Source organism: Exiguobacterium sp. OS-77 (assembly GCF_000414195.2).
Classification (GTDB): Bacteria; Bacillota; Bacilli; order Exiguobacteriales; family Exiguobacteriaceae; genus Exiguobacterium_A; species Exiguobacterium_A indicum.
On the sequence record NZ_DF239008.1, the window covers coordinates 398466 to 456136 of the forward strand.

General features: G+C 45.8%; 37 protein-coding genes and 1 riboswitch. Of the genes, 25 read left to right on the forward strand and 12 right to left on the reverse strand.

Features of this window, described 5'->3' with window-relative positions; translation table 11 throughout:
* Positions 1 to 127: 127 nt before the first annotated feature.
* The 3 genes from murA (at position 128) to EXG77_RS02065 (ending at position 4020) form a co-directional block, all read left to right on the forward strand.
* The gene (gene murA / locus EXG77_RS02055; RefSeq protein ID WP_023469491.1) at positions 128 to 1432 is read left to right on the forward strand and encodes a UDP-N-acetylglucosamine 1-carboxyvinyltransferase; all 1305 of its coding nucleotides are present in this window, start codon (positions 128 to 130) and stop codon (positions 1430 to 1432) included.
* A 217-nt stretch (positions 1433 to 1649) separates the two neighbouring features.
* Entirely contained in the window at positions 1650 to 2630 is a 981-nt protein-coding gene (gene mreB, locus EXG77_RS02060) for a rod shape-determining protein MreB (protein WP_023469490.1), read from the forward strand.
* Positions 2631 to 2823: 193 nt separating this feature from the next.
* Positions 2824 to 4020 carry a multidrug efflux MFS transporter gene (locus tag EXG77_RS02065; RefSeq protein WP_035395868.1) on the forward strand — a complete coding sequence of 399 codons (1197 nt, stop codon included), beginning with the start codon at positions 2824 to 2826 and terminating at the stop codon, positions 4018 to 4020.
* 46 nt (positions 4021 to 4066) lie between these two features.
* Here EXG77_RS02065 and EXG77_RS02070 read toward each other — a convergent pair whose 3' ends face one another.
* Positions 4067 to 6850, reverse strand: a complete 2784-nt coding sequence (locus EXG77_RS02070; protein WP_255415725.1) for a GGDEF domain-containing phosphodiesterase — start codon at positions 6848 to 6850, stop codon at positions 4067 to 4069.
* A gap of 311 nt (positions 6851 to 7161) precedes the next feature.
* On the opposite strand from EXG77_RS02070, the gene EXG77_RS02075 reads away from it, so the two are divergent.
* Positions 7162 to 7956 carry a flagellar hook-basal body protein gene (locus tag EXG77_RS02075; protein WP_035395871.1) on the forward strand — a complete coding sequence of 265 codons (795 nt, stop codon included), beginning with the start codon at positions 7162 to 7164 and terminating at the stop codon, positions 7954 to 7956.
* Between the two features lie 15 nt (positions 7957 to 7971).
* The gene (locus EXG77_RS02080; RefSeq protein WP_035395874.1) at positions 7972 to 8754 is read left to right on the forward strand and encodes a flagellar hook-basal body protein; all 783 of its coding nucleotides are present in this window, start codon (positions 7972 to 7974) and stop codon (positions 8752 to 8754) included.
* 50 nt (positions 8755 to 8804) lie between these two features.
* Here the strand turns inward: EXG77_RS02080 and EXG77_RS02085 are convergent, their stop codons facing one another.
* Entirely contained in the window at positions 8805 to 9650 is an 846-nt protein-coding gene (locus tag EXG77_RS02085; protein WP_035395878.1) for an NAD(P)-dependent oxidoreductase, read from the reverse strand.
* Positions 9651 to 9750: 100 nt separating this feature from the next.
* A complete protein-coding gene (locus EXG77_RS02090; protein WP_035395881.1) occupies positions 9751 to 12291 on the reverse strand; it encodes an ATP-binding protein in 2541 nt (846 codons plus the stop codon).
* A gap of 248 nt (positions 12292 to 12539) precedes the next feature.
* Here EXG77_RS02090 and EXG77_RS02095 point away from each other — a divergent pair, with 248 nt between their 5' ends.
* Both EXG77_RS02095 and EXG77_RS02100 read left to right on the forward strand, forming a co-directional pair.
* Positions 12540 to 13697, forward strand: a complete 1158-nt coding sequence (locus tag EXG77_RS02095) for an AI-2E family transporter (RefSeq protein ID WP_035395884.1) — start codon at positions 12540 to 12542, stop codon at positions 13695 to 13697.
* A gap of 67 nt (positions 13698 to 13764) precedes the next feature.
* Positions 13765 to 14088: a helix-turn-helix domain-containing protein gene (locus tag EXG77_RS02100; RefSeq protein WP_023469481.1), complete on the forward strand. Its 324-nt coding sequence runs from the start codon at positions 13765 to 13767 to the stop codon at positions 14086 to 14088.
* Positions 14089 to 14135: 47 nt separating this feature from the next.
* Here the strand turns inward: EXG77_RS02100 and EXG77_RS02105 are convergent, their stop codons facing one another.
* On the reverse strand, positions 14136 to 15083 hold the full coding sequence (locus tag EXG77_RS02105) for a class F sortase (protein ID WP_035395887.1): 948 nt from the start codon (positions 15081 to 15083) through the stop codon (positions 14136 to 14138).
* Positions 15084 to 15171: 88 nt separating this feature from the next.
* Complete coding sequence (locus EXG77_RS02110) at positions 15172 to 16539, reverse strand: hypothetical protein (protein ID WP_023469479.1); 1368 nt, start codon at positions 16537 to 16539, stop codon at positions 15172 to 15174.
* Between the two features lie 386 nt (positions 16540 to 16925).
* On the opposite strand from EXG77_RS02110, the gene EXG77_RS02115 reads away from it, so the two are divergent.
* Genes EXG77_RS02115 through EXG77_RS02125 form a run of 3 tightly spaced genes read left to right on the forward strand, consistent with a single transcriptional unit; the run spans position 16926 to position 18093 of the window.
* Positions 16926 to 17213: a DNA-directed RNA polymerase subunit beta gene (locus EXG77_RS02115; protein WP_023469478.1), complete on the forward strand. Its 288-nt coding sequence runs from the start codon at positions 16926 to 16928 to the stop codon at positions 17211 to 17213.
* 27 nt (positions 17214 to 17240) lie between these two features.
* Positions 17241 to 17663: a 3-hydroxyacyl-ACP dehydratase FabZ gene (gene fabZ / locus EXG77_RS02120; RefSeq protein WP_023469477.1), complete on the forward strand. Its 423-nt coding sequence runs from the start codon at positions 17241 to 17243 to the stop codon at positions 17661 to 17663.
* Between the two features lie 7 nt (positions 17664 to 17670).
* A complete protein-coding gene (locus tag EXG77_RS02125; RefSeq protein WP_023469476.1) occupies positions 17671 to 18093 on the forward strand; it encodes a hypothetical protein in 423 nt (140 codons plus the stop codon).
* Between the two features lie 45 nt (positions 18094 to 18138).
* On the opposite strand, the gene EXG77_RS02130 is transcribed toward EXG77_RS02125, so the two are convergent.
* On the reverse strand, positions 18139 to 19656 hold the full coding sequence (locus tag EXG77_RS02130) for a S8 family peptidase (protein ID WP_238987907.1): 1518 nt from the start codon (positions 19654 to 19656) through the stop codon (positions 18139 to 18141).
* Between the two features lie 139 nt (positions 19657 to 19795).
* Here EXG77_RS02130 and EXG77_RS02135 point away from each other — a divergent pair, with 139 nt between their 5' ends.
* Both EXG77_RS02135 and EXG77_RS02140 read left to right on the forward strand, forming a co-directional pair.
* Complete coding sequence (locus EXG77_RS02135; RefSeq protein ID WP_035395889.1) at positions 19796 to 21232, forward strand: SdrD B-like domain-containing protein; 1437 nt, start codon at positions 19796 to 19798, stop codon at positions 21230 to 21232.
* A gap of 121 nt (positions 21233 to 21353) precedes the next feature.
* Entirely contained in the window at positions 21354 to 21785 is a 432-nt protein-coding gene (locus EXG77_RS02140; protein WP_023469473.1) for a helix-turn-helix domain-containing protein, read from the forward strand.
* A gap of 63 nt (positions 21786 to 21848) precedes the next feature.
* On the opposite strand, the gene EXG77_RS02145 is transcribed toward EXG77_RS02140, so the two are convergent.
* Positions 21849 to 22097, reverse strand: a complete 249-nt coding sequence (locus EXG77_RS02145) for a hypothetical protein (RefSeq protein WP_035395891.1) — start codon at positions 22095 to 22097, stop codon at positions 21849 to 21851.
* 110 nt (positions 22098 to 22207) lie between these two features.
* On the opposite strand from EXG77_RS02145, the gene EXG77_RS02150 reads away from it, so the two are divergent.
* From EXG77_RS02150 to EXG77_RS02185, 8 genes are all read left to right on the forward strand, one after another.
* On the forward strand, positions 22208 to 23443 hold the full coding sequence (locus EXG77_RS02150) for a UDP-glucose/GDP-mannose dehydrogenase family protein (RefSeq protein ID WP_035395894.1): 1236 nt from the start codon (positions 22208 to 22210) through the stop codon (positions 23441 to 23443).
* 73 nt (positions 23444 to 23516) lie between these two features.
* Entirely contained in the window at positions 23517 to 23924 is a 408-nt protein-coding gene (locus tag EXG77_RS02155) for a hypothetical protein (RefSeq protein ID WP_035395896.1), read from the forward strand.
* Between the two features lie 228 nt (positions 23925 to 24152).
* Positions 24153 to 25496 (forward strand): hypothetical protein, encoded by a 1344-nt coding sequence (locus EXG77_RS02160; protein WP_145981721.1) that lies wholly within the window; start codon positions 24153 to 24155, stop codon positions 25494 to 25496.
* Between the two features lie 819 nt (positions 25497 to 26315).
* Entirely contained in the window at positions 26316 to 29039 is a 2724-nt protein-coding gene (locus EXG77_RS02165) for an Ig-like domain-containing protein (protein ID WP_052017080.1), read from the forward strand.
* 183 nt (positions 29040 to 29222) lie between these two features.
* Positions 29223 to 29534: a hypothetical protein gene (locus tag EXG77_RS02170; protein WP_035395900.1), complete on the forward strand. Its 312-nt coding sequence runs from the start codon at positions 29223 to 29225 to the stop codon at positions 29532 to 29534.
* Positions 29535 to 29614: 80 nt separating this feature from the next.
* Complete coding sequence (locus EXG77_RS02175; RefSeq protein WP_035395902.1) at positions 29615 to 29875, forward strand: hypothetical protein; 261 nt, start codon at positions 29615 to 29617, stop codon at positions 29873 to 29875.
* 347 nt (positions 29876 to 30222) lie between these two features.
* On the forward strand, positions 30223 to 31197 hold the full coding sequence (locus EXG77_RS02180) for a tyrosine-type recombinase/integrase (protein ID WP_052017081.1): 975 nt from the start codon (positions 30223 to 30225) through the stop codon (positions 31195 to 31197).
* A 52-nt stretch (positions 31198 to 31249) separates the two neighbouring features.
* On the forward strand, positions 31250 to 31726 hold the full coding sequence (locus EXG77_RS02185; protein ID WP_035395905.1) for a hypothetical protein: 477 nt from the start codon (positions 31250 to 31252) through the stop codon (positions 31724 to 31726).
* Positions 31727 to 32232: 506 nt separating this feature from the next.
* Here the strand turns inward: EXG77_RS02185 and EXG77_RS02190 are convergent.
* On the reverse strand, positions 32233 to 33309 hold the full coding sequence (locus EXG77_RS02190) for a YheC/YheD family protein (protein ID WP_035395908.1): 1077 nt from the start codon (positions 33307 to 33309) through the stop codon (positions 32233 to 32235).
* 285 nt (positions 33310 to 33594) lie between these two features.
* On the opposite strand from EXG77_RS02190, the gene EXG77_RS02195 reads away from it, so the two are divergent.
* The 3 genes from EXG77_RS02195 to EXG77_RS02205 all read left to right on the forward strand — a co-directional run bounded on the left by EXG77_RS02195 (position 33595) and on the right by EXG77_RS02205 (position 42280).
* Positions 33595 to 35355 carry a hypothetical protein gene (locus EXG77_RS02195; protein WP_145981722.1) on the forward strand — a complete coding sequence of 587 codons (1761 nt, stop codon included), beginning with the start codon at positions 33595 to 33597 and terminating at the stop codon, positions 35353 to 35355.
* A 299-nt stretch (positions 35356 to 35654) separates the two neighbouring features.
* Entirely contained in the window at positions 35655 to 40700 is a 5046-nt protein-coding gene (locus EXG77_RS02200) for a hypothetical protein (RefSeq protein WP_035395914.1), read from the forward strand.
* Positions 40701 to 40885: 185 nt separating this feature from the next.
* Positions 40886 to 42280, forward strand: a complete 1395-nt coding sequence (locus EXG77_RS02205) for a trypsin-like peptidase domain-containing protein (protein WP_035395916.1) — start codon at positions 40886 to 40888, stop codon at positions 42278 to 42280.
* 147 nt (positions 42281 to 42427) lie between these two features.
* On the opposite strand, the gene EXG77_RS16280 is transcribed toward EXG77_RS02205, so the two are convergent.
* Positions 42428 to 42601, reverse strand: a complete 174-nt coding sequence (locus EXG77_RS16280) for a hypothetical protein (protein WP_158581847.1) — start codon at positions 42599 to 42601, stop codon at positions 42428 to 42430.
* 204 nt (positions 42602 to 42805) lie between these two features.
* Positions 42806 to 42882: riboswitch (cyclic di-GMP riboswitch) on the forward strand.
* Between the two features lie 12 nt (positions 42883 to 42894).
* Here EXG77_RS16280 and EXG77_RS02210 point away from each other — a divergent pair.
* On the forward strand, positions 42895 to 43665 hold the full coding sequence (locus tag EXG77_RS02210; protein WP_035395919.1) for a transglutaminase family protein: 771 nt from the start codon (positions 42895 to 42897) through the stop codon (positions 43663 to 43665).
* Between the two features lie 105 nt (positions 43666 to 43770).
* Positions 43771 to 49401 carry a SpaA isopeptide-forming pilin-related protein gene (locus tag EXG77_RS02215; RefSeq protein WP_035395922.1) on the forward strand — a complete coding sequence of 1877 codons (5631 nt, stop codon included), beginning with the start codon at positions 43771 to 43773 and terminating at the stop codon, positions 49399 to 49401.
* A gap of 399 nt (positions 49402 to 49800) precedes the next feature.
* On the opposite strand, the gene EXG77_RS02220 is transcribed toward EXG77_RS02215, so the two are convergent.
* The 3 genes from EXG77_RS02220 to EXG77_RS02230 form a co-directional block, all read right to left on the reverse strand.
* Complete coding sequence (locus EXG77_RS02220; protein ID WP_035395924.1) at positions 49801 to 50709, reverse strand: hypothetical protein; 909 nt, start codon at positions 50707 to 50709, stop codon at positions 49801 to 49803.
* Positions 50710 to 50863: 154 nt separating this feature from the next.
* Positions 50864 to 54790 (reverse strand): immunoglobulin-like domain-containing protein, encoded by a 3927-nt coding sequence (locus tag EXG77_RS02225; protein WP_035395926.1) that lies wholly within the window; start codon positions 54788 to 54790, stop codon positions 50864 to 50866.
* A gap of 161 nt (positions 54791 to 54951) precedes the next feature.
* On the reverse strand, positions 54952 to 57606 hold the full coding sequence (locus EXG77_RS02230) for an immunoglobulin-like domain-containing protein (RefSeq protein WP_035395928.1): 2655 nt from the start codon (positions 57604 to 57606) through the stop codon (positions 54952 to 54954).
* Between the last annotated feature and the right edge of the window lie 65 nt (positions 57607 to 57671).

Here is a 57671-nt window from a genome sequence, read left to right on the forward strand (position 1 = left end):
TCATCGAAACAGTCGCGTAGTAGTTTTAACTATTGGGAGTTTCTCTTCTATCGGTTCATCTCGAACCGCATACGCACTTATCACGCCATCATAAATAGAACAGAAACGAAGCAGAGGAGTATGGGGAATGGAAAAAATCGTTGTCCGAGGCGGACGTAAATTAGCTGGCACAGTCAAAGTAGAAGGTGCAAAAAATGCCGTATTAAAAACACTCGTTGCAACATTGCTTGCATCAGAAGGGAAATCCGTCCTTCAAAACGTACCACGTTTAGCAGACGTCTATACGATCAATAACGTGTTGCGCAACTTGAACGCGGAAGTCGAATTCGATGCGGAAGCCAACACGGTGACGGTCAATGCAGAGCCGAATCTTAAAGACGAGGCACCACTCGAGTACGTGCGTAAGATGCGAGCTTCGATTCTCGTCATGGGTCCATTACTTGCACGCCTCGGGCGCGCACGCGTTGCAATGCCAGGTGGCTGTGCAATCGGATCACGTCCGATCGATCTTCACTTGAAAGGCTTCGAAGCGATGGGCGCGAAGACGATCATCGGAAACGGATTTGTTGAAGCGCATGTCGACGGTCGTCTCCAAGGTGCAAAAATCTACCTCGACTTCCCATCAGTCGGTGCGACAGAGAATATCATGATGGCTGCGACACTCGCAGAAGGAACGACAGTCATCGAGAACGTCGCAAAAGAACCAGAAATCGTTGACCTTGCGAACTTCTTGAACGCAATGGGCGCAAAAGTCCGCGGTGCAGGTACAGAAACGATCCGCATCGAAGGCGTCGAGAAATTACACGGTGCAACACACTATGTCATTCCTGACCGGATTGAAGCAGGTACGTTCATGATCGCAGCAGCGATCACAGAAGGTGACGTCGAAGTCATCGGTGCTGAGCGCGAACACCTTCGTCCACTCATCTCGAAGATGGAAGAGATGGGCGTTAAGATCACGGATACAGAAGAAGGACTCCGTGTCGTTGGTCCAGCAAAACTTGAAGCAGTTGATGTCAAGACGATGCCACACCCTGGTTTCCCGACAGACGTTCAAGCACAGATGATGGCCCTCGTTCTCAAAGCAGGCGGCACATCGGTCATCACGGAAACAGTTTTTGAGAACCGTTTCATGCACGTTGAAGAATTCCGTCGCATGAACGCGGACATCAAGATTGAAGGTCGCTCGTCGATCATCAATGGTGGTGTACAGTTACAAGGTGCGGAAGTTCTTTCAACGGATCTTCGCTCAGGTGCTGCACTCGTCACAGCAGGATTGATCGCTGAAGGCGAAACGCGTGTCGGTGCGCTTCACCACATCGATCGTGGATACGTCGACTTCCACCTCAAACTTCAAGCACTCGGTGCAGACGTCGAACGTGTGACAGAAGAAGCGGCAATCGTCGAAGAAACGGCAGCAACAAAGCTTTAATTCCAATTATCCAAGCATCATCTCATGTTTTTGAGATGATGCTTTTTTGCTGTATTTTCAAAAAGATGACAATGAAATGTGAAAAGCGAAAAAGAAAGTCGTTTCGTTATGAGGCGTATGCTAGAATTGAAAAGTATGTATACATAAATGGGTTAGACGTCCAAACGACGTTCTATATTTTGGAAGAATAGCCATCGGGTAAAGGAGAGCACACGAGATGTTTTCAAAAGATATCGGAATCGACTTAGGGACGGCGAACGTCGTCATTCATGTCAAAGGGAGAGGCATCGTCCTCGATGAGCCATCGGTCGTCGCGATCGATAAGGCAACAGGTAAGATTCATGCAGTAGGAACGGAAGCACACTTGATGGTAGGGCGGACACCGGGGAACATCGTCGCGATTCGTCCTTTACAAGACGGAGTCATCGCGGACTTCGAGATGACGGAAGCAATGCTTCGCCATTTCATCGATAAGATTGAAGTCCGTAAGATGTTCGGTGGCGTCCGGATGTTGATCTGTACACCAGCAAGCATCACGACGGTTGAAGCGAAGGCGATTCGTCAAGCCGGTGAAAAATCAGGCGCAAAGACGGTCTTCCTCGAAGTCGAGCCGAAGGTCGCAGCAGTCGGTGCTGGTATGGACATTTGGATGCCAGCAGGGCACATGGTCATTGATATCGGTGGGGGAACGACGGACGTCGCTGTACTATCGATGGGTGATATCGTATGCGGGGAGACGATCAAAGTCGCAGGAGATCGCTTCGACCACGACATCATCCGTTCAATCAAGGATACACATAAGCTCATCATCGGGGAACGGACGGCACAAGCGGTCAAGACGACAGTTGCTACTGTTTCAGAAGACGGACGGAGCGAACAGATGGATATTCGGGGACGCAATCTCGTGACAGGCTTACCGCACAACATCACGGTGACATCTGAAGAGATGCACGAAGCGCTCGCGGAAGCAGCGATGGAAATCGTCGAAGCAACGAAGCGTGTGCTCGAGAAGACGCCACCAGAGCTTGCAGCGGATATCATCGATCGCGGTATCATCCTGACGGGTGGGGGCGCACTCCTTGACGGCATCGATCAACTGCTTGCAAAAGAACTCGGACTACCGGTTCTGATCGCAGAAGATCCAATGCTATGTGTCGCACGCGGTACAGGCATCATGCTCGATAATCTAGGCAAGTGATGAAAAGATGGAAGTGTTCTCAACGGAGAATGCTTCTTTTTTTGTAGCATTCATTTTGCGAATTAATGAAGAGTAGAGGACAACTGGAAGAAATACTTGAACGATTCAAACGCTAGACATTTCACATTGTGAAGTGTATATTAGAAGTTGTTGTATTGAAACGAATTGTAAAATAAAAGGAAGTGATGCCACAATGCCATTGTGGAAAAGAAATTTAGTCGTCGTTTGGTTCGGTAGTTTTTTGACCGCTGCAGCCCTCAGTCTCGTTTTACCGTTTTTGCCCTTATTCATTGAAGAACTCGGTGTCGACAGCCGACAAGATATTACGACCTGGTCCGGCATCGCTTTTGGTGCAACGTTCCTCGTCGCTGCGATCGTCTCACCAATCTGGGGACGTCTCGCCGATCGAAAAGGTCGGAAGCTGATGTTGCTTCGTGCAAGTCTTGGTATGTCGATCGTCATGTTCTTGATTAGTTTCGTTCAAGACGTCTATCAACTCGTATTCTTACGTCTTGTCATGGGAGCCGTATCCGGATTCATTTCAGCCGGTATTACACTCGTTGCTTCCCAAACCCCAAAAGAGAAAAGTGGCTGGGCGCTCGGCACCCTGTCGACCGGTGGGATTGCCGGTGGATTGCTAGGACCTCTCATTGGAGGATTCCTCGCCGACGTTGTTGGGCTTCGACCCGTTTTTCTCTTTACGAGCGTACCGCTCTTCATTACCTTCCTCGTGACCTACTTCTTAGTCAAAGAAGAATTCGTCCCAATGGAAGTCAAAAAGATGGCGTCCGCGAAGGAAATCATCCAGTCGCTGCGTCATCCGGAACTGATTTTAAGTCTCTTTTTGACGACGTTCCTGATTCAGTTCGCGGCACAATCAATCAGTCCGATCCTGTCGCTCTATGTCCGGGAACTCAGTCCGGGTACAGAACGTCTCGCGTTACTATCCGGGATCGTCGCTTCGGCACCTGGGATCGCAGCATTGATTGCAGCGCAACGACTCGGTCGTCTATCGGATAAAATCGGAGCAGAGCGTGTCTTGTTTTTTGCGCTACTTATTTTTGCGGCGTTCTTGATTCCGCAAGCATTCGTCACGGATACGAGCCAATTGATCGTCTTACGGATGGGAATTGGTTTTGCGACAGCAGCACTAATGCCGTCCGTCCAAACGTTGCTTCGGAAGAATACGCCAGCCAATGCGTCAGGCCGGATCTTTGGATATAACCAGTCCGCGCAGTTCATGGGGAACTTCCTCGGACCACTCGCGGGTGGACAGATTGCCGGGCACTTCGGCTTTGAAGCGTTATTCCTCTTCACTGGACTGATCGTCATCACGAATGCCGTGTTAGAGCGGACACAAACAGCAATGCTCAGTAAAAATAACGGATAAGGTAAAACACGTCGACTCTAACGAAGGAGTCGACGTGTTTTTTGTCTTAAGAAGGCGGTTCGAGAACGTCTTCCAAAAAGGAAGGTTGAGAATGTTTCAGTTGCTCCTGGACGAGAGAAGAGAGCGCACGCACCTTGAAATCCGCTGCATAATGGAACAGGCCGTTATCGAGTTCCGTGATGGATACAGGAACGAGAAAAATCTCGGGATGAATCAATGAGGCAAGTGTCACGTTTAGTTCGATGTTTTGATGAATCGGCAGACGAATCGAAGAGTAGAAGAACAGCGTCTTATTCGTACATCGGTTGATCAGGATATCAGAGGATCCGACTTGGATGGCTCGACCGTTTAGCCGGGTAATCGTGATTTGAGCGAATAACGATAAGATCGCTTCGACTGGAGCGGCTGTACCGGTGTGTTGAGGATATAACATCCCTTTCGTCAGTAATTTTTCAAAAGTGCTCTCTGACACAGGTTTGCTAAACAAATAACCTTGAATCAGGTCGCACTGTAACTCGCGATAAAAGTCGAGCTGCGGAATCGTTTCGATGCCTTCTGCGACGACTGTCAATTGAAACTCCTTTGCCATGAAGAGAATACTTTTGACGACAGAACGACTTTTCGAGTCATGCTCGATCAGTTGTGCAAGAGAACGATCAATCTTCAGACAATTGATCGGATAGCGCTGGACGTGAGAAATCGAAGAATAGGCGGTACCGAAGTCATCTAACGAAATATGGACCCCTAGTGCAGAAATACGCGCTAGAATCTCATGTATTTTATCGCTTTCGAGAAGAATGTCGGACTCAAGTAATTCAATCTCGAGGAGGTGCCCTGGTATCCGGTACTTCTGAAGGTACTCTTCGATGACTTGTGCGAAATCGCCATAAAAGAGGCGTTTTGGAGAGACATTGATGGAAATCGGAACGATGTTCGGATGGCGTCGCTCACGAAGCGCATGGAGAAAACGACATGTCTGATCGAGCACCCAGTCGCCAATATGAAGATACATCTCACTTTCTTCCGACAAGGACAGGAAGTCCTTTGGTGTCAAGCGTCCCCATTCAGGGTGATTCCAGCGGATCAAGGCTTCGGCTCCTTGAATATTTCCGTTCCAGCCGTCGACTTTCGGCTGGTATTCGAGGACGAGCTGCTCGTTTTGAATGGCGTACCGTAAATCCCGTTCGAGTTCATAACGGCGATACATATCGATGTCGAGCGTCGACGAGTAAAACTGATAATTGCTCTTCGTTCGTGATTTTGCACGTCGAAGTGCTGTATACGTTTGTTTCAATAATTCATCGGCTGATTGTTTATCGTTGACGACGTACGTGATACCGATGTAGACGTTCGTGAACAACTCATAGGATAAGACATCAAAACGTTTTTCAGACAGCTTTAGTAGCTGATGGCTCAATTTCACGATGGCGGTCTCATCGATGGGTTTTTTGATGATGAATAGATACTTATCACCAAACAGATGACCGACGAAGTGATCTTGATCTGCAAAACGACGAACTGCAGCACTTGTCTGGCGAATCCATTCATCTCCGACATCGTGTCCGAAACGTTCATGAATGACATTGTATTGCTTAAACGTGACGGCAAGCAATGTAAACGATGTTCGTGTTTTCAATAAATTCGTGATTTCCTCGAGTAAAAAGGCGCGATTCGGTAACTGTGTCAAGGAATCATGCATGGAGAGATGCCAAATCGTATGTTGTTGCTCTTTTAAGATCGTAATATCAGACGAGACCCCGTAATGACCCGTGACCTCTCCATTGCGATCACGAATCGGAATACAGATTTCCTCGATCCAAAAGACATTGTCGAGGAGTTGGAGACGATAGACGTGTCGGACGACCTTACCGTTACGAATCTCAGGATAGGAGAGTTCTAAATGTGGTAAATCCTCTGGATGAATCAGTGTTCGCCATAACTGAGGTTCCTTTTCGATGCGATTCAGAATGTGCTGATAGGGAGCTAAAAAACCGGTTGATTGAAATATGACGGTTTGTGGATGATAGATATGTTCGTAAATGGACGTATCGAGTGAGCCGAAGACATCCTTTAAGGACTGAATGGCATGATCCCGTTCGCGTTCAAGACTCGTCAGCTCCGTTGCATCATGCAAAATAAAGTTAACGCAACGAGGAGAAGAATCTTGTTGAAGCAAAGCATCACAACGAACGACTTTCGTATAGTGGCGTCGTTTGCTCATCCGGAGTGACATCGAGAATTCGGTAATGTGCTCGTCACACAAGGCAGTACTCTGTTGTAAAAATAGATCACGGTCTTCCGGATGAATCTCATCGAGCAATTCATACGCATCCATTTGTGCGACATGGCGCTGTGACCATTCGAGTAATTGGCTGAGTGCGGCATCTGCGGTCAATTGTTTTGTCGAAGGAATGTATTCAAGGAATGTGACACCTTCAAGCGTCGTCGTCAACTGTTCCTTTGCAAGTAGACGATTATAAGCAGTACGTAATTCTTTTTGTTGGGAGACATCACGCGCAATCCCGTAAAGTCCGATGATGACGTGTTGATTATAGAGGGGGATGTTCGTAACATTAACGGTCAGGATTTGACCGTCTTTTCGTTGAATATCCGTTGTGAAATGAATCGTTTCGCCTTCGTGAACACGATGCTTCAATGGTGCGATGCGTTCAGCTTCTGATCCTATAAGCAACTCGCTGAAATGCATACCACGGATCGCGTCGGTAGGATAACCGAGTAAAAGAGGTAGCTTATTATTAAATGCGATGAAATTTCCTTTCAAATCCATCGTATAAACTGCATCCGGGTGATTTTCAAGGAAGTGGGTCATGTCTGTCAACAGTGTGAAATCTAAAGAAGGAGTGGTCGATTGGTTCGTACGTCTTTTAAAGAAAGACACCGTCATCACCTCGTTTCAACTGGTCGATATGAACTACTTCTAATTATACCCAATTGGAATAATTATGAATATGAAACGAATTCAAAAGAAGGAGAATGATTTTTTGATAGGAATAGTAGTACTTTAGATGCAACTCAGAATTTTATTCCCTTTTTTTGAAAAAAACTCATAATCTGAAGCAAACGGACCGATATACTAAAAGATAGAATTGAACATGAAGTCAATGAGGAGATGAAATATAGATGTTACGCGGAATGTATACGGCATCCGGTGCGATGCAGGCATTGCAACGCCAACAAGAGATGTTGAGTAATAACTTAGCGAATGCACGGACGCCCGGCTTCCGTGCCGATCAAGCATCCCTGCGCACGTTTCCAGAGATGATGATCCATCAAGCGGCGACGAATGAACGGACGGGAATTCGACCTGCTGGAAACGTCGGTACACTCGCGACAGGTGTGTTCATGCAGGCAGCGACACCGAACTTCGCACCCGGATCCATCACGGAGACAGGAAATGCGACGGATTTACAGATCAGTTCGGCGGAAGGCGTACCGATGTTTACGATCCTACATGGTAATGGAGGCGGAACAGCACCTGAAGGAGAAGTGTTGTATACAACGAACGGACAGTTTGCGGTCGATGGAGACGGTATCTTGCGGACGACGGACGGCGATCAGGTACTCGATGAGAACGGAAATATCATGAACGTCGGCAATGACGATTTCAAAGTCTCACCTGAAGGTATCGTGACGCGTGGGAACGGAGAACAAGTCGGACGACTTGGACTCGTGACGACGAATAATACGGAACAACTTGAACGAGTCGAAAACGGACTCTACCGGGCACCTGAAGCGCTGGCGCAAGGCAACGTCAAGGTCGATCAAGGGGTACTTGAACTAGGGAACGTCGCAATCGAACAAACGATGGCAGAGATGAACGCTGGTCTGCGTCAGTTTGAAGCGAATCAAAAAGTCATTCAAGCGTATGATCGGACAGCGGAAAAGGCAGTTTCTGAAATCGGTCGCGTCCGATAATGAAAGGGGAACACCATGCAATCACTCTATACGTCAGCTAGTACAATGGCGCAATTACAAAAACAACTCGATACGACCGGGCATAACTTAGCGAATGTCGATACGAACGGATATAAACGTCGTGACGCCCAGTTTAAAGAGCTGTTGACGCGTAACATCCAGAATCAACCGGCTACGTTGCAAACGGGACCTTTATCGACACCGGCCGGCTTACGAATCGGTGTCGGCGGTTATGTCGCCAATGAAGCGACGCGCTTTTCGATGGGAACGTTCAAACGGACGGACCGGGCACTCGATGCCGCCTTATCGGATCCGCATCATTTCTTTGCGGTCATCGATCGGGATGGGATGACGAAGTTCACGCGAGACGGAAACTTCCAACTATCTCCGCAAGCCGATGGGCGTATTCAATTGACGGATGACGCGGGACGGTCTGTCGTCAACGGTCAAAATGAACCAATTCTCTTACCTGCGGATGCGACGGGTGTCGAATTGAACAAGGACGGCAACGTCACGGGAATCGTCAATGGAGAGCGCCGTGTCCTCGCACGGATTGGTGTCGGGTATATCGACAATCCGAACCAGTTGACGGAAGACGGTTCTGGTTTATTCACGACACCGGAACAATATCAGGCGGTCGGTGGCAACCCATTGACGGTCGGCACACTCGAGTCGTCGAACGTCGATATGGCAACCGAGATGACGAATTTGACACAGATTCAACGGGCGTATCAATTCAATTCAAAAGCACTGATGACGACCGATCAGATGATGGGAATCGTCACGTCACTGAAATAACATGAAAAAGCAGATCGCCTCAGATTTGAGTGCGGATCTGCTTTTTATATTCAGTCTTGTAGCGCTTGATAAATAGCGGCCATATCGGCATTCCCATGGTCAAGCTTTGCCTTCGCATAACTACGATCCGCTGCTTGAGCGAGCGGCAACTCGAGCTGCTGACGTTTTGCTTCAGTTATGATCAGCCCGAGATCCTTCGCCATCAAGCGAAGCGGGAAGGCAGACGGGAAATCGTTGTTCCGGTACATGTCCCGTTTACCGGTGAAGAGCGGCGTGTTCATGCCCGATGCACTGATCATCTGGATCAGCTTCTCTTTCTCAAGACCCGCACCTTCTCCGAGCAACAACGTCTCCGCGACTCCTTGTCCGACGACGGCGAGTAAGAGATTGATGGCAAGTTTTGCCGCACTTCCTGAGCCATGTGGACCGAAATGGATCGTTTCCTTTCCGAGTAGATCAAGATACGGCTGACAAGCCGTGACGACGTCTGCGTCACCGCCAGCAAGCAAGACGAGCTGCCCGTTTTCTGCGACGGGGACGGACCCCGAAACAGGAACTTCAAGATACGTCCCACCATTCTCTTCGACAAGCCGAGCCATCTTCCTTGTCTCTTCCGGTGAGATTGTACTCAAGTTGACGATCGTCTTACCTGTGAGGTCGTCTGTTACACTCTCGAGAACGGACGCGACAGCTGGTCCGTCCGCGAGCATGACGAAGATGATGTCGCTTTGACGTACTGCTTCCTGTGCTTCTTTGACAGCTTTTGCTCCTCGAGCAGTCAACGGCGCTGTTTTTTCAAACGTCCGGTTGTAGACAATCACGTCATGCCCACCGTCAAGCAGACGTTTTGCCATCGGTATACCCATATGTCCTAAACCAATCCATCCCAGTTGCATGTTGATTCCTCCTTATCCTAATGCGCTTTTGACTATACCCCGCACGTCGTCGAATCTAACGACAAAAAAGACCGTCCACATGATGTGAACGGTCAGGTGATTAATCTTCATACGTGAGGATGGTCGAGATGACAGCAATCGGGAAACGGATCGTAAAGGTTGATCCAACACCGACGACGGATTCGACATCAATCGTTCCGCTGTGGTGTTTAACGATTTCCTTACAGATCGATAGACCAAGACCGGTTCCACCGATTTTCCGTGTCTCGGAGTTATCGACACGGTAGAACTTATCGAACAACTTCGGAAGCGCGTCTTGTGGAATCCCGATGCCTTCATCCTGGATGCGGATTTGGGCGAAACCAAGTTCATTTGTAATCCGTATCAAGACCGTCCCACCGCTCGGTGAGTACTTGACGGCATTGCTGAGCAGGTTGTTGAGCAACTGCTTCATCTTTTCTGCGTCGCCGTCGATCATGATCGGTCCACGTGCCTCGAAATCAATCGTGTGTGTCTCATGCGAGACATCATAGAACTCGATTAAATCCTGGGCGAGTTCGACGACATCAAACGTCGTCATCTCGTAACGGTGTTCGCTCGATTCCATCCGTTGAACATCGAGGAAGTCATTGACGAGCGTCGTCAGGCGACCCGTCTCGGAGTGGATCGTCTGGAGATATTTCCGTTGCCGTTCTTCCTCGAACCGTTTGTTGAGCATCAGCTCGGTGAAGCCATAGATCGAAGAGAGTGGGGTCCGTAATTCATGCGAGACGGTCGAGACGAATTCTTCCTTCATCCGCTCGGCTTCCGTTTCCTTTGTGACGTCACGGAGAACAAGCATCGTACCGACCCACATGCCGTCGACTTCAATCTTCTCGGCATAAATCTGGATGTACGTACTCTGTTTTCGAATCGAGACGATCAAGCTATCTTTTGGTAAATTCAGCTCAACGATCTGTTCGATGTAACGCTCAAATGGTGCTGGTTCATCGATGATGTCAGCGAGTGCCTGCATCGCTTGCTGGAAGGCAGAGCGCTCTTCGTCTTTGAACTCTGTTGGTACTTCCGGGAACAACGTCATCAGCGGTTCGTTGACGAGCAATTCGTCCGTCTCATGTTCGATGTAGACGACGGCTTCACGAATCGAGTTTAATAGTTGGGTCGTCTTATTCTTCTCACGAATCATTTCTTCATAAATGCCCATCCGGAGAAGGGAAAGCGATAATTGGTGCGAGAACGACAAGATGTCATCCATCTGTTCCGCTGTGAAGGCATCGCGATAGCGCACGAGATAGATACAGGCGATCATGTGCTCTTTCGTCGGATCAAGAACTGGGACTGCGACCTCATACATATAGTATGGGTATGGAAGCGGACTTTCGTGCGCGACCTGTTTCGATGAATGAACTGGACGCTTTAGGAGGCGTGCGCGGTGCAAGAGTGATTGATCATCGGAGACAAGACGACCGACCATCTCTTCCGTCATCCCATAATCGATCGTTGAACGGACTTCCTGTTGATTAAGGAACAACAATGCACCAATCTCAGAATGTGTGATCGAGACGAGCTTCTCGATGATTTCCGGATACGCCGTCAGTGTCTCACGGGACGCAAGCGTCTCGGTCAATTCATTGCGATACTTGAGATGTTGTTCGCTCCGAAGCGTGATATCGAGTGCTTCCTCAAGCTCTTCCTGTTGCGCTTGCAGTTCTTCTTGCTGGGCGACGAGTTCTTCCTGTTGTGCCTGGAGTTCTTCGTTCTTCGCCAGCATATGGACCTTGTTGTCGGCAATCGATGCCGCCATTTGATTGAATGATGCCGTCAGCGTATGCAGCTCGTCCTTCCGTTTCGGTAATGGAATCGCTTGGATGTCTTCACCTGTTGCAAGCAAAGCGCTATCGCGAGACAGTGCGTTGACCTGCTTCGTAATGCGGCTGATGAATGGACGAACGAGAGAGAAGAGGACGAGAATCAAGACGACGAGGTTCGACAGCCAGATGAACTGGGCGACACGCATTTCGCCAAGAAGATCGTTCTTTGCCTCGACTTCCTTCCCTTGAATCAACGTCAGATAATCAGCAAGTAACGTATCAATCCGTGTCATGTCGACATCAGCGTCTGATAAACTAACCGATCCGCGTATTGTTCCGTTTGCATTAAACAGATCCTTCCCATTCGAAAGCGCAGCAAGGGTATCAGGGTCGACAAAAGCTTCATCGATTTTCCCGTCTTTCTTCCCGTCGACGTATTCAGTAAGAAGCGGCAGTGCTGTTCCGAAATAATCGTCATACATTTGACGTGTCGCGGTAGCGTACTCTTTCCCTTGCTCGTACACGGCGTACTTCTCGAACCATGTCGTTAAACGATTGATTTCCTGTTGATTCGTCTTGACGGTATCCAGTGTTTCCTGTGAGCCGGTCAACAAATAGGATTTGACGTTACTTTGCGCGACGGTCCACTCGCTTGCGAGTGCGTTGGCATTCGTTCGTCGTTCACGTAAGTCATCGAATGTCGCATTCGCCTGATCGATTTTTTGTTCCGTGTAGAAATAAACGATCGCAGACGTGATGCTGAGGGCGACGAACACCATATAGAAGGCGAACATCAATTGGCGACCGATGGTATGGTTGATCCATTTCACTGGGGTATCCTCCGTATTCTATTTTACATGTATGAAAAAGATTGCTTAAGTTCGAATATATTCATCTTACGCACATTCAACTTGTACGGCAAATTTGAATCTGCAAATCTTATTAAAACAAATATATCATATATTGGTTAAAATGGAGGAACCGATATATTTTCTGAGAATAAGGATTAAGAAGCGTTGTTTTAAGGAAAACAATAGAGGATATGGAACTTCATACTTTAAATTAGGGAAGTGGTTAGATGCAAAAAATGTTCGAAAACAAATGGTACCGATTCGCCTGGTGGATCATGACGTTACTCATCATCGTCTGGATTGGCGATCATGTCACGTTCCTATTCCGACCGGTCGCGATTTTGCTACAGATGGTCGTACCACCGCTTGCGATCGCCGGGATTCTCTATTATGTCCTGCTACCGATCGTCGAGTTGCTCGAGAAAAAGATGAAGCGACGACCTGCTGTCTTGATCGTCCTCGTTGGTCTGATCGGAATCTTGACGACGCTCGGCTTCATCTTCGGTCCGATGCTATCAGAACAGATTACACAGTTCGTCAACTCGATTCCGACACTTGCGACGCAGTTTCAGCGTCAATTGATCGATGTCCGAGAGCAACTTGAAAACAGTTCGGTGTTCTCACGCTTCCTCTCAGGACCAGATAACTTGTTCAATAAGTTTTCTAGCAATATCTCGGAGTACGCTTCGACGTTCCTCAAGAACATCGGTACGGGCGTTGGTGGATTCGTCAGTGTCGTGACGACGACGGTCGTAACGATCGTCATCATCCCGATCATGTTGATCTATATGTTGCTTGATGGCGATAAGCTGAAAGGCAATCTCGTCAAGCTGATGCCGTACGAGTACCATAAGGAAACGAAAAAAATTCTCGGGGACGTCCACTTGACGATCATGAGCTATATCCGAGGACAAGTCATCGTCAGCATTGGTGTCGGAATCATCGCCTACATCGGATACTTAATCATCGGGATTGATTATGCGTTGTTGCTTGCGTTGTTCGCGACACTGACGAATATCATTCCGTTTCTCGGTCCAGTCCTTGGTGTCATTCCGGCATTGATCGTCGGGTTCATCCAGGATCCGATTCTTGCGATTTATGCAATCATCGTCATGACGGTCGCGCAACAGATCGATTCGCACATCATGTCACCGCTCGTCCAAGGGAAAACGCTCGATGTCCATCCATTGACGATCATCATCGTCCTGCTGGTTGCGGGGAACATCGCTGGTTTCTTCGGGGTCTTACTCGGTGTCCCGTTCTACGCCGTCATGAAGGTCGTCATCCTGAACATCCGTCGTCTCTATCATCTTCGGTCGCAAAAGAAGATGGTCATTACGGAAGAAGAGAAGACGTTCGATACGATTGTCACGGAGCGCGATTGAGTTTTGAAATTCACGTAAAAGTGCGTCATACTGAAGACGTAGTTAAGAAAAAGGGGGCAGGGATCAGATGGATTCACGTCATACCGAAGAACAAGCCGATTTACTGGCATTGCAGAAGTTTCAACACAACTTTGAGAACAGCCTCAAGTCGAGTATCATTTATCTTTTGCGTGATGGGGCGTTGACGATCGGGGAACTCGAGCAACGGATCGATCAGTCACACGGTCAAATCCTCGAACAGCTGCAGGAGCTGATCGAAGATGGTCTCGTCGTCCAGCAGATGTCAGAAAAAGTGCACGGGCTGGCCTATTATTTAACGGCACCGGCAGAAGATCTCGTCCGTCAGTTCAAGGAATCGATTCGCTGGAGCAAACAGCATATTCGTTATTGATGGACGTCAAAAGCCAGAGTCGCTAGACTCTGGCTTTTTTGTGGATCTTAACGACGTACGGCACTGAAAGCTTCTTCCGATTCAATGCCTGCTTTGTTGACGGCTGTAATGATGAAACGACCCGTCGCATCTTCTGGAAGTGGGAAGGCTTTCCGTTCGATGACATCTGTTGTACCGAGTTTTTTGCGTTTACCGTCTTTTTCTTGATAGATGTTGTATTTGACGACATCTTTATCCGTAGAAGCATACCAGTTCACGAATCCACCACTGACGCGGACGTTCGTGGCTGGTTTCGGTGGTGTTTTGACGGGATCAGATGCTTTCTCATCGAGTTCTGTGAAAACGACGAGTCGATCATCATACGTTCCGGCATTTTGGTCAAACGTTCCGATACACGTAATCAAGTTAAGATTCCGTTTCTCAGAAGCACCAAAGATTTTTTGAAGCGGGGCATCCAAGTGATCGTATTGAACGAGCTTCTTGACGCGGAAGACGAGCGTCCGTCCCGAAGCATCCTTAATCTTGATTTGATCATTCTTCTTTAAGTCTCGTAGTTGATAGAAGACGGCAGGACCTGTTTTCGTATCGGTGTGTCCATCGATGACAGCATTCCCGACATCGCCTGGACGTGGACCAAACTTATACCAGCCGACTTGTTGTTCATTCTTTGGTGTCGCCATGGCGCCATTCTTATCAAGACCGACTTGCTCGACCTTTGTTTTGACGTCAAGCGTTGGAATCGAGAGAGTCTTTGGTAATTCGACTTCATTCGTCGAAAGATCCTTGAACTCTTTTTTGAAGATGTCCGATGGTTTTAACGGATCTTCTGCTGGCGCCTCCTTCTTATTCTCGGAAGAAGTCACCGTCTTGGGTGACGCCGTTCCTTGGGTGATGTTAGTTGCTGCTTGTTCCGGTGTGCTAAAGAGCAGGAACAAGAGCGTTCCGACGGAAGCAACCATCAAAACGATGCTTGTCGGCAGTAACCATTTTCGCATGACGTGTAACTCCTTTCCGAGAGAAGGGTCTCTCTATGTAAAAACAGGATAGCAGATTGCTATCCTGTTTTTGATTATACCCAATTTCTTAGGCGTTTTGACGTTTGCGTGCGAGGACAAGACCAACTGCTCCGAGTGCAAGACCGAATACTGCGATTGCACCTGTTGTTGCAGCTGTGTTGTTGTCGCTCATACCACCGTTACCAGTGTTCGGCATTGAGCCTGGTGTACCATCCATGAATTTCTCTGGCGATTGTTTGACGATCGCTTCACCGAGGTTTTCACCTACGCCGTACATGTAAGCGTAAGACTCACGGAATGTGTCGACAGAACCTTTGTAGTCGCCTTCAACATACTGCATGAACGTATCTTGGACGTAAGTCTCGTGACCTGATACGGCTTCTTGTGCTGCTTTTGTTGGAAGGTTTTCTTCTGTTGCCGCACCGAGGAATGCACCGAAATCGTTCGAGAACATTTTGAGCATGTCTTGTGCGTCACCCATTAATTTTTTATCGTCATTGATTGCTGCTGTGACAAGGTTTGCTTGTGCTTCGATGTGGTTTTTCGTCCAAACTTGTTCGAACTGATCCGCACCGGCTTGACCGTAGATTGATTTGATCGCTGCTTTGAAGTCTGCAGTGTGCATATCTTCAGCCCAGTTTGCTGCATCGTAATCCTTCGCTTTATCAACACCAGCTGTCATGCTGAGGTTTGCAAGTGCAACGTGTTCAGCTGCAAGGCTGTTAAGTGTTGAACGAAGATCTGCTGCTTTTGAGTCAGCTTTCGTGTTATCGAATTTCTCAGGCATCTGTGTTGTGATGGCAACAGAGAGTGCTTTAGAGATATCGTACATGCGGCTGTATCCTTCACGGAACGTGTTGTACGATCCTTCGTAGTCACCAGCTGCATATTGTTGGAATGTCTTGTAGACATCTGCTTCGTGCGCACGGAGGACTTCTTCAGCTGCTGCTTTCGGGAGTTTACCTTCCGTTGCTGTATCGAGGAAGCTTGAGAGATCTTGTACGAACTCTTCTGTTTCTTTCTTCGAAGCGTTGATGCCGTCTTGGTCATCTGCTTTTACAGCTTTGACGAGGTCTGTTGTGTATTTATTGTGATCAACGAAGATTTTCTCGAATTGTTTTGCGCCTTCATCGCCGTAAACTGAAGCGATGGCTGGTGTCATATCGAGTGCATTTTGTTTAAGTGCTGCTTCGTAATATTCTGCGTCTTTTGAACCGTCATATTGTTTTTTCATGTCCATGACAGCGAGGACGAAGTGCTCTGAAAGTAACTGATCGAGTGTTGCACGAAGGTCAGCAGCTTTTGTTTTGACCGTGACGTTCTTTGGTGCCTCTTGTTTCATGTCATCTGCGCCACCAGAAGCGAATGCTGCTGTTCCTGGAAGTACGAGTGCTGCTGCCATTGCTGATGCTGCGAATTTTTTAGTGTGTTTCATGTTGAATCCATCCTCTCGATTTTAAGGTAGTGGAGCGCTTGCTTTGGTTTTTAATATGAAAAACGTTTGGAAGCGTTGATCTAAACTTGAATAGAGGGATGAAACCGGGCCCGTGTCATCCTGTGCTTGTAAGTGTTGCTTGTGAATCTGTAAGGCTTACGCGGATGGATGGCATTTGGATTTAAAAAAATGTGAGATTTACGGAAATAATGTGTTGCGAATTTTTTACTTCCTTATATAACAAAAGAAAACTTTTTTTAAATGTTTACCGATCGCTCGTGTTACACTAGCTAGGAACCAGGAGAAAACAAAGTCATTCCTGATATTGTTACCTGGTACTAATGTGCTATACTACGCTTAGACTGAATCAATGAAAGGTGATCAAAATGGTACAAGACCAAGCAGGTACGGAACAGCCAACGCGTGAACGTTCAAAGCGACATCAACAAGGCAAGGACGCCGGAACATCTGAAAAGAAAACACCACGTCTTCGGAAATACACGACGCGACGTGTCCCAATTCTCGTCCGGTTGTTGATCGTTCTCGTTCTCGTCATCGTCGCACTGGTCGTCGGTGCAATGGTAGGGTATGCAACGTTTGGTGGTGGCGAGGCAATGGATGTGTTAAAGCTCGACACATGGACCCGCATCACCGATTTTTGGATGAAATCTTAATTTGTCAGTGATGGGAGCTGTTTAATAATGTATACAATCGAACAAATCAAGGAAGTCATTCCGCATCGCTATCCCTTTTTGCTCGTCGATCGGATTTTAGAGGTCGAAGAAGGCAAACGCGCGGTCGGAGTAAAAAACGTGTCTGCGAACGAAGAATTCTTCAACGGACACTTTCCTGACTATAATGTTATGCCCGGCGTTCTCATCGTCGAGGCACTCGCACAAGTCGGTGCTTTTGCTGTCCTCAAGATGGAAGCGAATCAAGGAAAGCTTGCTTTCTTTGCCGGCATCGAGAACTGCCGCTTCAAACGTCAAGTCGTGCCAGGCGATCAATTGCGCCTCGAAGTTGAATTGACGAAGTTACGTGGACCTATCGGAAAAGGTCGTGCCACAGCGACGGTAGACGGGGAAGTCGCCTGCACTGCCGAATTGACATTCGCAATTAAGTGACGACCAGATGAAACGCTGGTTGCTTCCTCTCGCGATTTCCTTATTGATCATCCCTGGCTGTCAGCGTGCTGAAAAGGTCGAGACCGCTTCCCCATCGGTCATCGTCGACCCGATCAAACGGGCTGGTCAGACAGAGAACATCTCCGCCCAGATTTCCTTAACGAGTAAGGACCGGATGCGTTTGACGATCAAGACGACGAATGACATTCGTCTTGACGACCAACAAGTCGACATTCGGTTAGAGGTCTCAAATCAATCGATTCCGTTCCCATTCGTGTCGTTTTCCGCTAAAAAAATGGGTGAGATTCGCACGTACACTTCAGATACAACCATTGAAGATGAAGTTTTCAACGAAAATCGCCTGCCTGTCCTGGTCATTGACGCCGGTGCAGGACGCGGGATTGAGATTCCGCTCGAAATCATCCGATGAACGATAAAGCGCCGACTCCTGTCACAGGAATCGGCGCTTTGTCGTTTATTTGACGAGCGAGACGGCACGGTTCGCGTCGAGGCGACCGTAGCCGTATGAGGTGTCGTAGCCTTTTGTTCCAAGATCACGAGCGGACGACTTTAAGAGTTTCTCTGTCGCGCTCGGTGACAAGCTCGGTTTTAAGCTCATTAGGAGACTTGCGACTGCTGCGACGTGAGGGGCTGCCATCGAGGTCCCACTCGAATAGGCGAGTTCACCGTCACCGATATAACTCGGGATCTCAACGCCCGGTGCGACGAGATCGAGTCCTTTTCCGCGGTTCGAGAACGAGGCGCGGATATCTTTTCGGTCCGTTGCGCCAACAGAGAGGACATGGGCATAGCGCGCAGGATAGCTGATCGTCTTCGCGCCGTCATTACCGGAAGCAGCGACGACGAGCACCTTCTTCTGATCGGCGTATGCGATCGCATCCTCGATAGCACGCGATTTTTCATCCATTTCCAGACTAAGGTTAATGACGCGGGCGCCTTTTTTGACGGCATGGAGAATACCACGTGCGACGTCCGACGTGTACCCTTGCCCGTGTGCATCAAGGACACGAATCGGAATCAAGGAAGCCGCTGGATTAATCCCTTGAATGCCATACAGATTATCGGCATTCGCAGCGATGATCCCGGCGACATGGGAACCGTGACCGTCTGGATCCGTGACCGACGTCTTCCCGCGAATGAAGTCGTACCCGAGATCGGTCCGGACACGTCCTGCGAAGTCAGCATAGGTCGAGTTAATCCCGGTATCAACGACGGCGACGAGTGTCGGCTGTAACGTTTTTCCGGCAAGGCGTTTTAAGGCAGCGGCATACTGGATGTCAGCTCCGACTTTTCCTTTTCGTTGTCCTGTGTTCTGGAGCGACCATTGGTACGGGCGATACATATCCTTTGCCGTCCGGACGGTCTGTGTATGTTCGACGTAGTCAACAGCAGCTGATCGTTCCAAGTAACGTTTTGCCTGCGTCGCGGCGGCCTTCGTCTTGAACGTCCATTCTTCGAGGGACAGGCCCGGAAGCGACGATCGTGTCGCCTGGAGCGACGTCGAGACGGATTGTTTCAGACTGCCGTGCTTCATCTTGACGAGGAGACTCGCGGTCTTTGACGTCGTCGCACTTGGTTTCATCGGCAAGAGCGGCTGGAGTTTACGAAGATTGAAAGGAATCTGGTAGCGGGTACCGGGTTTTCCTTCAAAAACGACATACTGTGTACCGGACCAGCTGAGCGGGAAGATCAACGCTTCGTCTTGCAGTTGGCGATACCGTTTGTAGGTCGTCCCTTTGCTGTAATTCGTCTTTGAGGTATAGACGGAACCTTTCGAGCGATCGAGATCGAATTCGAGATGCGTCGCCCGTTCGATATAGAGGGCTGACGGTAGTGTGAAGACGACACGTCCGGACGCATCATATGTACCGCGTAACGTCTGACTCGTCACCGGAAGTGGTGTCGTAGCAGCCGAGACGGCGGACGGGGTCAGGAGGCTGACACCGAGTAGGAGTGGAAGGATACGTTTCATGAAAAATCACGACCTTTACGGAAAATGGTGGAAAGTTGAAAAAAAGGACAGTTCAAACAAAATTATCTGGTTTAATTTTACGTTGTTGTTTAAAATTTAGATATGTTTTTCTTATAGAAACGGAGCTGAATGAGACACCATGAAAAAAATCATCATCTTTTTGTTACTCCTGATGTGGAGTGGGACGGGCATCGCTCCGGTCCAAGCCGAATCGAAATGGGACGTGACAGCAAGCGGGACAGGACCGTATACGTTGACCTTCACAGGAGAAGGCATCGTCGATGTGACGAGTGAGACGACGCTTGCGTTCTCAGACGGTTTGACGGGAAACGGCATTGATATCACTGCACATCCGACGGTGACGTTCACAGCAGAGACGGCACCACGGATCGTCGTCACGGAACCGACGACACAGCAATCGATCATCCTTGAGTTTCCGAAAGTCGACGCGGAGGAGCCGGTAACGGATGATCCTGTGACACCGGAAGAGCCGGTCACAGAACCGGAAGTTAAACCAGACGTCAAACCGGATACACAACCGGTCACACCGAATCAATCAAAACCGACGACGCCAACAAAGGAAAAGCCGGTCACAGAAACAAAACCAGCTCCGGCGACGAACGTCAAAGCGACGAAGGGGCAAATCTCGGGAACAGTCTGGTATGACGCGAACGAAGACGGGATTCGCCAAGAGACGGAAGCACTTCTTGATGACGTTAGTGTCTTCTTGATCACACCACGTGGCGACGTCACGGACATGGCGATCACGGAACAAGGGAACTACATATTTGAACAGGTGACGCCAGGGACGTATCAAGTCAAGGTCGATGGCTATGACATCGGCTTGTATACGTTCACGAAGCCGCATCAGGATTCAGATGTCAACACGTTCGGAACAACGAACGTAACGATCCAAGCAGGGGACGTCCGAATCATTGATGCCGGTATGACAGAAGGGGACGAGATGATGGAACCGTCGCACTTCCTGACACTGACGAACTTCGTCGATGCGAATGGGGACCAACAGCCGCAGGAAAAAGAAGAGACCGTCCCGATGACGTACACGTTACTGGATACGGTCACGGGTGAAACGGCATGGACGATTGAAGACGAAGGAGATGATCACGCTTTTGCGGGTGGAGACAGCTTCCCGGTCGGCACGTACATCTTAAAAGTCAAAGCGCCTGCCGGTTATACAGTCAAGGCGATGCATCACCTCGATTACATTGCGTTTGAAGAGGACATGAGTGAGGCGAAGGATGCTCAGGCGCATCTCTTAAAACACTTGAAGCGTCAATCGGTCGACGCCGTCCTTGATCTAACACGCGATGGTGGCGGAACGATGGTTGCCGTCGAACTCGCTCCACCGGCGAAACCGGTCAAGGAAACGCCGACGAAAGTCGTCAGTCCGGTAAAATCGACAGCACCGGTCGCAGCAAAAGCGGATACGACGTCGACTCCAACCGTTACAGCGGAACGTCTACCGCAAGCAGGGGAAGACAAGCCGTTTCCGTTCGCGGTCGTCGGTGGCATGAGTGCCGTTGTCGGAGTATGGTTGCTCGTTCGAAAACGATAAGGCTTAAACGGAACGTCTCCTACGCGGAGGCGTTTTTTTTATGGATTGGTGTGTGTTGATTGACACACACGCACACATATGCGCATAATAGTAGTACCAAATCACAGGAAAGAGGGATTCGATGTTGACGACAAAACAGATCAGTGAATTGTTACGGGTATCGGAAGAGACGGTTCGGCGCTGGATTCGGACAGGGGAATTGCACGCGGAGCAGGACGGCAAAGGCTATCGTGTCGATGAATTGGCGTTGAAACGGTTAGTCGATGAGAAATCACAGATTCCGGGAACGGCATTGAACAAGATTCTCCCAATCATCCAAGATATGTTCGGACCGGAAGCAGCCCAGTTCGCGAAGTCAAACGTCTTTGATCCGCTCCAAGCGACGATGCAATCAAGTGAGACGACGGCAACACCGGAAGCCTCGAAAGCTTCGATGGAAGCAGAACTCGCGCGCTTAAAACGGAAGAAACGTCGCCTTGAGCTCGAACACGAATTGAAGTTACTTGATATCGAGGAACAGATCGCGTCGATGGAACGTAAGCAACAATCCTAAAAGCAAAGCGCACGTAGGGACGACTCCCTCGTGCGCTTTCATATGTAAGAGGAAAAGACGCCTTCACTGATCCGAAGGCGTCTTTTTGACGGAACATTGTTTACGTTTCCAGTACCAATAGCCGAGCCCGAGTGCGATCGGGATGGCCGCCAAGTACGGATTGGCTTCGATATATCCAATGATCTCAAATAACGCGAACCATCCACTGATTAAACCAAGGACGAGTAAAATCGACCGCAGGACTTCGGGAAGCTTACGGATCCGATACGCGAAGAGACAAATGAGGCTAAAAATGATGATCGCCACATGCATTCCTCCATTCCGTACTCAGTATAGCGTATTCGGAAAGCTTTTTCGATGCACAAATCGGCTTTCCTCCCGTATAGTGAAGACAGAGAAAAATGGACAAGGACGTGATGGAGATGCAAGCAACAGTGATTGGGACAGGATATGTCGGACTCGTCACTGCGATCGGACTCGCAGAAAACGGACATGAGGTGACGTGTGTCGACTTGAATGCAGAACGGATGGAACGGTTAGCGCAAGGGATCGCACCGATCACCGAAGAAGGAATCGAAGACGCACTTCGTCTCAATCGCGAACGTTTGAAGTTCACGACGGACTATCCGGCGTCCGACTTGTACTTGATCGCCGTCGGGACTCCGGAACGGGCAGACGGCAGCTGTGATTTATCGGCTGTTGAAGCCGTCGCACGTTTGATTGAAGAAACACGCCCCGGTGCCAGTGTCATCGTCAAGTCGACGGTGCCACCGGGAACAACGGCCCGCCTGCAAGACGAGCACCCGACGTTACGCTTCGCGATGGTGCCGGAGTTTTTACGTGAAGGAACGGCCCTCGCGGACAACCGTCAGCCGAGCCGTCTGATCATCGGGACGACGGATGTCGCCTTTGCGAAAACGGTCGAGCAGTTATTTCAAACGACAGCTCCGGTCGTTGTCGTTGATCCGACGACAGCGGAGTTGACGAAATATGCGGCGAACAGTTTCCTCGCCGTCAAAATCAGTTTCATTAATGAGATCGCTCGCCTCGCGGACGCAGTCGGTGCCGACGTGACGGAAGTCGCTCACGGGATTGGACTTGATCCTCGGATCGGTTCTGCCTTCTTACGGGCGGGTGCCGGCTACGGCGGATCTTGTTTCCCGAAAGACATCGCAGCATTGACGACGCTTGCGCGAACGCACGAGACGACGCTGCACGTCATCGAAGCAGCTGACCGGACGAACGAAGCCCAGCTCGATTACGTCCTCGCGAAGATCCGACCGGAGCGGGGGATGCGTGTCGCGCTACTCGGTCTTGCCTTTAAGCCGGGCACGGACGATTTACGGGATGCGCCAGCCTTACGCCTCGCGGAACGGCTCGAGCAACTCGGTGTCGTCGTCGTTGGCTATGATCCGGCGGCGCGGACATTGCTTGACCAGAAACCGACGCTTGAAGAAGCGTTACGCGGAGCGGACGTCGCTGTCATCATGACGGAGTGGCCGGAGATGAAGACGATGGCGCCGGAACTGTTGACGCGCGTCATGCAGACGCCACGCTTGATCGACGGACGGAACTGTTGGCAGTACGTTGATGCCCCGGCAGGCGTCGCTTATGAAGCGATCGGACGTCCGGGAAAAGAATTTTCGAACAAACGCTAAGTGCGACCTGTCATTAGGGATGAGACCAGTCATGGTGTCATCCCTATTTTACTAGACGAAAGGACGAGGCGACATGCAGATCGATTATTTCGCGGTTCAACCGAGTGGTCCCAAAGGAGCGCTCGAGGCACACGTGTTATATCCCGGATGGAATCAACGACAGAACGAAGAGTGGGAACGTGCTGTCCATTACGGGGCGGGACTAATCCGGATCCGTCAACGAGGGACGGAACTCCGAATTCCGATCGAGTTCGGATTCGGCTATGTCTTGCAGTACATACGTCAGTTCATGGAAGCCGAACGCAAGGGCGGCAGCATCCGCCAAAAGATGCAAGCCCAGCTCGACTGGATCGCGGAAGGACTACCGGTTCGTTTTAAGCGCGAGAAGGAGACGATCGTCGTCACGGCAGAACGGAGCCATGCCTTTGCCGAGCGTCCGTTTCTCGAAGCACTGGAAAAGTCGATGTACGCCTTACCGTGAGATTCGTAAGAAAGCATCTATTGAAAAAACGAACTCGTCGGAGAAGAACGCTGTACTCGGTCGAACACTAGTAAGTCGACTTTAAAAAGAAAGCCTGCGTGGCTTTCTTTTTTTGTTATCGCTGATTTTTAAGAACCGGTTCCCATCCTCCTGAAAAGAACAAGCTTCCTCCAGCAAGTGGTTTCGTATACTGAGGAAGGCATGACCTAAAAACAAGGAGTGAAAGCGATGAATAGAATACGTATGATTGGGCGAGCGAGTGTGCTGAGCTTACTATTGATCATCTGGTCAGGTGGTGCGGTCGAAGCGGACGGTCCACTCGTATGGGATCAACCGGTATCCGGTGTCCTAAAAGCCAACGAGTCAGCGAAGTATGATCTCACCGTGACGCGTCCGAGTAAGCTGACTGTCGACGTCAGTGGATTCGGTGAAAATACACGCGTGACCTTACAGGATGAGCGTGGTAAACAAGTTCTCTATCAGAGTTTAACGAGTGACGGCGTCAGACCGGCACAAGCTGTCCTGTCTGAATACGTGGAGCCGGGCAACTACCGTCTCGTCGTAGCGGAATACATCTTAAGTAAGCGACCGGCAGCCTACACGCTTCGTGCGACAGCAGAAACCGTCACGACGGATGATCAGGAACCGAACAACGGTACGCTAGAAGCGCAAGTCTTACCGTTTCAGCAAGCGATCCGTGGAATGCTGTCTGCGCAAGATGAAAAAGACATCTATCAAGTGAACGTTCCAAAAAACGGCAAGCTATCACTAGCCATCGATACATACCTGCGCGGCAATGCAACGATCAGTCTGACGGACAGTTTAAACGAGAACGTCTTCTCGAGCTATCTTGTCAGTGAAGAGAAGTCGCCGGGAAAATTCCGTCGAGCGGTTTATGTAGAAGCGGGGACTTACTTTCTGACCTTGTCACGGACGAGTACACAAACCGGTCGTTATCAGGTCAAGGCAGCGATGCAACCGGTAACGACGAATGAACAGGAACCGAATGACGGAGTGCTCGAGGCAACACGTCTATTGTTTGCACAAAGTTATAGTGGTCTGCTGACCTGGCAGGATCATAACGATTACTACCGTGTGACGCTGCCGAAAAAGAGTCAGGTGACGTTCGATGTCACGACGATGATTGATCCATCCATGACGATTGAATGGACGGACCCGATGAACAAGTCGCTCTATTACCGGAGTCTGAGCGGAAATGAGAAGACACCAGGGAGATGGAAGGACAGTCTCGAACTTCCGAAAGGCACCTACTACTTCCGGATTGGGAGTACGTACTACAGCGGATACTATCATTTCCGGATGACAGCGAGTCACCTGTTCCCAGTCTTACAAATCACTCCGGTTAAAGCCGGAGCGCGACAGGTCAGCGGGACGACGGAGAAGAATGCTACAGTGCGAGGAACGATCAACCAGCGGACGTATACTCAAATAGCGAATCAAACGGGTCGCTATACATTTTCAATCCCTAAAGCAAAGCGTGGCACAAAGATCACTATCTCTTCTGAGAACAGGTACGGGAAAACAACGAAGCAGATATACGTGACGCGCTAATCATCTATAGAAAGAACGCATTCCTAACAGACGAGGAATGCGTTTTCACGATTTCGACACAATTTGTGAGTAGGGACAATTAGGGGAAAAGCAATGAAAGGATCAAAAAACATCTAAAAATTTTTTTTTTGATCTCTTTCGACTTGAAAATCAGAGCGTGACTTTCGAATCATTTCCGCGTTTTTTAAAATCGGACTAAAAGCAGAGAAGTTAGTCTAGCTTTTTTGATAAAAAAATCATTCGACACCCAGTCGTGAAAACGTGTCACTTTTTGTCGAAAAAAAGGTGTTTTTTAACAGTAGGGTAATCGGAAAATCATTTTCCATAAGACACCATGTAAAAAATTTTTAATAAGACCATTAGATTGCATTTTAGTTACAAATTTAGGGTTGTTGAAATGAAACACTTTCGGTATATTTATTCTTGTAGGTCGAGACAACTGGTAAACAGTGGGATTAACCTGCAAATTCATGAAAAACGATTTTTCTTCGAGAAATCGTTAAACATTGGAGTATCAGGTGTCGATAAGAATTATGGAATGACGATTACATACTGATTCGATAGAAAAGGGAAAATTAGGTTTCTAATATTACCTATTTTATCTAATTATCAATTTTCGTCAGGACGTAAGACTTCTTCCTTTATCTGACTTGGATTTGAAATACAATTGAAATTTAGTTGGTAGAAATAGCAACTTCATTACCATTGTATGGACGAGAAAAGGCTGGGTGGAGGAGATCCTGAAGTTTGTCTTTTGTCTTTTATTGGAGGCAAGTCGTCAAGTCAACTAGTAGTTTAATTAAGGGAGGATTTTTACACATGGGCACGAAGAAATCGAACAAATTATACGCTGCAGCAGCTGCTCTTGCAGTGACAGCTTCAGCAGTAGCACCAGGCCTTACGGCGGATGCTGCATCGAAAGTCACAGTTAAATCTGTTACAAACCCAGCTTCAATCTCACACTACGGTGGTTACACATTCGCAGTGAAAAAATTGTCACTTCCAAAAACGGTTAAAGTATTGCTTTCAAACAAGAAATACGAAAACCGTTCAGTCAAATGGGGCAAAGTCTCTTACGACAAAAAATACATCGGTAAATACCAAACAATCTCTGGTACTGTTTCAGGTACTACGAAAAAAGCTTCGATCAAAGTGAAGTTGAACAACTACCCAGTTGACGTTGTTGAGCCAAAGCTCGCTCCTGTCGCAGTTGGTGAGAAACTCAACCTTCCTTCAACAATCGACGTGAAATACAAAGACGGTAAAGTCATCGCTCGTTCTGCTAAATCTTTCAACCTCACGGCTGAAAAAACAGACAAAGCTGGCATGATGAAATTGTCTTACAACTACATGGGCAAAAACTCTTCAATCAAGGGTTCAATCGCTTATGAAGTCAAAGCTGCTGAAATCACAAACGTGATGAACGAAATCAAAGACGATATGCTTTCAGTTTCTGCTGACGTTAAATACCCAGCAAAAGATGCTAAAGCAGAGGTTCTTGTCTATGCATTCAAAGACATGACTAAAGAGCCAATTAAAGTTGCTGCTGAACTCAAAGACGGCAAATTGACTGCTAAATCAGCTGTACTTCCAGCTGGAACTCACGCATTCGCAGTTAAAGTCGGTGAAGTTGTTTCACCTGCTAAAGACTTCGTAATCGAAGCTCCAATGGTTAAAGAAGTTAAGGCGATTAACGCTAAAGAAGTTACTGTAACTTTCAACAAAGCTGTTGATGCTACTACAGTACTTAATGGTTCTAACGAAGTACAACACATTTCGTTTACTGGTGTAGGAACTGCATCAAATCCTGGTACAGTCACTGGTAAATTATCTACTGATGGAAAAACTTTAACAATTTCTACGCCAAATACATTCAATGGTAGCTATGCAGTAGCAACTACTGAAGATATCAAAACTGTCTCAGGTGCAAAAGTTGATAAGTTTGAGAAAGTAGTTTCTCTTGTTGACGAAGTACGCCCAACAGTTTCTTCGCCAGAATACCTTGCGAATGGTAAAGCTACATTCACGTTCTCTGAGCCAATCAACGTAGCAGATTCTGCTGCTCTTGCAAACACAATTAAGCTTACAGATGCTTCTGGTGCATCATTCACACCAGTTGTTACTCTCGCAGCTGATAAAAAATCATTCGTTCTAGATCTTACTAGCAATACATTCACACTTGGAAAATCTTACTCAGTTGCAATCAGCAGCCTTGTTGATTACGCTGGTAACTTGATGACTCCTAACCCAGCAATGTTCACTGTTGTTAAAAAATCAGTAGACGAAGTAGCTCCAACTGTTGAGTCGATTTCTTCTAAACAAGCTGGATATGTAGTTGTTAACTTCTCTGAAAAAGTAGCTGTTGGCGCTGGAAACGTAGTTGCAACAGTTGGTGGAGTAACTGCTGATCTTGACACTAATGCTAGCCTTGATGAGTCTGGTCGCGTCCTTACAGTTCGTGATTCTTCATTCAACGGAATCAAAGATATCGCTGTTTCAGCATTCTATGATGTTGCTGGTAACTTAGGCACTGCTAAAACTTCACTTGTTAACTTCCCTGTAGATACTGTAAAACCAACAGTAGCGTCTAAAGAAGTTAAAATCATTGATAACCAGCTTTACCTTGTAGTTACGTTCTCTGAAGATGTAACTGTTCAAAACGCTACTCCAACAATCACTGGTTCATACATCACTGATTCTGGCGTAGAAAAGACAGTTAACTTATCTACAACAGCATCTGCTGTAACTGGATCTAAAAACCAAGTTAAGATTCTTATTAATACACAAGAAAAAGGAAAGTACAATGTCAGTCTTCCAGCTGATTTAGTCCGTGACGTTGTAGCTAATCCGAATGAAGTTGCTGCTGTTAACTACACAGTTGGTACTTCGGCAAGTGAAACTGTAAAACCTACAGTAATCTCTGGTACACAATCTTCTAATAACAACGAAATTACAGTTGTATTCAGTGAAGAAGTAGGAGCTTCAGCGTTAGACGTTAACAACTACTTGATCGAAGGATCAGTTGTAGCTGAAAAAGCTGTCTTCACATCGGACGCTAAAACAGCTGTTAAGTTGACTCTTAAAGAGGGTGCAATCAAGAAGTCTGGAACTTACAACTTCACAGTCAAGAATGTTGCTGACTTAGCTGGAAATGTCTTAGAGACAGTTACTTCACAAAAAGCATTCGTAGAAAATGATAAACCAGCATTGACTTCGGCAGTATTGACATCTAATAGCGTAGGAATTCCAGGTTCTGCCACTATTACTTTAACGTTCGACGAAGCAATCAATGCTTTATCTGTTGATGAAGCAGTAGATGTTGCTGACTTCGGAATCTTCTTCGATGATGCTTCAATTGCTGGCTTAAACGTTACTGAAACTATGGGTTCTTCTACTAACCAAGTTGTTTTAACATTAGATCGTTCATTGACTGCTGTAGAAGCGGCTAAAACGATTACGTTGAAACCAACTGCAGCTTTCGATGTTGCTGATTTAGCTGGTAACTTACACCCAACATTTACTTCTGTTACTGTTACTAAGTAATCGGAAATAGTAAGTAAATAAAGGAGCCTCCGGATTATTTTCTGGGGGCTCTTTTACTGATGAATTAGCATCTAGTAAAAAATCAAATATATATTATTATCTTGTATGAATTTACAAAGAGCATTCATTCCAATCCGGGAGTGAATGCTCTTTTTTATTTATTTGGAGAAAGGAGAGGTTACTTTGGATAAAAGAATCGGATTCGTCGTTCGTATCAAGCAGCTGTTTGGTAAGAGTATGGCTGTTGATGAAGTAGGAATGGAATCCTATTTGCTCGAGCATTCAGAAATTGATCCGTCTATAGTTCCGTCGGAACATCTTTCGTCACTTCCTGATCCTATACAGTTTGATACATTCGTGTATGTCGAGGAAGGCGGAAAGGAATGGATAGCTGGAATGGGCTATGATCCGATCACGTATCGGTTGGTCTATGAGGTATGGCTATGTGACGGAAGAACGATTGCTTACGAACTATATGACCAAACGAAGTCATGATAAGGATTGACTAGGAAGGACGACACCAAGTGTATGTAACAGATGCGATGCCGTGGAGAATACCAAAGGAGGAGATTAGAATGCGGAAATATCATCGGGTAGTGCTTGGAGGAAAGGATTATTATCGTCAATATGATGAGACGCTGGACTGTTACGAAGGAGAATTATTGATAGAAGAGTATGTCATCGAGCAAGTCTTAGAGGATGTCGTACAAGACGTCATTCATGTCGATCGATCGCGCGTCCAACGAAGTATCAAGAACATCATGGACGAAGATGACCGGCTGGTCATCCAGTCTTACGTAGAATATCTAGAACGAGTCGTAGAGCTTTTCGAGTGAGAAGGTCTTTTTTATTTGTCCTGTTTTGGGACTAGACGTAGCAGATTGTAGAAGTATTCTTGTCTGTGACTCCTGACTGTTCATTAAGACTGCTGGGAGTGTGGAAAGGAAAGAAAGTGTTGTATACCAATGGTTTCGATAGCTATTCAGCAAAAGAGCAGAAGACAAAAGTAGAACTGCTGGGAGTTTCGAGGAGACGTCCAGTAGAACGGTGGGGAGATGTCCCGTTCCCCGATTCTGTTTTCACCAGATATGGAGATGTATCTCCGCGTAAAAAAACGGGGTTTCGGGGATTTTTGTATTCTCATCCCCCGAAACCCCAAAAATAATCGAGAGGGGATGGACCCATGATAGCGGGAATGGTAAACGGGGAACGCGAATCCTTCCGACGATTCCTCTATGAACAAGGACGCCAACCGAGTACGATTGCTAGCTATGTCGCAGAAGTCGAGAAGTTCAGTGGACGAGGAACGTTTTCTTCACGAGAGGATATCCTGTCGCACAAACAATGGCTTCTCGATCAAGGTAGGAAGGCAGCGACGATCAATAAGTTCCTCAATGCGATGACTGCCTACAATGACTTTCTGATAGCACAAGGCAAGCTAGATCGACGATGGATTTACTGGAGTGACCGGATCAAGGTGGCACAGGGAAGTCATCAGGTCGATGTATTGACGGAGGAAAAATTTCGTCGGGTCCAACAAGTCCTACCGTCCCTGTCTTATCGGAACCAGTCACTGATTCATCTCTTATTGTATGCAGGACTTCGAGCAAGTGAGCTAGTCGAGCTACGCTTGTGGCAGATTGACTGGATAGGACGAAGTATCGAAGTCCATGGGAAGGGAGATAAGGTCCGTGAAGTCCCATTACGCGAAGATACGCTACGTTGTATACGTCAGTATGTGGAGGAAGAGAGAACGAAACATCGTCAGGCGGTAGAGAGTCCGTATCTCTTCTTGAGTCAACGAGGGGAGCGATTGACGCGAGGTGGTCTATCGGATGTTCTGAGAGCACTCGATACCAATGTTGGTCGTCATCTCTATCCACACCTCTTTCGTCATACGTTCGCGACACGATTGACACAGAAGCATGTTGATATTACCTTCATTTATCTCGAGAAAAAAGACAAAGTGACTTATCGTAGATTAGAGCACGAGATAGAAAAATTGTTTCTGGTGATTTGGTTCAATAGTACTCAGTGTGCAGTACACAAGTCTATCGCTTCTAAACAAAAGGGAAATTGGATTGTGATAAAACAATTTGCTATATTAATAAAATTATTGAAGAAAGAAAAAAATGGAAATGGTATTCTGATTATATGAAATCATTGTTTTTTCAAATAAAAGTTCAATAAAGAAATGGAGTAAGAAAATCATGAACAAAGTTGTATTTTCCATCAGTCTCATCTTCTTTTGGTTGAAAGGTGAGATTGAAGTCGATTCTCGTTTCGTCAAGACGAACTTGACGAACACAATCCTCGGAATTATTCCTGCTGGTCGCGATCAGCAAAGCATTCCATTAAAAAACATTTCGGGTTCGATGTTATCGACTAAGTATCGTTTTAAACCGATGATTGTTGGATTGTTTGTGGCGTTTTTTGGATTTTCAGCGATTGCTAGTTCGTTTTTGACTGGTTTAATTGTGTTCGCTTTTGGTGTTTGCATCGTATTGAGTAGCGTTCAAACGACGTTACGAATCGAAAAGTCAGGTACGCCTTACGAAATCCAAGTACCGTTCTTCGAAAAATCAAAAATGCAGGTCTTAAACGGACTTATTCAGAATGCCTTGGCTGCTGATACGGACAAGACAGATTTGAATTTGTTCTTCGATCAGAAAAAACGTCCGATATAAAAGACTGTAAAACGAAGTGAAAACAAAGTATTTGATTTGAACTTGATCTAAAAACTGCCCTATAAAAGTTGGATTTCCATCTCCAACTTTTATAGGGCAGTTCAAATTTGTACTTTTTATAGATAGTTTATACAACCTTTCGATATCTACTATAAATTGTAGTGAAGTGTTGTATGTAAAAGATAGGTTGAGCACCTGTAACTTTTTACAATGAGATTTCAGAGTATTCGATGTTCTAGCTGGAGAAATAGGTCATCGGATATTGTTAAACTCTGAATTGAATCAAGGTATCAAAGAAATGAATGAAGGTATCAAACTGTGTAAAGTTAGTTATTATCTCGGTTTTGTATAGAAATCTTTTTAGGTTGTGTAGCTATGATTTAAAGATTCTCTGAGATGAGTCCCTCACCAAATGAAACTAAAGTAATGACTTATGTAAAAAAAGAAGTGGCTTAAGACCTGAATCTAATTTAGAGGATTCAGGTCCATTAATTTTAATTGAAAGTTCATTGTCCAACTTTAAAATAGCGACCAAATCGTTGCTCGATAGGAACGCCTGCAATCGCTTGCGATACAGCATCAGCAAAAGGAATCAAGGCTTCTGCCCGACGTTGTTCGCGTTCTTCCTTATATGCAATGATTTCAGGTCCTGTGTTGGCTTCAAAAAATCGAAGGGCACATGTTTCGTCTAATGCAAAATCAAGAGCGAGCTCGGGTAAGGTGAAGGGATATAAAGCGTCGATGGCCTTCGCTAGTAAAAGACTTTGTTCAACGAGTGCGCGATGCATGAAGGCACCTTCATGATGTGACGATTGAAGAAACGCATCAGCTCGTTCTGTCTTATAGCCACTTAAGTTCGTGATGAACCGTCCTTTTTTTGCAACGTCCGCAATGGAAGCGAGCATCGTCCATTGACCAGAGGAGTCTCGAACTAAGTGCGTGCGTAGATGGAAAGTTTCGCCGCTTGCCGTGCGTGATATTACGAATGGCTGCAGGATGTAGTTGCCTTGTTCGACTAACGAGAGGATCCACGTTTGCAGTTGTTGATATGTATATACATGACGCTGATCTTGAATGGTTACAGAATAGCCGACACCTGCCGCTTTGGTAATTTTATATATTCCTGTTCCTTTAGAAGCATTAGTTGGTTTTAAGACGATGACATTGTGTTTCTTTAGCTGTGTTAGAAATCGATCGAATCCTGTTAATCGTTCGGTTGGAATGAATAACGTTCCCCACGATCCCGCGTCTTCTAGTTTTTGTTGAAGCACATACTTATCATCAATTAGGTGAAAGAAATGAGGAATGACTTGCTGAAGACGTAGATCTTCTTCGGGATGCGCTGATTGTGAAGGAACAACACAGTTCTCATTTAAGAGTAAAGACGGAAACGGAATCGATTGGCGATGCCACTCCCCATCATATACTTCTGCTTGAATGACTTGAGTATCAAAATCAATATCTTCGATCGTGCAACTGGCCACCTGTTGTCCTAAATGCTTAGCATATTCGATGTAATGATGTAATCGTTCTTTTGGTAGAATCATGCGAGGTGATTTTACATTGTTGAATAAAACAATCATGCGATTCAACTCCCTTAAAATATTTCATGTTATTACCATTATTGTATGTCATGTCAAAGTAGAATGGTTAGAAAAAATGAGTCGAAAATGATTACGTACTTGTCTCCACTCTCTTAATATATACATTTTTAATGCATTCCAATTAACAAATAAAAGGAAAGCGCTTTATCGACAAAATCATTTTAAGTGATTGTAAATATTTTCTTTTGTTTTAAAAAATGGAATTTTATTATCCTTGAATACGTTAAACTATGAATGAAAGTTAGACGAAAAAGGATGATAGGCATGAGAAAAATAATGATGGCTTTACTTGGGGGAATCATATCTTTTGGAGGGGTATTACCTGTCGCAGCAGAAGTCACTCTACCGTTAACCGGATCATTCGGGTTATCGGGACAGTTTCAAATCGTCAAAGGACAAGAACGCGTTTGGGAGTGGTCTTCCTATCAACAACTTAGTCTGATTGACCTTCAAAGTGGAGAACGCATTCAGTCGCTCGCTGGTAGAGAATCATCAATTGAAGGGTTCGATGTCTCGGACGATCAAACACGACGTGTCGTAATAAAACAGGGAGTGCTTCATGTCTACAATGCTTTTGGAACAAAGGTTCAAGAAGTGTCAGAGATTGTCGACAAGGAAGACAAGATTACCAAGTTCGTTGACGTCCAGTTCATTCCGAATACGCATACGGTCGTATTACTAACGAAGAATAGTGGGCACTGTCAACTTCTTTCGTATGATTTAGATACGGAGCAACTCATTAGTAGTCGTGGAACTAGTCCATACGGTCAATTGTTAACCGCACGCGATCATGTTGCTGTCGTCTATTCGTCTGCTGTATATCTCTACACTGCTGACTTGACGTATACAGGCGTCATCCATGCGAGAGAAGAAGATGGGATCGAGGCATTTGACATGAATGACGAGGGACTTCTCGTCATCGGAGAACAGGGAGTACCACAGCCTGACGTCTATGATTTGAATCACGGTCTCGAAAAGACACAGACGAATGAGCAGTTTGTGATGGGAAGTGACGTTTCCTACAGTGACATTGCGATTGATGAATCAGGAACTTTCATTGCGGTCACCTCGTCCGGAAGTGATCGTCCCTTCTCGTTATTTGAACGAGAGACGGGACGGCGTATTCATACCTCGCTCGACCACAATCAAGATTATTCCTATCAATCAGGTGTTGAACTCAGTAACAAAGCACGTTCCATCATCGTCGAAGGATCTAACCAGACGAACATCTACAGTGGAAAAGCATTATCGACACGACCGATTGCGATTCAGATACCGAAAGCCCGTCAACGCATAGATCGAGGGGATTCAGAAACGTTAGCACTTGAAGTCACGCGAGCTGACGGAAAGACTTCTCTCGTCAAAGCAGGTGTCACCTGGGAGACGGATCATCCAGAAGCAGCCTTCATTCAATCAGGCAAACTGCACGGTGAAGCAGAAGGAGACTATACCTTATCTGCGACCTATGAGGGGTTCATGGCGACTGTCACTGGTAAGGTCTCACCACCGAAGCTGTCGTCGCTAAAAGATATACCGTGGTTAGAGCGTCACCGCCAATCACTGCTCGATCACCAATCGTTTGAAGGCTTACCGGTCCTGTCCTCGGCCTATTCGAAACTTAGAGGAACGAAGGGAAAGATGATCATTCCAAAAGAGAAGGTGAATATGAACGGCAAATGGAAAGGCAGTATCCTTGCTTCACGATATCCACGTCCCTTAGAACATCAGCCGAATCGGATTGAGTTGCTGACGATGCTCCCAGCACTCGAACAGCGCTCGATTTCAAAAAAGGAGATTCAGGTCGTCTTTGGTAAACCAGTGACCTCAAAAACGTACGCTCCTTCCATTTCGTATCAGTTTTCAAAGTCTAATCAGACATTCGCGAAATATACTATCCAACGTGTCGATCACTATCGATTAAACGATCTCTCCGTAGACGTCTATTTTGACAAAAAAGATATTGCGCGGTTCATCACAGTGAGTAAGCAATCCTCAGAAAAAGGGAAGCGAACGACTTTACCATGAGATTTTCGGATTCTCGAATTCAAAACATGAAGCAGGTGGCGCGTGCATACGTCACCTGCTATTTTATTTTCAAAAGAAATTATTCAGTTTTAATGAGTTCGCCTTCTAAATGCAATAAAATTTCGAAATGGTGGAAATGAACAATTTGATTTTTTTATCAACCTAGAAATAAAAAGTTTATAAAGGGATAATATGTAAAATATTAACCTTAAATGTATATACAAAGGCATTTTGTTCTCCTATTCTATTCATAGCATCATCACTATGGGTAGGAATACCTATCATCAGGAGGAAACGAAATGCCATCATCATTCCATCGGTCCATGACACAGGTCGCATTGGCGGCCACGCTATTTTCCATCATTCCGACTCCCGTACTATCGGTACAGGCAGCGACGCATCAATCGGTCAAACAAAAAACAGCGGGTAAGATGCTGAAGCTTAGCTCACTGACGCGGATTGACCAACAGTCCTTACAAATCGGGAAGAAGACCTATCAGCTCTCAAAAGCACAAGCGACATTCTTCCAAAAGAATAAACATATATTAAAACAAGCACGCCTGGCGTTTACCTACGACACAAAAGGACGTGTGTTACGACTACATACGATTGAATTGAACACTTCCGGAAAACCATCCAAATCAAACAAGAAACTGGAACGCAATCTTGTGTTGGAAGGACTTCAAACGACGCTGACAGGAAATCTAATCATCAACGCGGATTACGTAACGGTTCGTAACATCAAGGCGGTCGAAGTGAATGTATCGGATCGAGCTAAGACGCTCGTAAAAATGACCGGCGTTCAATCGACGCGTCTGCTTCACGGCAGCAAGACGAACAAGGTGACGAAACAGGCGATCACGAAACCGAAGCTGGAACTCGATCAAAGTACGTTTCAATCCGTTGAGTTGAATCGAAAAAATACTAACGTCCTCTTTGGTAATCAATCTCGCGTGAACACAGTCAACGTCCGAGCGAACGGTACGTTACACATCCTGAAGGGACAAAAAATCTCTCGAATCAACACACAGGCGGATGTCAGTCAGTTAACACTCAACGGATCGATCGGGACGCTCGATTCCGAGTCCAAACAGTTAAGCGTTACCGGAACAACAAACATCGATCAACTGGTGACGAAGCGAAGCAATGCTACCATTCACATGAATGTATCTGGTGACGTCAAGCAAGTGACAGCGGTCGGAGACCAGTCGCAGCTGCTGTTCGGAAAACAGGTTACAGTAGAGACTCTCACTCTCGAAAAGTCAGCTCAGTATACAGGTACGAAGCCTGTGAATCGTGTGGATATTAAAGGCGGAACGGTGTTACTCGATGCCCCTGTGATACAACTACAAACGCTCGACGAGACGGCATTGACGTTAGGTCAAAACATCATGATTGAGAAATTGATTGCGAATGCTTCACTCCAAGTCGGTGGTGGAAAAGGGATCGGCACACTGACGCTCGCTGGTGCTATGAAAGAGTTGACGCTGAACACGCCAACGAATGCGATGCAAGTTCAGACGACAGGAGCGACGCTCTCGATTAAAGGAACGGCACCGGTCGAAACCGTCACGCTCGACTCTTCTTCGGCAACAAGTATCGCGCTGCCGCATATAACGAAGATTGAAGAAACGGCAACGAACAAAGGAACAATCGACACAGGAACAACGGTCGTTGATGAGGTGAAGGTCGAAGAGACACGCGTCATTCCACCGACAAAACCTCCGGTCGATCCGCCAGCGCCACCTCCTGTTACGCCACCTGTCACACCTCCAAGTGGTGGTACTGGCGGTGGAGGTGTCGTTACACCGCCGAGCTTTACGAAACTCCTCAATAATTACCTAGATAGCGCAAGTAATACGCGATTCGAGATCACGGAAGATGTGACGATTGACGGGCGCAAGATGACGACCGCGAAAACGTTTTATGTACCAGAGGGTATCACATTGACACTGACGGGAAACATACGTACGGATGACGGTGAACTCACGATTCTAGGTGGGGGGACAGTGGACGTCAAAGACGCTACTTGGAACATCGAAGAGTGCAAATCCGGACTCGCATTCTCGAACACGTTGACATGGGAGACACCGTTGAATGTCGCGGGTCACACAGTACATCAGGATAGTGATTTGACGCGACTTTATCACGCAGATAAAGTTATTGGATCAAGCAAAGAGTTAGCCGATGCCATCGCTGAACAAAATGAAACGGAACAAGCGGCACAGGGCAAACTTTGGTTCATTCAAAGTGGAGACTATGCTCTGAAACCAAATAAAAATATCACTCATGGTAATCAGACTGGATACTACTTCCCGATTGTTCAAAAGGATCTTCGAATCGTAGGGGAAAAAAACACACGTCTCTATGGGGATGAATTCAGTGAGAACGGCAACTGGGCGACTCAGAATCTGATTACAGTCATCGCGGATGGCGTCACACTTGAGAATATGACGATTATGTCGAAAGTTGATGTTAATAAAGTAATCGAAGTGCTTGGTGCGGACTTTACGTTACGTGATTCTCACATTATGCCGAATACATTGGCCGAGACAAATGAAGCTGATCAGAATTTTGCTGGCAGCATTTACTTCAGTACTGGGGGAAAAACGACGACAGCGACGATCGAGAATACAGAAATTGACAAGGGGAGAATCACGACAACTGGAGCAAGCTCGAGCTTAACGCTTCGATTACAGGATATCAATGTGAATTATGCAAAAGCATCAGTTGAAGGAGATAAGTATTTTCCTGTAATGAATACCAGTGGAGCAAATATTGAGGCAGACAATCTAAAGGTAACGGTATCGAACCGCAGTGCGGCGGAACTGACACCATTACTTGCGAATCTACCAGAAGGTACACAACTTGATTTGAACGACGGTACGTACGCCTTGGCAGAACAACTGACGATCACAAAAGGCATTACGATCAATGGATCAGGAGCTATCATGGAGCCGTCTGCTGCGTTCAAGAAGACCGGTAGTCGCCCGCTTGATAACCTTGTGTCGATCAATGAAGTGAAAACACCAGTCCAATTGAATGGTCTGACGTTCCGAAAATCGTATGCGACAGGCGTACAAGCGTATCGTTCGTCGGACGTAACATTACAGGAGATCAAGAGTGTTGAGAACGCGGCAGCAGGACTGATCGTCAACGGATCGAAGGTGACGGCAGCAGGGTTGCATACGTCAAAAAATGCTTGGTATGGTGTCAATGTCGATTCAGGTGTAAATGTGAATGAGGTCTCGGACTTTACACTGAAATCCGGTGTGCTGGAAGAAGAATACGAGGTTGTCTCAGATGTTGCCAATCAGCAAGTACGCGTCAATGTTCCAACATCGTTCACAGAACATGCGATCGAAGGAACGACAAAGAAATACTGGTCGACTTCTCAGGACAGACGCAATGGTGTTTATGTCGTTAGTTCAAAAGAGACGAAACAATACCCGACGCCACAAGCAGCTGTGAGTGCCGCTAAAGCAGGTGAGACGATTCTGATTAACGGCATGATAGCACTAAAGGAACAACTGGTCATCAACAAAGCGACCACCCTGAAAGGAGAACGGAACGGTCTCTTGATGCCAGCAGCGAATTTCAAGATCGTAAAAGCGGACGATAAGGACTACAATCCATCGAAGAACCTGATCTCCATCGAAAACGTCACAGAACCTGTCTCGATTCAGAATCTGACGATTGAGAAGTCACTTCGCTCTGGTATCCAGGCGTATCAATCAAAAGACGTGACGCTCGAGCAAGTCAAGCTCTTAAACAACACAGCAGCAGGGCTAGTCGTCAACGGATCAATCGTTACAGCAAACGGACTCGAAACGGAGGGGAATCTCTGGTACGGTGTCAACGTCGATCAAGGAACAGGTGTCACGACACCGGCGAAGTTCATTTTAAATCGAGGGAAACTATTAGAAAAATTGGCAGTTTATGCGGATAAAGGTCTAATCCAAGATAAGGTTGAAATCGATCTCGGTGAGAACGGAAACGATTACTACCGCGTGCAAGGCGAAAAGGGAGTAGCGTACTGGAATGAGCTGCCGAAAGGTGTCTATGTACAATCCATTGCAGGATCAGAACGTCAGTTGGTGAGTCATCAAACGTTGAATGAAGCTGTTTTAAAAGCAGGAGCGGGCGATACGGTCTGGCTCAATGGAGATGCGAAAGTCATGACGCAAGTTTTGATCAATAAGGCGCTGAACATCCGATCTTTCGATGGTCGAGCACAAATTACGCCGTCTGAAACATTCTTAAAGACGACGGACGTCAACAGCGAGAACTTGATCACGATCGACGCAGGAAATGGAGCCGTCCTACTTGAGAATCTGGACGTCGTGAAGTCGGCTCGAAACGGGATTAACGTCTATCGTTCTTCAAACGTCAGCCTTAAAAATGTCACGAGTCGGGAAAATGAAGCAGCTGGTTTGATCGTCAACGGTTCGACGGTCAAGGGTCAGCCATTCCATACATCGGGAAACAAATGGTACGGGGTGGGTGTAGCTCCAGGCAAGGGAGTGAAAGAATCATCCATCTTTAAATTAGAGAGCGGGGATCTGGCAGAAGAATATGCGATCGTTGCGAGCCCTTCTGACACACGAAATGTTTCAGTGACAGGGGATTATACGGAGCATAAAGTGGAAGGGGCATCGTCGTACTGGACGAAGAGTGACGCAAAGCGACTTCCAGGATTCTATCTTGAAAACAAAAGCACTACCCGACAATTTCTGACGTTACACCAAGCGGTGAATGCCGCACAAGCTGGGGACACGGTCATCGTCAATGGTCAACATCTCTTACATGAACAGCTCGTGTTGGATAAAGCGATCACGCTTCAAGGCGAGAATCATGCACAGTTAGGACGGACAGACTATTTCAAGTCACAAACGAATTCGGCGAAACATCTTCTATCAATCGTCAATGTGAAAGAAGCAGTTCAAGTAAAAGACATGATCATCGAAAAATCAATCGGGAGCGGCATCAACATTTATCGATCCCAAGACGTGACGCTTACGAACGTGACAAGTCGCGATAATGACAATGCTGGTATCATCGTCAATCGATCGCGTGTAACAGCAAATAACGTCAATACATCTGGAAATGATTGGTACGGTATCAATGTCGCATTAGGCAGTGGAACGGATTCTGACTTACCCGCTCACTTGATCTTCAAGAGTGGTCGACTCGAGGAAGTAGGACAGATTGTCTCTGAGGATTACGTAGAAGGAAACAAAAACATCATCGTCGACGCGGAAGGATTTACGAGAGGACAGACGAAAAAAGATGATAAGACGTTTACGTATTGGACGGATAAAATAACAGATACACAACCGCGGTAATTTGATTAGCCACCTTGAATACAGGGTGGCTTTTCCTAATTATGTGATGCGCGGAAATTATTTTAATGGGATGCAATCAAAAAACTAAAAATAGATTTCCATCATGAAAAGAGTACTCCGAAAATCGTGCTTCGAGAGTTGATATCATGAAGTAAGGAATGAATTAAGGAAGGGGAGTATGGAGGATGAAGAAATGGATAGGCGTAAGTAGTCTGTTGATCTTGTTGTTTTTCTTTTATACAGCAGACTCGGTATCAGCTGCGAGCTTAATTGTGTCTCCTGAAAAAATGACACTCGTCACGGGACAAACAAAAACGATACAAGTGAAAACAAAAGGAATTTCTAAACCGAGCTATAGCTGGAAGACATCGGATCGTAACGTGGTAACCGTTTCAAAAGGAAAGGTAAAAGCGATTGGAGCGGGCAAGGCGACGATTACGGTATATGAGCAAAAAACGAAACGAAAACAAATCGTTGCGGTGACGGTAAACTGGAAAAAACTTGACGCACAGGCAGCTTTTAAATCCGTTAATCCGTCTGTTGCATATATTGAAATGATAGATAGGAACGGTGACGTTACTTCATTAGGGAGTGGCTTCGTCACAAAACAAGGAGAAGTCGTAACGAATCACCATGTCGTTTCAGGAACGGATAATGAGAGAGCACGTATTCATTTTCCGAACGGAATGATCTATGAGGCAAAATACGTCAAAGCAGTGAATGAACAATTAGATTTAGCTATACTGGATGTCCCGCAAATGGTGAATATCGCTTCCTTGCGTACATCAAAAGCAGGAAGTACGGGTTCTGTTATCTATGCTCTCGGGAGTCCACAAGGTGTTCGTAATACAATCACTCAAGGCATTCTTAGTAATCGTAGAGTATACATAGGAGGATTCCCTTATATTCAATTCAATGCAAGTATAAATCCTGGAAACTCAGGAGGACCTCTTGTTGATGAATATGGTAGAGTCATTGGTATCGTTAAGATGAAGCTTAATGATTCGGATAGTATGAACTATGCTATTCCTTACGAACAATTAGATACCGTATTGCGAAAGCGTCAAACGATTTCGGATATCCAACAGCAACTTGTTGAGATACCAGTTGTTCAAGGGGAAGGAGAATTAGACGAACAGGAATTAAATGATACGTTCGATCAAGCAGATATCATTCCATATGCACAAGGTTCGATTTCGGGTACGACATTTGATGACGAGGATGTGGATGTGTTTAGCTTTCGTATTGATAAACAAATGAAGTTTTTCATAGCAGGAGATTACGGAAGTCGATTAGCCGAATATTTTTACATCGGTCTCTACGATGTGGAAGGTGAGCCGATTCAGTACAGTCAACCGTTTAATTATGAAGGAAACTCATTGCAAGGGTTATCAACAGACCTTTCACCAGGAGTGTATTCAATTGCTGTATTCTCAAAAGAAGGACTTAATCCAACAGATTACCAGGAAACTCCGTATCAATTGTTATATCAACTGTCATCGGGTCAGTCAACGAACATTCTGAAGTCAAAAGAAATTATTCAGAATATCGAGCGTATTTTACACGACAAGAAAAAATGAGAAACTAAAAATACATTGATTAGAATGTTACTTTGAATTAAATAAAAAATAGCAAACGACCTAAGTTACTTTTTACAAAGCACTTAGGTCGTTTGCTATTACTCACATCTATACTATGCAGAAGCAAATTAATTTTTATGCTTTATCTTATTTTTTATTTTGAATGAGTATACGAAATTCGTACAAGAAAACGGATAGAATCACGACAATCAGAATTGCGGCAAAGCTAGTCCCTTTTGGTAAATCGAGTGTAAAGATGACGATGGATGCGAAGATGACGATCAATAAAGAAATCAGATAGTCTTTTTTTCGATTCGACATACGTTCACTCCTTAAAGATTTGGCATAGTCACTAATTTTACATTATTTAGTATAACATATTAATCAGATTAATCTTGTGAGTGAGGTAGTTCTTCGTAAAACGGGGTAATTATAGAGTGAAGTAATAAAAAGCAGTATTTACCTAATTTTAAAGTAGAATTGAAAATTTTTCTTTTAATATGTTACTTTTATCCTGTATGACCTCACTGATAATGGCAAAGCTCAGCGAAAGCTAGTGACGCAAAACTATAGGGCCTTTCACATGGCAGCCAGTTCCCAAAGGAGTGTATCTCATGAAAAAAGTCTTTTTCGGTATCTTGTTTTTATTGTGTCTTCAATTGGTCGTATGTGAAACATCAATCATGGCAGCTCCTCGCATGAAAGTGGAGACAACGACAGGAAAAGTCGATGTCACGGTTTCAAAAAACGAGACGGGCTATCTGAAGCTTGAAATCAGAAACGGTCTTCAAGTCAGACATTACGATTTGTTCAAAGGCAGTAATCATTTTAATCTCCTCTTTGGTAATGGAACATATACGCTCTCCACCTTCCACTCGACAGATGGAAAGCGCTATAAACGAACAGCACGTGAAGTTTTCAGTGTGCAACTGGAAAAAGAAACGTCACCGTATCTCCATGACATTCAAAATATCATCATCAACGATCAGGTTTCTCGTCTTGCGACGTCCTTATCGCGTCCATCCTATTCGATTTCTCAACAAACCCTTGCTACAAGCCGATATGTCCGTCAACTCATCAAGTATGACGCTAAAAAACTAAAGACATTACCCGCTCGCTACCTACCTGATAACTCAGACACGTTACGTAAGAAACGCGGAATCTGTTATGATTTCGCTTCTTTGACAGCCGGATTGTTACGGAGTCAAGGTATCCCGACGCGCCTTGCCATGGGTACTGCGAAAGGCATCAAGGGTTATCATGCTTGGAACGAAGTCTATATCGAGGGAGCTTGGCGAATCATCGATGTGACACGTGACGTGACAGAACATAAGACGACGAATTACCAAAAACGATCTGACTATACGATGACACTTGATTACTAAGCGCAATAAAAGCTCATACTTCTGACAGATTTTTTTCTGTTTCTGAGATACCTCCTGTTCTATAACTTGTGTGGTCTACGGACAATGAGTTAGGAGGAAACTTGCATGAGAGTATGGCTATCCATGATATTAGCGGTATTCCTCGTCTTGCAGCCTTTTGCAACGACAGGTCTCGTATATGCGACAGGAGATACACCTCCTGTTTCAAATGAGGAATCCACCAGTCCAGTTCCAAATGCTGAAGTAAAAGAAGACACCACGAAAGATTCTGAAACTGCAGGCTCCAGTACAGAAGAACCCACAGCAAAGGAATCATCTGAAAATACATCCACCGAGGTAAAAAAAGAGCAAACAACCGAGGTGAATCAAAAACAATCAGTAGAAGAAACTACTCAAGAGGAGCCAGCTACGAAAGACGAAGAACAATCGTCTTCTTCGATGAAGATGTTGGCTCCATCGGCTCCTTTGGCGGATGATAAAATCATGGTCATCACAGATAATATCTTAGATTCTTATCTGCTAAATATTACTACATCAGATAATAAGGTTACCGATGTAGCGACGACAGAGTCAGTCGTCGAAATCAAATACAAGTGGTCAATCCCGAATGGTCACAAGTACACAAATGGATCGACATTTTCCTTCAAAGTCCCAGACGAATTGAAGATCTACGATATCGTAAAAGACCAACCGTTGAACTTTAACGGAGTATCTCTTGGGACATTCAACGTGGACCTTGATGGAAACGCGACGGTTACATTTAATGAAAAAGTGAATGAATTCTCAAATATCAATGGTGAACTTCAAATCTTGACTCAAATCAAAGAGACGGTGTCCATTTCGGAAGAGAAGACCATCACAATTGAACCAATCAAAGGAAAAGAAACAAAAGAAATCCGTGTTGCGTTACAAAATGTGGGAAAGGATATTGCGAAGAGCGGTGTCCCGAATCGCGTGTACAATGCGGAATCAATTACATGGAACGTTGAATTAAATAAAGGATTAAAAGATATCAAAAACGCGATCTGGACGGATGCGATACCAAGTGGATTAAAATTCGTTCCGGGAAGTTTGAAAATCGAGCGTCTTGTATTAAAGATGGACGGATCGATCGACAACAAAGAGGACGTCACCTCGAAATATACGCTCGATGAAACAACAGGGCTACGTGTTGATTTCGGCACAATGACGAATGCGTACTTGATCACCTTCCAGACGATGATTGAGGATGAAGAGGCGGCGAAGTTCGTCAATACGACAGCACTAACAGGGAGCGATTTTAAAGAAGTGACAGCGAGTTCGACTGTCGCGATTGGTCGGGGAACGGATTTAGTTAAAAAAGCGACCCAATATGATGACGCGACACAGACGATCACATGGACAGCGGATATCAACTATCGTCAACGTGACTTGAATTCATTAGTGATCACGGATGAATTTACGAACACGCATCAACTCGAAGATGTAACGCTTTATGAAATTGAATTAGATGCGAACGGAAAAGAGAGTAATCGCACTAAAGTTTCCATTACTCCAGATCCAAAGTCGACTGGTACGACAAACGGATTTACGTTGACACTCCCTAAAAATAAAACAGCTTATCAATTGGTCTATACGACACAAGCGATTGATCGATTGTTAGATTCGAGTAAAGTCGATAACACGATTTCGATTGATGGTCGAACGGATAACGCTTCACAAGCGGTCGGTCAATCCGTCATTCGAAAGACGCATGTTACGCCCGACTATGCTGCTGAAACTATCGATTGGAAAATTGAGTTGAACCGAGATAATAAAGATATGAAAGATGTCGTTTTAACGGACGACTTTACGAACAAGGGCCTGACGTTCTTAAAAGACTCGATTCAGGTCTCCGGAATGACAAAAGATGATTATGATCTGACTCTTACAACAGACGGTTTCATTTTAAAGTTCAAAAACACAATCACTGGTCCTCACACGATTACATATCAAACAACGTTTGATTATCGTCAACGATCAGATATGTCAAAAGAGTATTTAGAGAATACGGCAACAGTTGCTTGGAAAGATAAAGATGATAACGACCGTCAAGCGAAAGTGACGGACCGCGTTGTGCTTTCCGATTATTCTAGAAATAATGGCTTTAAAGGTGGATCATACAACGCCATCACAAAAGAAATCACTTGGAAGGTCGGAATCAACTATCACGAATATCCGACAACTGACTTACAAGTCACAGACACGTGGCAAACCGGTCAAAAGATGATCGAATCCTCTTTCGAAGTCTTTGAGTTGGTTCGCGGGAAAGGTGGAGCAGAATATACAACTGCCACTCTAGTACCTCAATCTGACTACTCCGTCATTTTTGAGGACGGTAAGTTCGTACTAGCCTTTAATAAGTCGACGTCACACGCTTACATGATTACGTATAAAACATCGATTGATCAAACCTTCATTCAACCGACGTATGAAAATGAAGCGGTCGTCAAAGACGGTAATGAAGCATTAGGAGACTTAAAAGCAAGTGTCTCGATTCGATATGGCGGGACATATGCCGACAAATCAGGTACGCAAAACGGAAAGATGATCGGCTGGTCAGTCAAATTGAACTACGGTCAATCGACGCTTCAAAATGTCGTCGTCACTGATACGCCTTCAAATAATCAGGACATCCTGATTGACTCCGTTAAGGTGTATACGACGAAAGTAGCGGTAGATGGAACGGTCACTAAGGACGCGCTTTTACCGCAATCGGAATATACGATTAAAGAAGAAGAACCGATGGGGAAATTCAGTCTGTCGTTCAATCAAGAAATAAATCGTCCGTACATTCTGGAATACGATTCGTTCATCGTCGCTGCAGTGGGAGCGGCAATCACGAACGACGTCGTGTTTACGGCAGATGCTTTAAAAGAAGGTACGACGACGAAGAAGACGACTGTTACGGTCAAACGAACGAGTGGAATGGGAACGTCGTCAGGCGAAACCGGAACCTTGACGATCAAAAAGACAGATGAGAGCGGTACGGAGATGCTCGAAGATGCGTCGTTTGCATTGATCGACAAGGAAAGTGGACGGACTATCCGAACCGGAACGACCGATGATAAAGGAACATTAATCTTCAGTCGTCTTTTATATGGAGAATATACGTTACGTGAAATCAGTGCACCTCCAGGGTATCTTATCGACAAAGCTGATAAGGCCATCACGGTATCTCAGCTGGAATCAAGTGCAAGTATTACCAACAAAAAGATTCGACAAGATGTCACGTTGATCAAAAAGTCTAAGAAAACGAACCAACCTCTTGCGGGTGCTGAATTTACACTCTATGACTCGAACGAGACGGCGATTCGGACGAAACTTGTGACGGATGCAAACGGTTCGTTGACGGTAAAAGACCTCTTACCAGGAACGTACTCTTTCGTCGAGACAAAAGCACCGGCTGGTCATTTGTTGGATCCAACGAAACAATCGTTTACGATCGTCAAGGATCAATTGATCGCGACGTCATTGACTGTCATGAATCAGGCATTCAAGTCGGTTCAAATCACGAAGGTGGATGATGTGACACAAGCACCGCTTGCGGATACGACGTTCAAACTAGTTGATGCCGCCAATCAGACGATACGGGAGAATCTGAAGACGGATGCAAATGGAACGTTATTGATTGAGGACCTCGATCTCGGGGACTACCGCCTCGTTGAGACAAAAGCGTCGGATGGATATATCCTCCTTGGACTCGGAAAATCATTCTCGATCAAACTCGACAGTCCAGATGTTCAGCAACTTCAGATTACGAACGAAAAACAAAAAGAAGTGCGTTTGACGAAAGTTGACGATCAGACGAAGACGCCGTTACAAGGTGCCGAATTCAGTTTGTATGATGCAGCAAATAATGAAATCCGAACAGGTCTTGTTACTGGAACGGACGGAACCGTACTCGTCACGAAGTTGAATCCGGGAACGTATCATTTCGTTGAGACAAAGGCACCGAATGGTTACTTGTTAAACACGACTCGACAAGCCGTCACGGTCACGACAGGACAACGTACGCCGAGCTTGATCACAGTGGAGAACGAACGCAAAAAGTCAGTGCGTTTAATCAAGACGGATGCGATGACCGGTCAACCGCTTGCGGATGCAGTCTTCTCTCTATTAGATGGCCAAGGAAACATTTTACAAACTAATTTGAAGACGGATACGAGTGGTGAAATCCTGGTGACGAATCTCGTACCAGGAACATATCGTTTCGTTGAGACGAGTGCACCTGGCGGCTATATGACGGACGGAACACCGTATGTCTTTACGCTCGTACGAGGAAATAACGATACTGCGATCGTCCGAGCAACAAACGATACATTTAAATCCGTTCGATTAACGAAAATCGATGCATTGTCCTCTGCCCGATTGATGGGAGCAGAGTTCTCGTTGATTAATGCGAGCGGAACAATCCTTCGAACAGGACTTGTGACGGACGTAAACGGTGAAGTGTATGTCAGCGGTCTTGTACCGGGAGACTATGCCTTCATCGAGACAAAAGCACCTAACGGTTATTTGCTTGATTCAAAACAACACGTCTTCACTGTATCGAGTCGTCAAAGTGTGTCGACACTCGTGACGGTGAAAAATGAACAGAAAAAAGCCGTTCGACTCGTGAAGACGGATGCGACGAATGGGAAGCGACTAGCTGGAACAGAGTTTACGCTCCAAAAATCTACTGGTGAGATCATCAAAGAAAAACTCGTGACGGATACGAACGGTGAGATCTACGTCAACGAATTATTACCGGGAGACTATGCATTTATCGAGACTAAAGCAGTAGAAGGATATCACTTAGATGCCACACCACGTCCATTCACGTTGTCGACCGGAACGAATGAAGTCGTAACAATTGAGATGACGAACGATACGTTCAAATCGATTCGTCTGATCAAAAAAGATGGTACGGATGAAAGTCTGCTTTCGGGTGCGGAATTTAAACTATTGGATTCGAATGAACGTACCGTACGTGATCGTCTCGTGACGAATGATTCTGGTGAAATCCTCGTAACAGGACTGACGCCAGGAACATATCGCTTCATCGAAACGAAAGCACCTGCAGGATATGAGCTGGACACTACACCACACGATGTCGTGATCGACAAGAATCAAGCTGATATGGAGCAACTGATCCTCTTCAATGAACGACTCAAGACGCTCATCGTTCAGAAAGTGGATGATGAGTCCGGTGAAGCCTTGAAAGATGCAACATTTGAATTACAGGATGCACAAGGAAAGCGTGTTACTCGTGTAACGACAAACGAAAAAGGAGAAGCACGTATTCCGAATCTTGTTTCCGGTGAGTATACCCTTATCGAGACGCAAGCACCTGTCGGTTATCTGTTAGATTCTGAACCACGGACCATTCGTCTGAAAAGTGGCGGGGAAGCCATCATTCGTGTCACGATAACGAACACGATTGATCCGGATTATGAATTTGAAGACGAGGATACGCCAGGTGGTTCAGGTGATCCAAAAGATCCAAGTAACCCAAAGGACACCACACAACCGGATGATCCGAAAACGCCTCACAAACCAAATGGGGGAACAGATACACCGAACGATGATGGGACTAGACCATCGAATTCAGGCGGCCTTCCTCAAACGGGTGAGTCCGAGCCATTCAGTACTCAGCCTATTGGATTCTTGCTTGCGGCATTTGGAGTTCTTCTACTGTCTCTAAATAGAAGAAAAAAGAGTCAACGCGAAGGTTAAAGAGAGAAAGATAAGAATAGGATTACAAAAAGCTGTCCCGACGTATGTCGAGACAGCTTTTTCATTGTATCTGACATAGGGAAAGATTGATCAACGGAAGGGTAATAAGAAGACAAGGATACTAAAGATAATCACAGCTAAAGAAGGTAGGTAATGCGTGAGACGATTCATGAATAGTAGCTCCTTTTAATTAGAAAATTGAGGAATTAAATTTGGTTTAAAACCAAATAATGTAACCTTCTTTAGTTTAAAGGAAAAAATCTTTGATTATAGGCTCTGATTAACTTTTTATGGAAATGTGTTTTTGGATTAACTCCTTTTCAAGATAATTCTTTAAAGATAGATAGTAAAAAGGAAGCACGACGTATCGATGTCGCACTTCCTTTCTACTACTCCAATTTACTTATATTTTTTTCGAATCGCTTTACTGAAACCATCTGTATCACGATTCCCGACGACGTAGAAGTCAACGCTCGCATCTTTCTTGTACAATTTCTTATTGATTGACATCTTATATGAACCATTACTGCGTGGCTTAGCCTTACCAAGTAGTTTCCATGATTTGCTCGACTTATGATAGACATAAGCTTCGACGCGTACATCTTTGTTCGACACAGAACCCGTTACGGTCCGAGTCGTGCGTGTCAGTGTTTTCGTATCGACGGTTGTTGCTTTTGGAATGAACGTCCGCACCGTGAGATCGATTGGATCGAAGTCGTACGAAATCGGATCTTGTGGTTCTTCTGTTGTATCGCCATCATCCTCTCCCGGCTCGTCCCCTTCATCGCCGTCATCATCACCATCACCTGGTTCGTCTCCGTCGTCTCCTCCATCGTCATCGCCGTAATAAGCGGCACGCGTTACGTAATACTCGTCCCAGCCATCATCCATTCCATCATCATCGCCTGTGTAATCATCAACGCTTACGACTTCAAGGAAATAATTCGGTGTGACGTCAGAAGAGCTGTCTTCGTCCTCCTCATCATAGTCATACTCATCGGAATCAGATTGATGGTAGTCGTAGAAATCCTCGCCGATCAATCCTTCTTCGGGTAACTCGATTGAATAGTTCCCATTCGTATCCGCTTTTGCATGAGCGACTTCTTGAAGATCTTCTTCTTCTGTGTCGTCCGACTGTAAGACGACGATTGCTCCGGCAGGTGCCTTTCCTTTTAAGACTTCCGTCCGTGTGTTGATGTTTTTCGTTTCTACTGTGAATTCGTCCGTCGCTGCTTCAACAGGCGAGAGGTAGACTGCGCTACTGAGACCAAGCGTCACGAGTGCTGTCCAAGTCATACTTTTTTTCATCGTTAAACGCCTCCTTTTTCTGTAGTATAGCAAGGAAATTACTGGATATATTTTCAATTTTGAATGATAAAGAAATGAGATTTTAAAAAACGTTAGTATAGAGAAAATCAAAAATCCCTCTGTACCTAAATGCATACAGAGGGAGAAAGAAGGCTTATTTTTTAGCTGGAACCTTGATGACGAATGGTACCGGTTTAGGCACGTCTCCGAACTTTGCGAACAAGACGACGAGGTGTTCGTACTTGTCTGGTGTCACGACGGCTTGACTTCCTTGAACCGTCACGATGTCTGGATGCGAAGACGTCCAATTGGTGATTGGTTTGGCACCAATACCAAGGAGACCACCATAGCTTTGAGGAAGCGAAGCTGACTTACCTATCGAGAGTGAATCGACGATCGGATTGACGATGCCGCCGAGGACATTCAATAAACTTGAGAGTAAGGATGTCTGAGTATCTTGCGTAGCAAGTGACAGTATACTTGAAGTATTACCAGTCGTCGCAGAAAGCGTGAAAGACGTAATTTGTGATCGATTCTTAACGATACCAAGATTCGTTAAAAGACTCTCATTACTTGATTTCCATGTAAGCGGAGATCCGTTCAATGTAGTCGGTAACTTTAAATCGAGGTAGACGTTCAGCGTCGGACTGACGGCTGCGATGCGCGCGAGATCTTCTTTAAGGATCAGACTAAGATTCCCAGCAATCGTTCCGTCGAAAGTCTTGCTTTTTAGGACGCCGTCTTTCATGATCCATGCCGTCAAAGAGAACGCTTGTGAAGAAACGCTTGGAATGATAGTACCGGTATTACTAATGATGTTCGCATTACTTGATTTCCATGTGATTGGTAGTCCGTTGATTTCAGTCGGCAAACTGAGGGAAGACGTCAGGTTTGTTAACGAAGTGAGAGAGAGATCTTGTAACGCTTTATCTAATAATTTTGTTGGGCTTAAGGGAACTTTAATCCCCGTAATTGTTCGATCTTTTGTGACGCCGTCTTTCGTCGCGGTTATTGTGATATTGACGATTTCGTCAGTGATACCTTGAGTGACGATTCCGCCACTTGCTACGACAGAAGGTTTGTCGGATGTAATCGAAACAGTTATTCCAGTTGGCACTTGAAGAACAATATCACTAACTAAAGTGGTAGGTAAGGTTAATTTGTTTATATACGACAGTAATAACTCATCAGTAGATAATCCAACCTTTGGGACCAATAGGTTAGTAAATATTTTCTGTAATTCAGCACTTCCTTTTTTAGCAATGACAGTAAGCGAAACTGACTCATTCGCATTACTTGGTGTTACCTTCCCATCGTTTGATAATACATTCGTATTATCTGAAGATAACGTAACTTCAATTCCGGTAGGTGGCTGGATATTAAGATTATCATTGAGTAAAGAAGGAATTGATAGTTGATCGAGATACTTTTGTAATTCTTCGGTATCCGTCAATCCACGTTTCGGTACTGAAATTTTTTCAAATTGTTTATAAAGCGATATCCCATTTTTCGAGGCGATGACAGTAATATCAGTCGTTCGATCTACGATATCGCGTGTCAGAATTCCGGTACTAGATAACAGCGAAGTAACGGAGGACTCGACACTAACGGTTATTCCTGCAGGTGGATTTAATGAAAGATCAGTTTCAAGTGATTTCGATATCGAAACACCATTCAAATAGTTCGTCAGTTCTTCTGTGACTGTCAGAGGACGTGCGGGTACTGAGAGATTTGAAAACATCCTCGTCTTTGAAACACCATTCAGCATAGCTGTCACACTGACCGTAACAGTTTGAGCAGTGTCTGCTTGTTTAATAACGCCTGACGTTGCGACAATATCAGATTGAGAAGAGGTCAGGTATACAGTCATTCCTTCCGGTGCGAGAGGCAACTGAATGTTTCGATTCAACGGACTAGCAATCTCGACTTGATCCAAATAAGTATCGATCAAGGCATCCGGTAACACCTCTTGTTTTGGGATCGTGATCAGTGGAAACTCCTTCTTACGAATGATTCCGTCTTTTGACGCCGTCACCGTCACGGAGACAATCTGATCAGTCAGACCGCGTGTCACGCTTCCAGTATTTGAGAGGATAGCTGTATTTGTTGAGAAGAGAGAGGTATCGATTCCCGGTGTCATCGGGGTCGGCAAGTAATAATCAGTTGTCAAAGGTGACGGGATTTCGACCGTTCTCAAGTAATCATCAAGCAGATCGGACGTCGCGTTTTCTTTCTTTGGAATGGTCAAGTTCGAGAAAGTGCGTAATTTAGTAACGCCGTCTTTTGTCGCAATGACTGTTAATGAGACGATTTTATCCGTTTGACCACGGATGATTTGTCCTGTATTTGACAGGATGGATGTATTGGTTGAAGAAAGGGTCGTTTGAATTCCTTCAACTGTCGGAAGACTTAGGTCACGCGTCAACGTACTCGGGATATCGAGTTTGTTCAAGTAATCTGCTAACAGTTCGTCAATCGCCGTATCTCGTTTCGGGACTTGATAGTTCCAAAAACTACGTGTACGTGTCACGCCGTTTTTCGTCGCCGAAACAAGAAATGAGACGGGTTGATCGGTCAGTCCACGTGTCACTTTCCCCGTCGACGAGAGGACATCTGGAAGAGAAGAGGTCAGAGAAAGTGTCGTTCCCGTAGCGGCAGGTAAGACTAAATCCCTTGTTAAAGGATTTGGGAATGTCAGACGACTCAAATAATCGTCTAAGAATAACTCCGTCGCATTGTCAACTTTTGGGACAATGATATTCGAGTAGAGACGTGATTTTTCGAGACTACCTTTTGAAGCCTTTACCGTGAGTGTGACGAGTTGATCTGTCAGATCACGGCGTACTTTACCGTCCGGTGTGACGATTTTTTCGTTTGAAGACACTAATTGGAATGTTATACCTTCTGCTTGCGGCAGCTGAACGTCCTTCGTCAATGGACTTGCCAGCTTGAATTTGTCGAGAGTGAAGTCAATCAGTTCCTCGTCCGTCAGCTCACGTTTCGGAATCGTGATGCCCGAGAAGGAACGTGTTTCTTCAAGGCCATTCAATTTCCCGACGATCGTGAACGCGACGTCCCGTTCTTGATCTGTACGAGTGACTTGTCCGGTAGGCGATAGATTGCCGTCTGTGGAGCGAATGCTAAATGTGGCACCATCCATTTGTGGCAACTGAATATTTTGGAGGAGTGGACTTGGAATCGTAATTCCTGCAAGCAATGCCTTCAAGATTTTTCGTGAGTCTTCCGGTGCTGGAGGCGTGACGACGTTACGAATCGTCACAGTGGAAGGCGCTGCATTTTGCGATCCACTTAAAATCGAGACATCATAGCGTCCGACCGGTAACATATTCGTTTCGATCCGGAAGTATCCTTGGCGATCACGTTTTAGTGGATACATGGATACACGGTCTTTATCGTCGATCAGGTACAGGTGATGTGTCATACCTTTTGCCGGATAGAGGATCCGACCGGTGACCAGCAGTCGGCGACCACTTTCAAACGGCGTATACTTCACGTTTTCATGTTTGACGTCTGAGACGCGCAATGTATTTTTTCCGGTAATCAAGACATTTCGTCCAACGGCTGTGTACTTCACGCTTTTCTTCCCGAAGGACGCTGTCGTCGTCCGTGTCCATTTGAGTGGATACGAATAGCGCTGCCCGCCAGCGAAAATCGTCGATAGCCGTTCTGGAAGGTTGGCCGCTTGATTTTTTCCGACCGTTTTAACAACAGGTGGAAGAATCGATTTCGGATAATTTTTAATCGTGACGTACCAGTAGGCACTCTTAGACGTTCCCGAAACATTTCCTTTTATTTTTTGTTTTCGATCAATGATTTTTTTATCGAAACGAACACTACTCCATTTTACGGATCGGTTCACTTTTTTACCGTTCGCAAGTTTAACACGAACGGTCTTCGGTGGAGAAAGAGGTTTGACCGCAAACACATCACCGCCATAATGGACAGTTGATGCAGGGCGATATACTTTTTTGACGCTGCTTGATTTAGCGGCAGCAACGGATTGGAATGAGGCGGGGAAAGAAAGCAACAGACAGAGAAGAACGATAAGGCTCTTTCGCATGACCAAACCTCCCTAGAAAGTGTAATGTCCAGGCAAATGATTGGCTCTCAGGTGTTGAAGTTCCCTTGTTGTATGTAGACAAGAAAAGTAGAAAAATATGCGATGAACCTAATGAGAAGCTAGGTTCACCGCATATTTAGTTTAAACAGAAACGCACATCATTAACGTTTTGAAACTTTGATGATGATTGGAACTGGATTACTAAATCCTTCGAAGTTTGCATAGAGGACAACTACGTGATCATAGTCATCTCGTTTAAGCGTCAAGTTATTTCCTTGAATCGTTACGAGATCCGGATGAGAGCTACTCCATCCAGTGATTTTACGTTCTCCGATACCTAGTAAGCCAATACCGCCATATTTCTCTGGTAGTGTGACGGTATCTTGATTCCCAGTGAGACCATTGAGGACCGGTTTCAGAACGTCTCCAAGTAAGTCAAGTAACCCACCGAGTAGACCGCCATTAGGGCGTTGAATAGCAAGATTCAACGTTTCTGACGTCCCTCCAGATGTTGCTGTAAGCGTGAATGGCGTTGAACTAGAGTCGTTCAAGATGGCACCTGTGCTACTTAATAATGATGGTGCGCTCGACGTCCAAGTAACCGCTGAGCCATTCAATGAAGTCGGAAGGTTGAGGTTGTAACCGACGTTCAGCGTACCGACGCTCGACTTGATTTTAGCGATATCATTTTTAAACGATAATCCCAGATTAGCTGCGACTGTTCCTGCGAACGTTTTCGTTTTTGTGATACCACCTTTTGTGACGCTTGCTTTGAGTGTGAAGTTTTGTAAGTTCAATGCACCTTTCACGACACCGTCGTTCGAGATGACGTCCGGATTGTTTGAAGTCCATTGAACTGCAATTCCTTTCGAACTGCTTGGTAAATTGACGTTACCCGTTAAATTCAATAGATTCAGATTGATTGCATTCAGCGCAGCATCTAGCTCTGCTGAAAGACTGAGCGGCACAAGAATATTCGTAAACGTCCGTGATTTCGTGATGCCGTCTTTAGAGACGTTAACCGTCACAGAAATCGTTTTATCGACATCTGGTGGAGTCAGGATACCTGTGTTCGATAAAATATTTGGGTCTGACGCACTGATTGATAAGTTTACACCAGCTGGTGGTGTGAGCGACAAGTTCGTTGTCAACGGACTGCTAATTGTCAAACCAGACAAGTAAAGATCAAGTAATTCATCTGTCGTTGCATCTTGTTTTGGAACCGTTAAGTTCCAGAAATCACGTGATTTCGTGATACCGTCTTTTGTGACCGAGACGACGATCGAGACCGTTTGATCCGTCATACCGCGTGTGACGACACCTGTGTCTGAGATGACGCTAGGTTTAGTTGATGTGATCGAGACTGTAGCACCCGGAAGTGCTGGAAGGACGATATTTTTCGTCACCGGACTCTTGATATCGAGTTTATCGAGATAGTCTTGCAACAGGCTATCTGTCGCATTGTCGACTTTCGGGACGAGGATGTTCGGGAAACTCTTCGTTTTCGTCAAGCTGCCTTTCGTCGCGCGTAACGTCAAGTCGACTTGTTTATCTTCCATTCCGCGTTTGACGATTCCGTTGCTTGAGACGACGGCTTCATTCGACGAAATCAGCGAGAACGAGATTCCTTCAGCCGTTGGTAATGTGATATTTGTTTTGAGTGGATTGGCAATTGTGAAGTTCTGAAGCGTGAAGTCGATCAACTCTTCATCCGATAAATCTTTTCGTGGAACGAGGATGTTCGAGAACGATTTGCTTTCCGTCACACCGCCGAATGTCGCCTTGATCGCAAAATTGACGGTTTGATCGGTCGCGCCACGCGTGACTTTTCCGCTGCTAGAGACAGCTGAGTTGTCTGAATCGACCGCGAACGAGACACCATCGACTTCTGGGAACTCGATGTCACTTAATAGGGGGTTCGAGACGTTGATGACGAGAAGTAACTTTTGAAGCAGTTCCCGTTTTTGTTCATCCGTTGGTTCCGTGATCGGTTTTTTGATCGTAATCGTGACGGATTTCGTCTTTTTCGAACCCGACAGGATGTAGACCGTGTAGTCTCCTGGTGCGAGCTCCTGACTTGTCACGTAGTAGTGACCTTTTTTGTCGAGCTTGAGATACATCTTCGTGCTCTCACCCGTCTTTTTATCCGTAATGACGAGGTAGCTCTTCATACCTTTTGCTTCATAGAGGATCTTGCCGGTTGCCCGGATTTTTTTCCCGTACGAGACGAGATAGTACTTCTGCATCGACTGAACGACATCGGATACTTTCAGCTTGGCAGCCCCGTAGATTTCGAGGTTGCGTCCGACTGTCGAATACGTCAGATTTTTCGTACCGAATGAAGCTGTTGAGACCTTACTCCATTTGAGCGGATACGAGTAGCGTTGTCCACCCTCGAAAATCGTTGAAAGACGTGTCGGCAAGTTCGCTGGTTGATTCTTTCCGACGGTCATGACATTCGGAGCAAGTACCTTCGCTGGATAGTTTTTGACTTTGACATACCAGTACGCATTTTTTGATGTACCGTAGACATCTCCCTTGATCTTCTGTTTTTTTCCGATGTACTTCTTATCAAAGCTGACCTTACTCCATTTGACGGATCGATACGCATACTTCCCGTTCGAGAGCTTGACCTTGACGGATTTTGGATACGTCAATTTCTTCTTGGCATACTTCACGCCCCCGTAGTGAACGAGATACTTCGGTGAGTAGACGGTCTTGACGCTACTCGAAGAAGCGGCAGAAGCACCCAATGGGGTCAACCCATAGGACAGAATGAGAAGAAGACTCAGAACAATTGCCAACCCTTTTTTCATCAATACAACCTCCTCTAAATCAATAGACTAAAGTGTGCATGGATGAACGTGCATCTCAGGTGTAT

What these genes read in the sequence shown, in the direction of transcription:
- EXG77_RS02125 (WP_023469476.1), top strand. Translation starts at nt 17,671, where the DNA reads ATGAAACGCTGGTTGCTTCCTCTCGCGATTTCCTTATTGATCATCCCT.
- mreB (WP_023469490.1), top strand. Translation starts at nt 1,650, where the DNA reads ATGTTTTCAAAAGATATCGGAATCGACTTAGGGACGGCGAACGTCGTC.
- EXG77_RS02160 (WP_145981721.1), top strand. Translation starts at nt 24,153, where the DNA reads ATGAATAGAATACGTATGATTGGGCGAGCGAGTGTGCTGAGCTTACTA.
- EXG77_RS02190 (WP_035395908.1), bottom strand. Translation starts at nt 33,309, where the DNA reads ATGATTGTTTTATTCAACAATGTAAAATCACCTCGCATGATTCTACCA.
- EXG77_RS02210 (WP_035395919.1), top strand. Translation starts at nt 42,895, where the DNA reads ATGAAAAAAGTCTTTTTCGGTATCTTGTTTTTATTGTGTCTTCAATTG.
- EXG77_RS02155 (WP_035395896.1), top strand. Translation starts at nt 23,517, where the DNA reads ATGCAGATCGATTATTTCGCGGTTCAACCGAGTGGTCCCAAAGGAGCG.
- EXG77_RS02200 (WP_035395914.1), top strand. Translation starts at nt 35,655, where the DNA reads ATGCCATCATCATTCCATCGGTCCATGACACAGGTCGCATTGGCGGCC.
- EXG77_RS02225 (WP_035395926.1), bottom strand. Translation starts at nt 54,790, where the DNA reads ATGCGAAAGAGCCTTATCGTTCTTCTCTGTCTGTTGCTTTCTTTCCCC.
- EXG77_RS02185 (WP_035395905.1), top strand. Translation starts at nt 31,250, where the DNA reads ATGAACAAAGTTGTATTTTCCATCAGTCTCATCTTCTTTTGGTTGAAA.
- EXG77_RS02215 (WP_035395922.1), top strand. Translation starts at nt 43,771, where the DNA reads ATGAGAGTATGGCTATCCATGATATTAGCGGTATTCCTCGTCTTGCAG.
- EXG77_RS02205 (WP_035395916.1), top strand. Translation starts at nt 40,886, where the DNA reads ATGAAGAAATGGATAGGCGTAAGTAGTCTGTTGATCTTGTTGTTTTTC.
- EXG77_RS02140 (WP_023469473.1), top strand. Translation starts at nt 21,354, where the DNA reads ATGTTGACGACAAAACAGATCAGTGAATTGTTACGGGTATCGGAAGAG.
- EXG77_RS02130 (WP_238987907.1), bottom strand. Translation starts at nt 19,656, where the DNA reads ATGAAACGTATCCTTCCACTCCTACTCGGTGTCAGCCTCCTGACCCCG.
- EXG77_RS02080 (WP_035395874.1), top strand. Translation starts at nt 7,972, where the DNA reads ATGCAATCACTCTATACGTCAGCTAGTACAATGGCGCAATTACAAAAA.
- murA (WP_023469491.1), top strand. Translation starts at nt 128, where the DNA reads ATGGAAAAAATCGTTGTCCGAGGCGGACGTAAATTAGCTGGCACAGTC.
- EXG77_RS16280 (WP_158581847.1), bottom strand. Translation starts at nt 42,601, where the DNA reads ATGTCGAATCGAAAAAAAGACTATCTGATTTCTTTATTGATCGTCATC.
- EXG77_RS02150 (WP_035395894.1), top strand. Translation starts at nt 22,208, where the DNA reads ATGCAAGCAACAGTGATTGGGACAGGATATGTCGGACTCGTCACTGCG.
- EXG77_RS02115 (WP_023469478.1), top strand. Translation starts at nt 16,926, where the DNA reads ATGGTACAAGACCAAGCAGGTACGGAACAGCCAACGCGTGAACGTTCA.
- fabZ (WP_023469477.1), top strand. Translation starts at nt 17,241, where the DNA reads ATGTATACAATCGAACAAATCAAGGAAGTCATTCCGCATCGCTATCCC.
- EXG77_RS02095 (WP_035395884.1), top strand. Translation starts at nt 12,540, where the DNA reads ATGCAAAAAATGTTCGAAAACAAATGGTACCGATTCGCCTGGTGGATC.
- EXG77_RS02110 (WP_023469479.1), bottom strand. Translation starts at nt 16,539, where the DNA reads ATGAAACACACTAAAAAATTCGCAGCATCAGCAATGGCAGCAGCACTC.
- EXG77_RS02135 (WP_035395889.1), top strand. Translation starts at nt 19,796, where the DNA reads ATGAAAAAAATCATCATCTTTTTGTTACTCCTGATGTGGAGTGGGACG.
- EXG77_RS02085 (WP_035395878.1), bottom strand. Translation starts at nt 9,650, where the DNA reads ATGCAACTGGGATGGATTGGTTTAGGACATATGGGTATACCGATGGCA.
- EXG77_RS02230 (WP_035395928.1), bottom strand. Translation starts at nt 57,606, where the DNA reads ATGAAAAAAGGGTTGGCAATTGTTCTGAGTCTTCTTCTCATTCTGTCC.
- EXG77_RS02220 (WP_035395924.1), bottom strand. Translation starts at nt 50,709, where the DNA reads ATGAAAAAAAGTATGACTTGGACAGCACTCGTGACGCTTGGTCTCAGT.
- EXG77_RS02100 (WP_023469481.1), top strand. Translation starts at nt 13,765, where the DNA reads ATGGATTCACGTCATACCGAAGAACAAGCCGATTTACTGGCATTGCAG.
- EXG77_RS02145 (WP_035395891.1), bottom strand. Translation starts at nt 22,097, where the DNA reads ATGCATGTGGCGATCATCATTTTTAGCCTCATTTGTCTCTTCGCGTAT.
- EXG77_RS02165 (WP_052017080.1), top strand. Translation starts at nt 26,316, where the DNA reads ATGGGCACGAAGAAATCGAACAAATTATACGCTGCAGCAGCTGCTCTT.
- EXG77_RS02105 (WP_035395887.1), bottom strand. Translation starts at nt 15,083, where the DNA reads ATGCGAAAATGGTTACTGCCGACAAGCATCGTTTTGATGGTTGCTTCC.
- EXG77_RS02180 (WP_052017081.1), top strand. Translation starts at nt 30,223, where the DNA reads ATGATAGCGGGAATGGTAAACGGGGAACGCGAATCCTTCCGACGATTC.
- EXG77_RS02195 (WP_145981722.1), top strand. Translation starts at nt 33,595, where the DNA reads ATGAGAAAAATAATGATGGCTTTACTTGGGGGAATCATATCTTTTGGA.
- EXG77_RS02175 (WP_035395902.1), top strand. Translation starts at nt 29,615, where the DNA reads ATGCGGAAATATCATCGGGTAGTGCTTGGAGGAAAGGATTATTATCGT.
- EXG77_RS02070 (WP_255415725.1), bottom strand. Translation starts at nt 6,850, where the DNA reads ATGACCCACTTCCTTGAAAATCACCCGGATGCAGTTTATACGATGGAT.
- EXG77_RS02065 (WP_035395868.1), top strand. Translation starts at nt 2,824, where the DNA reads ATGCCATTGTGGAAAAGAAATTTAGTCGTCGTTTGGTTCGGTAGTTTT.
- EXG77_RS02075 (WP_035395871.1), top strand. Translation starts at nt 7,162, where the DNA reads ATGTTACGCGGAATGTATACGGCATCCGGTGCGATGCAGGCATTGCAA.